A 57,671-nucleotide genomic window follows, 5' to 3' on the forward strand; every position below is an offset into this window, starting at 1 on the left:
GAACAAATAGTTGCATACAAAGGTCCCTGCTGTGTAGGAAACCGCAGCTGGAATGCCATGTTCCTTCATCTTAGCAGTCATTCGTTTCACGGGAAGCCCTGTCCAGTAAGCGGCGGGCCCATCTGGAGAAATCTCTTCATCAATCGGCTGATGTCCTTCGTTATCGGGGATTCGCGCATCTGCAAGGTTGATCGCCACCCGTTCCGGTGTAATCTGCATCCGTCCTCCTGCTTGGCCGACACAAATTACGATATCCGGCTGATGTGTTTGAATGGCTTGGCGCAGAGTGCCCAGAGCGGATCTAAAGACGGTTGGAATTTGTTCCGCTGTAATTATGGCTTCTTCCGTCTCGAAGCCATTAAGCCGTTTCGCCGCTTCCCATGATGGATTGACGGTTTCTTTGTCAAAAGGGTCAAAGCCAGTGATCAGCACTTTTTTTCTCATTCTCCCATCTCCTTTTTCTTTTATTCTATTGTTTATTTATGGGTTTTTCATCAAAATAATGTAAAGGAGTGAATCATAATGGAGCATTTGCCGCAGCAGTATCGTCATTTATTCCCAACCTTGCAGACGCATACGATGCTTGCCAGCTGTTCTCAGAGCGCATTGGCAGAGCCTGTATCAAGGGCGATTCAGGATTATCATGATAGCCTGTTGTATATGGGGACGAACTGGAAAGAAGCGATCGAAAAAACAGAGTTTGCGAGAAACGAGTTTGCAAAGCTGATCGGGGCTGAACCGGATGAAGTGGCGATTGTGCCGTCAGTTTCTGATGCACTGGTTTCTGTAGCATCGTCCTTAACTGCATTTGGAAAGAAGCACGTTGTATATACAGATATGGATTTTCCGGCGGTGCCTCATGTTTGGCAGGCACACTCCGATTATACCGTATCCGTCATTCCATCAATAGACGGCGTGCTGCCGCTTGAACAATATGAAACGCATATTTCGGATGAAACAGTACTGACGTGTGTTCCTCACGTTCATTATCGTGACGGCTATGTTCAGGATATAAAAGCGATTGCCGAGATTTCTCAGAGAAAAGGCTCTTTATTGTTTGTAGATGCTTATCAATCAGCCGGGCATATTCCCATTGATGTGAAGGAATGGGGCGTAGATATGCTGGCAGCAGGCACCCGGAAGTATTTGCTCGGCATACCGGGTGTGGCGTTTCTTTATGTGAGAAAGGAACTGGCTGACGCACTGAAGCCGAAAGCATCAGCTTGGTTCGGCAGAGAGAGCGGATTTGATGGGGCTTATGCAAAAGACGCGCGCCGTTTTCAAACGGGCACCCCAGCTTTTATCAGCGTATACGCAGCTGCAGCGGCTTTATCGCTGCTGAATCATATTGGGGTTTCTCATATCAGGGATCATGTGAAAACGATCTGTGCCGATGCAGTTCAATATGCCGCTGAAAAAGGCCTGCAGCTGGCGGCGGCACAAGGTGGGGATCAGCCAGGCATGGTTGCGATCCGGGATGAGCGGGCATCGGAAACGGCGGCGTTGCTGAAAAAGAAAAAAGTGATTTGCGCGCCGCGGGAAAATGTTATCCGTCTCGCTCCCCATTTTTATAATACGAAGGAGGAAATGCGTCACGCGATTGATGAAATCGCGGCGAAAACGATCCACAAGTAAACATAAAAAAGCCCCTGAACATTAGTCAGGGGCTTTTCATATTAATGATCTACCTTCACGCGCTTCATAAAGAAAGCGCCAATTAAACCGATAATGGCAACAATCATTGCAAACACAAATGCGTGCTGTACACCCGCTGTCAAAGCTTGCGGGATGACTGCCGGATCGGCAGGGTTTTTAACTGTACTCATATAATCATGCTGGCCTGCAGCCATAATGCTGACCGCAACCGCTGTTCCGATAGCGCCGGCCATTTGCTGCAGCGTGTTCATAATGGCGGTGCCGTCTGGATAAAATTCACGCGGCAGTTGGTTTAAACCGTTTGTCTGTGCAGGCATCATGATCATAGAAATCCCGATCATCAAGCAGGTGTGCAGGATGATAATCAGCACAGCTGTTGAAGTGGTCGTTACATTTGAGAAGAACCATAGTACAACTGTGACAATCACAAATCCCGGAATGACAAGCCATTTCGGCCCGTATTTATCGAACAAGCGGCCTGTAACAGGGGACATAAATCCATTTAAAATACCGCCCGGCAAGAGAACAAGACCAGATGCAAATGCAGTCAGGACTAAGCCGCCTTGCAGATACATCGGCAGAAGCAGCATAGATGACAGAATGACCATCATACAAATGAACACCATGATCACACCCAAAATAAACATCGGGTATTTGAACGCACGGAGGTTCATCATCGGCTGCTTCATTGTCAGCTGGCGGATTGAAAATAGGATAAGGCCGACAACGCCGACAATCAGCGACACGATAACAGTCGGGCTGGACCATCCCCCGGAGCCTTCACCCGCGTTGCTGAATCCGAACACAATGCCGCCGAAGCCAATCGTCGACAGGATGATAGACAATACATCGATTTTCGGCTTTGTCGTTTCAGATACATTCTGCATATATGCGATACCGAACACAAGCGCCAGCACAAGGAATGGAAGAGAGATCCAGAAAATCCAGTGCCAGTTGAGGTGCTCCAGAACCAATCCTGAGAAAGTTGGGCCGATGGCGGGCGCGAACATAATGACAAGACCGATCGTTCCCATTGCGGCGCCCCGTTTATGAGGCGGGAAAATCACCAAGATTGTGTTAAACATTAGGGGCAGTAAAAGACCGGTTCCAAGTGCCTGAACGATCCTTGCTGCTAATAAAAACGAGAAGCTCGGCGCAAGCGCCGCGATCAAGGTTCCTATAATTGAAAAGATTAGTGACACGGTAAAAAGCTGTCTTGTTGTGAACCACTGTAACAGCAGTCCTGAAACAGGAACAAGGATACCGAGTACAAGCAGGTAGCCCGTCGTTAACCATTGGACGGTTGCCGCTGTAATGTTCAATTCCTTCATAAGGTCGGTTAACGCAATATTCAGTGCTGTTTCACTGAACATGCCGATAAAACCGGCCAACAGCAAGGAAATCATAATCGGCATCACTTTGTATTGCTGAGATGCTTTAGCTGTTGTTTCCAAAATCATTTCCCCTCTCTATCAACTGCATGTAGGATGTCGTTTTTTTATCTCTTCAGCAGGTCAGGAATGCAGCTGGAGATATGAAGGAGCGGCGTACTGTTTTTTGCCGTCAAAGATAAAAGAATACCGCCTTCAATCATCGCGTTAACCACAGTGCTGGCTTCTTTTGCACGGCTCTCGCTGCAGCCAGTCTGCCGCAGTTTTTCCTCATATACAGAGGCCCATTCTTTGTAGGCTTCATGACAGGCTTCGCGCAACGGTTCGCTTTTCAATGACGTCTCAGCCGCTAGCAAGCCCACAGGCAAGCCTTCAATGTCTTCCGTACATGAAAACTGGCAGGAGAGCTCCTTCAAAAAGGCTTGAATGCCTTCCGCTGGGTCGGTGTAGGCTTCCATGCAGTCCGCGATTTTCTGACGGATATACTCCTTCATCTCATTTACGGCTTCGATCGCAAGCTGTTCTTTACCCCCGGGAAAGTGGTAGTAAAGAGAGCCTTTAGGCGCACCGCTTTCCTTTATAATCTGGTTCAGCCCCGTGCCGTAATACCCTTGCAGCTGAAAAAGCCGGGTAGCTGCCGAAAGGATTTTCTCACGGGAATCTCCATAACTCATAACATTCCCACCTTACTGAATTGCAATCAAAAATATAGTGACTGGTCTATTATCTTGATTCAATCATCAATTGTCAAGAAAAATTCATTGTATGAAAAGACAAAAAAAGAAGGATATGACAACAAAAAATACTGAGAGAAAAGCTGACTGATCTTTTGACTGAATAGATAAAATGTTCAATGATTAATCATCATATGGATGTAAGGAGAGAAATAGATGAAAAAACAACGAATGCTCGTACTTTTTACCGCACTATTGTTTGTTTTTACCGGATGTTCACATTCTCCTGAAACAAAAGAATCCCCGAAAGAAAAAACGCAGACACAAAAAGTCTCTTCGGCTTCTGCCTCTGAAAAAAAAGGTCTGCCAAACATTAGAATTTTAGCGACAGGAGGCACGATAGCTGGTGCCGATCAATCGAAAACCTCAACGACTGAATATAAAGCAGGTGTTGTCGGCGTTGAATCACTGATTGAGGCAGTTCCAGAAATGAAAGACATTGCAAACGTCAGCGGCGAGCAGATTGTTAACGTCGGCAGCACAAATATTGATAATAAAATATTGCTGAAGCTGGCGAAACGCATCAACCACTTGCTCGCTTCAGATGATGTAGACGGAATCGTCGTGACTCATGGAACAGATACATTGGAGGAAACCGCTTATTTTTTGAATCTTACCGTGAAAAGTGATAAACCGGTTGTTATTGTCGGTTCGATGAGACCTTCCACAGCCATCAGCGCTGATGGGCCTTCTAACCTGTACAATGCAGTGAAAGTGGCAGGTGCCCCTGAGGCAAAAGGGAAAGGGACGCTTGTTGTTCTTAACGACCGGATTGCCTCAGCCCGATATGTCACCAAAACAAACACAACTACAACAGATACATTTAAATCAGAAGAAATGGGCTTCGTCGGAACAATTGCAGATGATATCTATTTTAATAATGAGATTACCCGTAAGCATACGAAGGACACGGATTTCTCGGTTTCTAATCTTGATGAGCTGCCGCAGGTTGACATTATCTATGGATACCAAAATGACGGAAGCTACCTGTTTGACGCTGCTGTAAAAGCCGGAGCAAAGGGGATTGTATTTGCCGGTTCTGGGAACGGGTCTTTATCTGATGCAGCCGAAAAAGGGGCGGACAGCGCAGTCAAAAAAGGCGTTACAGTGGTGCGCTCTACCCGCACGGGAAATGGTGTCGTCACACCAAACCAAGACTATGCGGAAAAGGACTTGCTGGCATCGAACTCTTTAAACCCCCAAAAAGCACGGATGTTGCTGATGCTTGCGCTTACCAAAACAAATGATCCTCAAAAAATCCAAGCTTATTTCAATGAGTATTGAAGAAAAGAAGGCAATAAGCCTTCTTTTTTTTGGCTTTTTAGGACCAATAATGACCTCTGAATCTTAAAATTTCTTTAAAAATAAGCCAAAATTACCCTTTACTTAATTAATTTGGTAACGTAATATAATTGGAGAATTTGTTACAAAAAAAGGAGGATATTATGAAATTTGTAAAAAGAAGGATCATTGCACTTGTAACAATTTTGATGCTGTCTGTTACATCGCTGTTTGCGTTGCAGCCGTCAGCAAAAGCCGCTGAACACAATCCAGTCGTTATGGTTCACGGCATTGGAGGGGCATCATTCAATTTTGCGGGAATTAAGAGCTATCTCGTATCTCAGGGCTGGTCGCGGGACAAGCTGTATGCAGTTGATTTTTGGGACAAGACAGGCACAAATTATAACAATGGCCCGGTATTGTCACGATTTGTGCAAAAGGTTTTAGATGAAACGGGTGCGAAAAAAGTGGATATTGTCGCTCACAGCATGGGGGGCGCGAACACACTTTACTACATAAAAAATCTGGACGGCGGAAATAAAGTTGAAAACGTCGTGACGCTTGGCGGCGCCAACCGTTTGACGACAGGCAAGGCGCTTCCGGGAACAGATCCAAATCAAAAGATTTTATACACATCCATTTACAGCAGTGCCGATATGATTGTCATGAATTATTTATCAAGATTAGACGGTGCTAGAAACGTTCAAATCCATGGCGTTGGACACATCGGCCTTCTGTACAGCAGCCAAGTCAACAGCCTGATTAAAGAAGGGCTGAACGGCGGGGGCCAGAATACAAACTAATGAGATAAATAACCTTGAAGAGTCCTATTCTTCAAGGTTATTCTGCTTTTAGCACAATGGTTTTCGCCGCCATATCATGAACGGTTTGTTTTTTCTTCGTAAATGCGGCTGTCAAATAGATCAGGCGGGAGAATACATGCACCCACGCTATCAGGTAACGGACAATGGCTTGCGGGAAGGATATTTTTTTATATGTTTCGTCCCTCACGATTTGCAGCCCGATGATTTTTTTGCCCAGTGTGCCCTTCCAATTTGTCAGCGGCATCAGCAAAGGATACACAATCAGCATCAATATGGCGACAATAATGACACCGGCGGACCCATCGCCAAACGTAAATCCGGCTGCCAAAATCACTGCTGCGGCAATGATTACATCAAGTACAAGCGCGCAGGCGCGCAGCATGAAACCAGCTAGTTCCAATAGAAACACTCCTTAAAATGTTAAATAAATACCTAATGATTGTAAAAAAGAAGGGCCTAAAGTGGGAATAGGTGATAAGCCTTAAATCACAAAAGTTGGTGAAAATGTCATAGGTAAATTGGCATAATCAGCCAGCTTATCACATTACCAAATTCTTTTTTAGCCCGAAACCAAGCCCTCAGAAGTTATTTTTGTTAAAATAGAAAAGTTACAACAGAATTCGGAGGGTTTATTGTGGGAAAAGTGAAACGAAATGCCCCTTGCCCATGCGGCAGCGGCAAGAAATATAAAAAATGCTGCGGAAGTAAAGTTGTCGACTTCCCGGCGGAACTAGCGGCAAAAGAAGCGAAGCAAATTCAGGAAGACTTAGTGGAGTATGCCTTCACAGTACATAGAGAAAGCATTTCAGGCTTTATCAACCAGCATGATTTTCTTTCTGCTATGGACAGACAGACGAAAGACATCAGCGTATTTAACTTAGGAATCTGGGGAATCTTCTTCCACCCGCTTGCTGGTGAGAAGACAATCTTCGAAGAGTACCTTCAGAAAAAAGGCGATTCGATCACTCGTCCGAAAACGCGTGAGATCGTAGAATCATGGCAGAGCATGACGCCTGCTTTATTGCTGCTGAAGGACCTGAAGGAAGGCATCATTCACTTTGAAGATGTCATTACGGCAAAACAATTCGAAGTGGAAATGGACGCCAGCAATCAAGACCTTCCTCCAGTGGGAAGCCTGATTCTTGGATATCCAATCCACGAAGCGGAAAAAGCAGAATTCTTCATGCAGTTCACGATCTTCCCGGTGAAGAGAACAGGAGCGCTGATCAGCAAGGTGAAGAAATATGCGGATGCCGCTGTGAAGGAAGGCAAAACGCCGGAGGACTTCATGAAGCAGGAATTCAACAACGTTCTGTTCGCGTTGTTAGCTGAGAAAGATGAAGAGCCACAAGCAGAGAAAGCGGAAGTAAGCACTGTTGAGTGGGCAAACGATTTGGAGAAAGAAACCGCTGCGGCTATTGAAGAAGGCATGAGCGGGGAAGAGTATCCGACTGAATTGATCCCAGCTGTTATTGACATTTGGAAAACATTCTGCGAGAAAAAATCACCTGTCATCAGAAAGCCGGAAGCTTTTGCTGCGGCAGTTGAATATTATGTAAACGCAATTTCTCTTAACGGCGCGTCCGTTTCTCAAGCTAAACTGGCGAAAAAATACGGCGTCAGCGCATCAACGATTTCCAGCCGTTACAAAGAAATTGAAAGCACGCTGCAGGATGAAGCGGATCGTTTTGCACAAGCGTTATCCTCATAATGGAAAAAACCTTGAAAAGCCAGGCTTTTCAAGGTTTTTTTATTTCTGAAACGGAATTTTGATTTCTAACCGGAAGACGGAGTGGCGGTAGGTAAAATCCAGCCTGCCAAAAGCGCCCTTCACCAGTTTTTGAATGATATATGTGCCCATGCCTTCATGAGCGCCGTTTTTCGTTGAGCGGCCAAACGATTGATAGATTGTATCGAGCACTTTTGGGTCCATCCCGGGAGTGCTGTTTTCACAAGTCAGTACATAAAGTCCGCTGCGCAGTGAAGTCTCGAGTTTAATCTCTGCTTTTTCTCGGGCCTCCTCCGCGCTGTCGAGCGCATTTTCTAATATGTTGCCGACCAAGCTGACCTGATCAGCAGGCGAAAATGGAAGGGAAGAAAGCGGTGTATGCATATGCAGCGAAACACTCACATTCGAGGCGCGGGCTTTTTCTAAAAAATCATAAAGCACCCCTGCAACGTACGCGTTCTCTCCCTTCAAAAATCGGTCATATTGACTGTATTGATCCGCCCAGTTTTGAATATATGCTTGTGTATCTGCCTTGGGCTGAGCTGATTTGATTGCAGTGATATGTTTCATTGTGTCATGATTCCGGCTTCTGACATCAATCAGCATTTGATTGGCGTGCTGTTCAGCTTGAGTCAGCTTATCAATTTGATCAGAAAGCCTTGCCTGCAAAGCAGACTGTCCGATACGGAGCCCTTCACACCCTGCAAATATCGCGATTACACATAATGCCGGCATGATGTCTGTGCCGATCAGCACTACTCCCGCCGACATCACTTGAATCACCGCAATCCACGCACAAAGCTGGAAGGAACAGCAGTCCCACACCCGCTTCGTATTCCAAATGTACAATCCTGCAGCAGCTGCGCCTAAAACAGCGGTGAGCCAAGAGGCGGCTGTGCTGTGTGAAAGAGCAGCAGCTCCCTGATAACATATGAAACTAAATAAAACCAGATAAAGACATTGAAAAAGGGTAATCACGTTCTGAACTCCTCAAAAGTAGTAGTTTTGAAAATAATCAAGCTGCTGCTTGGTGATCATCGCTTTTTTAGACGTTCCCTCAAAGGAAACTGTGAATGAATGCTTGGTATAAGCGGAAAAATGCTTTATGTAATGAATGTTGATAATAAAGGAACGATGCGAACGAAGAAAATCCTTTTCGGGCAGGTCGCCTTTAATATCATTTAATGTTTGATACGTTTGCACCTCTTCGGCGGTTGTCACAATCGTCGTCGAACGTCCCGTCCGTTCTGCGAAAATAATATCCTTCTTTTGCAGGACGTGCATTTCAGACTTTTGCTTTATCAATATACGCCCATTCAAACTCGTTTCCGTTTTCTTTTTCAAGTACCGGTCGAAGGAAGCGGCCAGACGGTCGGCATAGTACGGCTTCATAATATAATCATGGACGTTCAGGTCAAAGGCGTGAACCGCATAACCGCCGTGGCCGGTAACAAAAATCACATCCACATCAAGTGAATGGGATTTGATCAAATCAGCAAGCTCGTAGCCAGACATATGGGGCATCTCGATATCGGCAAGCAGCAGATCAATGTCTCCGTTCTTTACCCGCCTGTAGGCTTCCTTCGCTGAATCGGTGGAAAAGACAATTTCGACGTCCTGCATTCTGGACACGATCGCTTCCAGCTTCTCTAAATCTACTCGATAATCATCTACAAGTCCGACTTTTACCATTATCATTCCCCTAGTTACATAGAATCATCTTTATTCTATCCCATTTCACGACATAAAAAGAACTCTTCGCGACAACTTTATCCAACTAATCCAGCTTTTCGTATATAGTCATTACTAGAAATAAAGATAAGGGAGATTGTGACATGATTACACTGACCGATTGCAGCCGCAGGTTTCAGGATAAGAAAAAAGTAGTCAAAGCGGTGCGAGATGTAAGCTTAACAATTGAAAAAGGAGAAGTCGTCGGCATTCTCGGAGAAAACGGTGCCGGCAAAACCACGATGCTGAGAATGATTGCTTCCTTGCTTGAACCATCACAGGGTGTAATCACAGTAGACGGCTTTGACACGGTCAAGCAGCCGGCTGAGGTCAAAAAAAGAATCGGTGTCTTATTCGGAGGAGAAACCGGGCTTTACGACAGGATGACCGCTAAAGAAAATCTCCAATACTTCGGCAGGCTGTATGGGCTGAACCGCCACGAGATCAAAGCAAGAATAGAAGATTTATCGAAACGGTTCGGCATGCGCGATTATATGAACCGGAGAGTGGGCGGGTTTTCGAAAGGCATGAGGCAGAAAGTCGCCATTGCCAGAGCGCTGATTCACGATCCGGACATCATTTTATTTGATGAGCCGACAACTGGGCTTGATATTACGTCAAGCAACATCTTCCGAAGATTTATACAGCAGCTGAAAAGAGAACAAAAAACGATTCTTTTCTCCAGCCACATTATGGAGGAAGTGCAGGCGCTCTGTGACAGTGTCATCATGATTCACAGCGGAGAGGTGATTTACCGAGGGGCGCTTGAATCACTATACGAGAGCGAGCGCAGTGAGGATTTGAATTACATCTTTATGTCTAAGCTTGTCAGGGGGATTTCTTAAATGCTGAGCCATATTTATAAAAAAGAAATGATCGACGCTTTACGCGACAGAAAAACGATATTACTCACAATCTTAGTGCCGATGATTATGATGCTTGGACTTGTCTTTTTTTATGAAAGCATGCTGTCCGACAAAGGGGAGCAGTACACGCTGGCTGTCGGCCATTCGCTTCCGCCCGCACTGGAAAGCAAGCTTAATGAGATTGACGAAATCAGCGTAAAAACATTTGCAAAGCCTGAAGAGGCAGTTGATGAAGGAAAAGCAGATGCCTATCTGAACGTCCCGAAAGAGTTCGACTCATATGTCAACAGCATGACACCTTTTAAGGTTGATGTTTACGGCAATTCAATCGATCAAGGGTCGTCAAATGCCATGCAGCTTGTGCAGTCTGCCTTAGATCAGTACAAAAATGAAATTGTGCAGCAACGTTTAACAAATAAGCATATTGATCAATCGGTGATCCAGCCGTTTACAATTCAGCAAAAGGAAGCGGATGAGGAGAAAGGGACTTCCGCTATTATGCTTTCCGCCATTCTGCCCATGCTGATTCTGACTTCCATTGTTTCCGGCGCAATGCCGATCGCTCTTGATATCATGGCCGGTGAAAAGGACCGGAAGTCAATCGAGGCGCTGCTATTAACGCCAGTCAGCAGAAACAAAGTGCTGGTCGGCAAGTGGCTTGCGGTTTCCACTTTTGGCGTGGCTTCAGGTGTATTTGCTTTGGTGTTTTTGATTTTGTCCACCGTGTTATTTACCGAAAATTTAAAAACGGCCTTCCAGCTGGGAGATCATATGTGGAGTGTAATCGGCGCTTCAGCCTTAATCATTGTGCTCTCTGCATTGCTGATATCTGCGATGGAGCTTTTCATCAGCATCATGTCCAGCTCGGTAAAAGAAGCGCAAAGTTATATGTCTCTCGTCGTCTTTCTGCCTGTGTTCCCGATGTTTTTCATCTTCAGCAAGGCACCGAACCAATTTGACTTATCATACTTTCTCATCCCGTTTCTGAACCTGCATGCGTTATTTAAACAGCTTTTATTCGGGATGATTGACCCGGCTGCCATTTTGTCTACGTCAGGAACCATCGCCGTGCTCATCGCCATCTTCTTTTTACTAGCCAGAGCCTGTTTCCTGAAAGACAAATGGATTCTTCCAAAATAAACTTGCGAAAGGAGAAATACACTTTCTCCTTTTTGTATATCCTGAAAAAAGAAGGAAAATAGAAAAAGGATATCTAATACAAAAAGTGACCCTGCACTATTTTTCATCAAAATTGGTTTCAAAGGAGAAGGAACAATGGATCAAACACGTACACTCGGCAAAACGAAGCTGAAGGTGAAGCGGATCGGATTCGGCGCGAATGCGGTCGGCGGGCATAATCTATTTCCAAATCTAAATGATGAAACAGGGAAGGATTTAGTGCGCACGGCATTGGATGGCGGCGTCAATTTTATCGATACCGCCTTTATATATGGATTGGGGAGATCTGAAGAATTAATCGGCGAAGTCGTACAGGAACGCGGCGTGCGGAATGAGCTCATCATCTCCACCAAAGGAGCTCATAAAGAAGTGGACGGCAGCATTGAATTAGACAATAGCCGGGAGTTTCTTCGCAGCGAGGTCGAGAAGAGCCTGAAGCGGCTGAAAACAGATTATATTGATTTGTATTATGTTCACTTTCCGGATGGAAAAACACCTCTCGCTGAAGTGGCGGGCACTTTGAAAGAGCTGAAGGATGAGGGGAAAATCAAAGCAATCGGCGCTTCGAACCTCGATTATCAGCAATTGCAGGATTTTAATGCTGATGGCTATTTGGAGGTCTTCCAGGCCGAATATTCTCTCATACAGCGTGATGCCGAGAAAGAGCTTCTTCCATACTGTGAAAAACAAGGCATCTCCTTTATTCCTTACTTTCCGCTTGCGTCCGGACTGCTGACAGGAAAATTCACGCGAGACACAGTCTTTGATGATTTCAGAAAGGATAAACCTCAATTTCAGGGTGAAACGTTTATCCACAATCTCAAAAAAGTAGATAAGCTGAAAGCAGTAGCGGAGGAAAAACAAGCGGATACGGCACATGTCGCCTTGGCGTGGCTGTTAACGAGACCGGCGATTGATGCCATTATTCCAGGAGCTAAACGACCTGAGCAATTACAGGATAACCTGAAAACCTTGAACATTGAACTTACCGAAGACGAAGTGAATTTCATCAGCGACATTTTTAAATAAAAAGGAAATAGCCGTCAAGGCTATTTCCTTTTGGTGTTTTATTCTTTGATGAATGCTTCGACTAATTCTGCTGCTCTGTAATCATCCATATCAAGCTGCCATTGGTCGATGTCATTTTTCTTCATTTTCACTTCAACTGTTTTTTCAGATGAAGCAGGTCCAAGCTTTTTAAATTCCTCAGGGTAGACTTGAAGCGCGTATTTCACTGCCTCTTCATAGCTGGCACTAGAGTTTTTACTGTAGTAGTCTTTCACTTTGTCTTCGATACGGTCTGAAAGAGAAGACGCATCTACAGGTTTAACTGTGGCTTCAACAATTGCTTCGTCTTTAGAGATTGAAGTCGTTTTTGCCTGAATGGAAGAGTTTTTGCTTAATCCCTCTTTAATGCCGTTCACGATATTATCAAGCGCTTTGCTGTCTGCATATGTGCTGGAAAGGCCGGAAGCTGAGAGATAACCGTCTTTGGCTGATTCATTGAAATCATTTACAATTTCATTTTTGTTAGCGCCGGTGATTTTTTCGAAATCGGCGTTATCTTTGCCGAAAAGAAGGACATCAACATAAGCTGATAACGCTTTTGCAGAATCTTGGAGCTTATCTGCCGTCGCCAGGATTTTTTTGTCTTTTCCGTCAATTTTAAAAGTAACTGATTTTGGCTTTTTATCACCGTAAGATTCCGGCGTATAGTTAAGCTCGTATTGCTTGCCTTTATCTACAACGAAGAAAAGATTTCCTTCAACGGATTTGTCAGCGTTAATCGTGCTGCCTTGAAGCTTTTCGCTATAGTCTTCAGGGTCTGTGTCAGACATTTTGGTATCACCTTGATACAATGTGAAATCCATACTGTCTACATTCAGCGGGTCTTTTCCTGTGTTTTTCACCGCGACATTGACTTTTAACACAAGCTGGTCATCTGAAGTGGACTTATCATATTTAGACGGAAGCGTATAAGAGACATCCTTGATTTTGACTTGAGCTATATCTGAGCTTTTTTCTGTTTCTGATTCTTTCTTCTCCGCGCTTGTTTTGCTGCCGGAACAAGCAGCTGTAAACATCATCAGCAGAAGAATTAGGAAAACAGCGTACGTTTTTTTCTGAAACATTCATTTTTCCTCCTCAAATGGTTTAGGAAAGGGGAGTCTTTTGTCTTTGAGAAATGGATCTTTTTGAATGGATTAGCATCATATAACCAAAAAAATCAGTTCTTTTCTCACGGTTTTCACCGGATTTTCTGGAAACTCCGCCCTCCTTTGTCATGAATGGACCTATAAAAAGTTACAACGGAATTAATTTTAAGATTATTAGCTTTTATATTGAATAGGTTCATCATCCTATTTTTGGTGAAAAATGTTCTGGTAAAACTGGTAAACTCAGAAAACTGTGTATTTTAGACTATTACTTTTTGATTAGTTGGAGGGAACTTAAGAAGGATGAAAGGGGCTGCCTTTGTGAAGAAAGAGGGACTGAAACAAAAAGCACTGGAAATCGGCCGGGTGCCGACACACTTAAAACTGGAAATTGAAGATTATGGCGGTGATGATAAAAGAGCTCATTTTTGTTGGGCAGATCCTCAGGATGAGAATACCGGCATTATCGTGGAGCTTGGACCGGACGGAGAGCTGGAATCCCTTTCCCGTGATATTGAGCCTGAAAGCGGAGAAAGGCTGTCTGAGGAGAAACTAGAGGATATCATGCGCCAATTTGTCGAGACTCATCATCCGGGGGCACTCTCTGCCTTTGTTCGTGAAGAAAATGACCGTGCATACGGCGATAAAGTGAGATTTTCATATGTTCAAATGGAGGCTGGGCTTCCTCTCCCCATGAGCGGATTTATGGCTGATGTTTCCTTATCAGGTGAGATTGTTTACTTCCGTTATTACGGCGAAGCGGGCAGCATCATCAAGCCAAAGCGGGTCGCGGATGTTGAAGAGGCACTTGCCTTTATCAAGAAGGACGTGGAGTTCGACCTTTTGTTTCAGGTTCTCCATCGTTCTGTTTACAAAAACGGAGATGATCAGCCGCATTTGGTGTACGAGCCTGAATGTAGGGCGATTACCGTACCTGCGGATTTGGTTCAAGAAGAACAAGCAGTTGATGATGACGATGATTACAGGGAGCCGGAGAGCTTTCCTCTCCCTTTATTCGAGGGCATCCGCGAAAAGGCCGATCCTGACAGCATGATTGGTATTGAAAAAGGGTTTGTCAAAGAGCGGGAAGCGGATTTGGGAAATGGGAGAATCGGAATCGTTTGGCGGAATCCGGATGACCCTGTTTATCAGCCGGCGGATAAAAGCATGGACAGCTGGTTTAAGGGACGGACTCATCAAGTGCTGAAAACCATCTATCACAAAGAAACCGGAAAACTCGAAGGCGTCATGTCATTTATGGAGAAAAAAGGGCCGCTGACAGTAACTTTGGCAGAGTGCGAAAAAATAGCGCTTCGCTTTCTGTTTGCTTTATTTCCGAATGCCGATCAATATTTTAGGATCAGATACGATGAAAATGATGAAGAAGAAAACGCAGTCGCTGGTTTTACATTTGAGGCGCATTGTCACGGGGTTCCGATCCGATTTGGGCAGATCAGAATTTGTGTCAGCCGCCAGACAGGGTATATCACCGTTTATATGGGACCGGATATTGACCCAAATAAGCTGGCAACCATTGATCCTGTGCCGGCTATTTCAGTTGAACAAGCCAAGTCTATCTTTTGGCAGCATTTTAAAGTTGAGCTTGGCTGGGAAAGAGAGTACGGGGATGATGAAGAACACAGCTACCGGCTCGTCTATAAACCGGTGTATCCGCATTTTATCGATGCACATACAGGAGAGCCTGTCTTCAGCATATGGTGAAACAGCCAAAAGTCACGCAATTGCCTCAGATATAGAAGAGAGTATGTGATGAAAGTAACAGAAAGAATCTCAAAAAACAATGACAATAATAGAAAAGGACCTTTCTTCACTTTAAATGAAGAAAGGTCTTTTTATATAATAAACAGGATTCTCTTTGTCGTAGACTCTTTGAAAGGGATGACTTCATTGGTTAATAAACAGCTGAAAAAGAAGGCGCAGGAGATCGGAAATGTACCGACGCATTATGAGCTTGAGATAGAAGATTACGACCAAAAGCAAAAGAAGAACGGGCAGGCATATTTTATCTGGAAGGACCCTAAAGATCCGGAAAAGCACATTACAGTTGAACTTAGAAATGACGGCGCTTTGCTCACCTTTTCAACAACTGTCCGCTCCGAGACAGACAAACAACTTCCAGATGCTGAGCTGAAGCTGACGGCTCTTCAGTTTGCCGCTGCGAATCATCCCGGCACATTTATGAATTTTCATTTTCAAGGCAAGGAAGAACGGGGGCAGCACATCCGGTTTGTCTATACCAAAATGGAGCTGGGGCTTCCGATTCCCAATTCAGGTTTTTTAATTGATATGACACGCAGCGGTCAGATTGTCCACTTTCTATATTACGGGGAAGGGTATAAAGCCGAAGTTCCGACGGAATTTGTAGCAAAAGAGAAGGTTGTGTCCCATTACTTAAACACAATGTCTTTTGAGCTGATGTACGATGTCATTGATGGCGAACAGGAACCAAGGCTTGTTTATGAACCGATTCTCCCGGGATACAGCTATCCCGCAGATGTAGACGAAATTGTGCCCGACCAGCATATCGCAGATGAAAGAATAGAAAACACGGCGCCACTGCCGCCGCTTCAGAACAAGGAAGAAGTTGATATATTTGCCTTGCTGGGTTTTACCTCTGATATGCAGAAAGTCAGTGAAAGAGACTTTGGAGAACAAATTGGAAGCACGTGGCGCAGAGGCGCTGCGCCGGAGCGTAAGGATTTAAGCATAGGAAGCTATTTTGAAACGAGAAATAAAAACACAATCAAAATGAAGACGGATAAAAGAACAGGAAAATTAAAAGCAGCGCTTTCTTTTATGGAGCGGCCGAACAACCCCCAATGCTCCACGGAAGAATGCCAAGAGATAGCGCTTCAATTTTTGTATGCCCTTTATCCGAGAGCGGCTGAGTTTTTCAGGGTGAATCCCGTCCGAATTGATGAAAGAGGGAGAGTCCGCAACCATTTTTCTGTCTGGTATAAAGGAGTGCCGCTGCGGTTCGGCGCTGCCCGCATCATTGTCAATCCGGAAACTGGGTTGATTGACGCTTTTATGGCGCCTGATATTGAACCTGAACAATTGGAAGCGATAAATCACAGGCCGGATGTTTTCGCTGAAGAAGCAAGAGAAGCGTTTTTAGCCGCTTTTGATGTGAAGCTGGAATGGCAGCCTGACTTTACAGCAGGCAGTGACCAGCACTGCAAACTTGTCTATAAGCCGGTTTACCCTTCCTATATTGATGCGCACATAAGGAAAAAGAAAAGGCTGTGAGGGGTGTCTAGTTAGGAATCATCTCCAAGTGGGGGTAGTCCTTGAATCGTTTCCAATCCCCGCCCCATTCAAAACCGAGTGTCTTAGCGATCTCGACAACCTCCAGCCAATCTGATTTTCCGTTTTGATTGCCGTCATATTCCATATCCCATATGATGCTTCCATCCTTTTTTTGAAGTGCGAAATCAATCGCTAAACCATAGTTATGATACGATTCCCCTCCTCTTGCATAGGTGACAATATTCCCTTTTTTTGTACGTCCCTGTTTATATAATTCATCTTGTTCCTTAAAGGACCTGAATCCTTCAGTAATGACGACGGTAATGCCTTTATTCGCTGCAGCGGCTTTGAGTGCATCGGTATTCTGCTTCACAATCGGATGAAGATCCGAGGGGACAGGCATGTCCTGCAAGGCGTTTTGAGAATGCCATTCATGCCGAATATAACTAAAACAAAGATCTAGAAGAAATAGAATACATAAGATAACAAATGTTTTTGCGGGTAACTTCATATCGGTCTCACTTTCTCAAGATGTGCTGAATGTTAACGCTTTTAAGTGATTGACTCTCTCTAAAAGCGAACAGCTATGATAAAATATAACATAAATAGTAGCAGGAGGAAGGAGGCAGACCGATGAGAGCAAAGATTCCATCAGAAGAAGTAGCAGTAAAGCTGAATGAATGGTACAAGCTCATTCGCGCATTTGAAGCAGATCAAGCAGAAGCGTTAAAGCAGGAGATTGAATACGATTTAGAAGATATGGAAGAGAACCAGGACTTGCTTTTATATTTTTCTTTGATGGAATTCCGGCATCGAATCATGCTTGATAAGCTGATGCCGGTGAAAGACAGCGACACCAAGCCTCCGTTCTCTGATATGCTGAACGAAATTGAAAGCAATCAGCAAAAACTCACGGGCTTACTGGAATACTACTTTTATTATTTCAGAGGAATGTACGAATTCAAGCAGAAAAATTTCATATTAGCGATTGACCATTATAAACATGCCGAGGAAAAGCTCGAGTATGTCGAGGATGAGATCGAAAAAGCTGAGTTTCTTTTTAAAGTCGCAGAAGTGTATTATCACATCAAACAAACGTATTTTTCCATGAATTATGCGAGCCAGGCGCTTGATATCTATACGAAATATGAACTGTACGGTCGCCGCCGGGTTCAGTGTGAATTTATCATCGCCGGAAATTTGACCGATGTGTATCATCATGAAAAAGCACTGACCCACTTGTGCAGCGCTTTAGATCATGCCAGGCAGCTTGAAGAAGCATACATGATCGCCGCTGCCTATTATAATGTCGGACACTGTAAGTACAGTCTGGGTGATTACAAAGAAGCGGAGGGCTATTTCAAAACAGCCGCCGCCATTTTTGAGGAGCACAACTTTCAGCAAGCTGTTCAAGCTGTATTTTCACTGACCCATATCTACTGTAAAGAGGGAAAATACGACAAGGCAGTAGAGGCTTATGACCGCGGGATAAAGAGCGCGGCTGAATGGGAGGATGACATGTACTTGACGAAATTCCGCCTCATTCATGAGCTGTATCTTGGAAGCGGCGACCTGAACGTGCTTACAGAATGCTTTGACCTGCTGGAATCCAGACAGCTTCTTGCTGACGCCGAAGATCTGCTGCATGATACAGCGGAACGTTTCAATCAGCTGGAACATTACGAGTCCGCCGCTTTCTTTTACCGCAGGCTGATGAATATTAAAAAGAAGCTTGCCGAGCAGCGTTTTCAATAGGAAATGGCAGAGAACTACAGGTTCTCTGCTTTTTTTGTGCTGTTTTCAACTCGGAAAAACAGGGTATTTTCCACTGCATAGTGAGAAACAGAGGAGGATATCAAGTATGTACAAAGATTTAACCGGAAAAACAGCGATTGTGACAGGGTCTTCAAAAGGAATCGGGAAAGCCATTGCGGAACGGTTCGGACAGGAGAAAATGAATGTTGTTGTAAACTACCACAGCGACCCGTCTGGAGCCGATGAAACCCTGGAAATCATTAAGCAGAACGGAGGGAAAGCCGTCGCAGTTGAGGCGGACGTGTCAAAAGAAGAGGGGATTCAGGCGCTCTTGGACACAGCATTAGAGCATTTCGGCACGCTCGATGTGATGGTAAACAACTCTGGTTTTAACGGCGTTGAGGCGATGCCGCATGAGATGAGTCTTGAAGATTGGCAGAGAGTGATTGATGTCAATGTTACCGGAACTTTTCTGGGAGCGAAAGCAGCACTTAACCACATGATGAAAAACAATATCAAGGGCAATGTGCTGAATATCTCAAGTGTTCATCAACAGATTCCGCGCCCTGTAAACGTTCAGTATTCCACATCCAAAGGCGGCATCAAGATGATGACGGAAACGCTGGCGCTCAATTATGCGGATAAGGGAATCCGCGTCAATGCGATAGCGCCCGGCACCATTGCCACAGAATCAAATGTTGATACGAAAAAGGAAGAGAGCAGGCAAAAACAATTGAAAAAAATCCCGATGAAAGCCTTCGGAAAGCCTGAAGAAGTGGCGGCAGCAGCAGCTTGGCTCGTATCTGAGGAAGCAAGCTATGTGACCGGCGCAACACTTTTCGTCGACGGCGGAATGACACTTTATCCATCTCAGCTTGAATAGAAGACAAAACAGGGGGATTGCGGGATGAAAACAGACTGGTGGAAGGATGCAGTGGTGTACCAAATTTACCCGAGAAGCTTTCAGGACAGCAATGGAGACGGAATTGGGGACTTGCGGGGGATTATTTCCCGTCTTGACTACATAAAGGAGCTCGGGGCAGATGTGATTTGGATTTGCCCGATCTATCCTTCTCCGAATGTTGATTACGGCTATGATGTGACAAACCATAAGGCGATTATGGATTCTTACGGAACAATGGACGATTTTCACGAGCTGCTGGACCAGGTGCATCAGCGGGGATTAAAGCTGGTGATGGACTTTGTGTTAAATCACACCTCTGTGGAGCATCCGTGGTTTAAAGAAGCGGAGCTGGACAAAAACAGCAAATACCGCAGCTATTATTACTGGCGTCCCGGCACAAAGAACGGCCCGCCGACGGACTGGCTCTCAAACTATGGCTGTCCGGTCTGGCAATACGAGGAGCATACCGGAGAATATTATCTCCATATGAACGCCGTCAAACAAGCTGATTTAAACTGGGAAAATCCCGAAGTTCGCCAGGCGGTGTATGACATGATGAAATTTTGGCTCGATAAAGGGGTCGACGGTTTGCGAATTGATCAGCTCCATCTCATTTCTAAGAAAGAATATCTTCCTTCGTATGAGGACTATATCAATCAGCAGGCAGAGCCGAAGCCTTTTCAGCCAAATGGCGAACGAATCCATGACTATTTAAAAGAAATGACAGATGAAGTGTTTTCCCAATATGATGTCATGTCTGTCGGAGAGGTCGGCAGTGTCCCACCGGAAGAAGGCCTGAAATATACGGGAACAGATAAGCATGAGCTGAATATGATTTTTCACTTTCAGCATATGGAGCTTGATCAGCAGCCCGGAAAAGAACATTGGGATTTGAAGCCCCTTGAGCTTTCTGATTTAAAATCGGTTTTGACAAAATGGCAAAAGAAGCTTGAACATCAAGGCTGGAATACATTGTTTTGGTGCAACCACGACCAGCCCCGGATTGTGTCCAGATTCGGAGACGATGGGGAATACCGCAAAGCATCAGCGAAAATGCTGGCAACTGTACTTTATTTTATGAAGGGTACGCCGTATATTTATCAGGGAGAAGAAATCGGGATGACAAACGCGCCGTTCACCCGGATTGAAGACTACAAAGATATCCAAACGATCAATATGTATCATAAACGGGTGTTTGAAAAAGGCTATGATCCAAATGATGTGATGAGATCGATCTTAGCCAAAAGCCGGGATCACGCCCGGACCCCGATGCAGTGGAACAGCGGCAAAAATGCCGGATTTACTGACGGCACGCCTTGGCTGAAGGTCAATCCGAACTTCACCGCAATCAATGTGGAGGAAGCGCAGGGAGATCCTGATTCTGTCTTAATTTATTACAAAAAGCTGATCAGCCTGAGAAAGCAGTATGCTGACCTCATGAAAGGGAGCTTTGATCTTTTGCTTCCGGATGATCCGCAGTTGTTTGTATACATGAGAGAAAACAGTAAACAGCAGCTTTTGTCGGTCAATAATTTTTCAAAAGAGCAGGCTGTTTTTCAGTGGCCTAAGAACTGCGGCAAAGCTCAGGCCTCTCTGCTTCTCAGCAATTATAACAACGATGATCTTGCTGACGAAATGGTGTTCCAGCCTTATGAGAGCAGGGTCTATCTTCTGGACAAAACAAACTAATGATTGAAGTAGCCCGGCATTCTTAGCCGGGTTTTTTTAGTACATATATTCGCTCTGCAGGCGGGAAGAATAAATGAAAATGAAATTTATTCTTGCAAAACGTAATGACTTCGGTTTATTATGATATAAGATTACAAAATCGTTATCATTTTGATTTAAAGTTACTGAAAAAGAGGGGATATACGATATGTTTAAAAAATGGAGCGGTTTGTTTGTGATTGCAGCGTGCTTTTTATTAGTTGCAGCATGCGGCAACTCATCAACAAAAGGGTCGGCGGATTCAAAGGATGATAAACTGCACGTTGTCACAACGTTCTACCCGATGTATGAATTCACAAAACAAATTGTAAAAGACAAAGGCGATGTGGATCTGTTAATCCCATCTTCCGTTGAACCGCATGATTGGGAACCGACGCCGAAAGACATTGCCAACATTCAGGATGCTGATTTGTTCGTTTATAATAGTGAATACATGGAGACATGGGTTCCGTCAGCTGAAAAAAGCATGGGCCAAGGCCATGCCGTTTTCGTTAATGCAAGCAAAGGCATTGATTTAATGGAAGGCTCTGAAGAAGAACACGAAGAGCATGATCATGGGGAGCATGAGCACAGTCATGCAATGGACCCTCACGTTTGGCTCAGCCCTGTTCTGGCACAGAAGGAAGTTAAAAATATTACAGCGCAAATCGTGAAGCAGGACCCGGATAACAAAGAATACTATGAGAAAAATAGTAAAGAATATATTGCAAAACTGCAGGATCTTGATAAACTATATCGTACAACCGCAAAAAAAGCGGAGAAAAAAGAATTTATCACGCAGCATACAGCTTTTGGCTATCTGGCAAAAGAATACGGCTTGAAGCAGGTTCCGATTGCAGGGCTTTCACCTGACCAAGAACCGAGCGCAGCCAGCTTGGCAAAGCTGAAAACATATGCCAAAGAACATAATGTAAAAGTTATTTACTTTGAAGAAATTGCATCCTCAAAGGTCGCAGATACGCTCGCCAGTGAAATCGGCGCAAAGACAAAAGTGCTGAATACACTGGAAGGCTTGAGCAAAGAAGAACAGGATAAAGGTTTAGGGTATATCGACATTATGAAACAAAACCTCGATGCCCTGAAAGATTCACTATTGGTTAAATCATAAGATAGTGTGCGCCGGAGGGTGCACACTATTTCTTTGTGAGAAAGGAAGATTAACATGAATCTCGTCTCATTGAAAGATATCGTTTTCGGCTATTCCCATACGCCTGTTTTAGATAAAGTATCACTTGATATTGAAAGCGGTGAGTTCGTCGGCATCACTGGACCAAACGGCGCCTCTAAATCGACGCTCATAAAGGTAATGCTCGGCATGCTGAAACCGTGGGAAGGCACAGTGACGATCAGTAAAAGGAATACAGAAGGGAAACGCCTGACCATAGGGTACGTCCCGCAGCAAATTTCTTCATTTAATGCCGGCTTTCCGAGCACGGTGCTGGAGCTTGTTCAGTCAGGCCGCTATACAAAAGGGAAATGGTTTAAACGTTTAAATGAAGAAGATCATCTTGAAGTAGAAAAAGCACTGAAAATGGTGGAAATGTGGGAGCTCCGCCATCGTAAAATCGGTGATTTATCAGGCGGACAGAAACAGAAAATCTGTATCGCCAGAATGCTCGCCAGCAACCCGGATCTGCTGATGCTGGACGAACCGACGACAGCTGTTGATTACGACAGCAGAAAAGGATTTTACGAATTTATGCATCACCTTGTGAAAAATCACAACCGCACAGTTGTGATGGTTACTCACGAACAAAACGAAGTACAGCAATTTTTAGATAAAGTGATTCGATTAGAGAGAGGAGAAAAAGGCGGATGGAAATGTTTGACTTGGAATTCATGCGACGAGCTTTTCTAGCAGGCGGCATGATTGCCGTCATGGCTCCGATACTAGGAGTGTATCTCGTTCTCAGAAGACAGGCCTTAATGGCTGACACACTTTCACATATCTCATTGTCAGGTGTTGCGATCGGCTTTTTTCTCAGCACCAATATAACCGCAGCAAGCATAGTCGTCGTGACCATCGGCGCGATCGGAATTGAATACATGCGGCGGGCGTATCGGACTTATTCAGAAGTGTCCATTGCCATCTTAATGGCAGCTGGTTTGTCCTTCGCGATGTTTTTAATCAGCCTTTCCAAAGGCACAGCCAATATGAGCATCGATCAATACCTATTTGGATCGCTTGTGACAGTAAACCAGCAGCAGGTCTATATTATCAGTATTATCACACTGCTGATCCTGCTTTATTTTATCGTACTGAGAAGGCCGCTCTACCTGCTGACGTTTGATGAAGCAACAGCCAAAACATCGGGAATCAATACAAACGTTCTCTCGTTGTCATTCAGTATTGTCACAGGCCTTGCGATTTCAGTCATTATTCCGATCATCGGGGTCCTTCTTGTATCGGCCCTGCTCGTATTGCCGGCAGCCTTCGCCATCAGAATTGCAAAAGGCTTTAACATGGTTTTCATTACAGCCATACTCATTTCATTATTCAGCGTATTTACGGGACTGACATCATCCTATCAGCTCGGGACGCCGCCAGGTCCGTCTATTACCCTGCTTTTGATCGTTTTGCTATTAATCGGATTTGCAGTTCAGGGAGTTTGGACGTTTATCAAAAAAGAAGCTCAGCGCAAAAAAAGAAGCCGATAACATGAAAAGCAGTTTTCCCTAGGGAAAACTGCTTTTTTTATAGAAACAATCCGGCAAGGCGCTCATAAGATTCTTTTTTCGCCTCAAAATCAAACACATTGCACAGAATCATGATTTCATTTGTTTCGTAGCGGCCTGTGAGGTCTAACAGCTGTTGTTTGACAGTGCTTGGAGAACCGATCACCATCCGCTTTCTGTTTTCTTCTATGAGTTTTTTATCGGACGCTGTGTAGAGATGGGCTTTCGCTTCCTCGATGCTTGGCACGCGGCTGTCCAAGCCTTTTCCGACGCGAAGAAGCCACAAATCCTGGCTTAATGCGAGTTCTTCTGCCTCTTCATCTGTTTTTGCGCAAATGACAAAAATCGTAAACAGTGCGGATGGATTCGAAAAATGGGCTGAGGGCCGAAAGCTTTCCCGGTAGATGCGGAATGCATTTTCTCCTCGCTCGGGATTAATGAAATGCCCAAACACATATCCAATCCCCTGGTGCGCCGCGCGTCTTGCGCTGTTTTCACCAAGACCAAGCACCCATAGATCGGGTGCCGTGCCAATAAGGGGCGCAGCTTTGATTCCGGCATACGGATGGTCGGGAGGAAGGGAATCTGTTAGAAAATAAGAGACATCCTGCAGCTGTCTGTTAAATTCGGTTAAGCTTTTTTTCACCCCGTCCGTTAATGCAAGCCTGGTTTTTGTCGTGCCGCCGGGGGAACGACCGACGCCGAGGTCAATCCGGTTTGGATACAGGGCCTCAAGCTGGCGAAAGGTTTCAGCCACTTTAAATGGGCTGTATTGGGGCAGAAGCACGCCACCTGATCCGACACGAATGGTGTTTGTCTGTGCTGCGATGCGGGCGATCATGATTTCAGGCGCTGTGCTTGCCAGTCCTTTCGTGCTGTGATGCTCGGCAAACCAATAACGCTTATAGCCCCACTCTTCGCTTAATTGGGCAAGCTCAACCGAATGCTGAAGAGTTGTCACAGGGCTCTCTCCTTTAGAAACAGGTGCCTGATCAAGTATGCTTAAATGAATCAAAAGGCCGCTTCCTTTCTGTCTGTTTTTAGATGGTGACACCAGAATAGGCAAAATGACTTGCCCGCGTCAAATGGTTTGTTTAAGAAGCGCACTTTATAGCATTTGCAAATCATATATCAAATATGGAAGTTTTTTTTCGAGGTTTTTCGTCAATTATTCTTAACTTTTACGAAACTTTGATATAATAACAAACGTATATATTAGTAATTTACGGCTTATTTTCCTTGTGAGCGTAAAAATAAATGTGACTATCTTCACATTTCGATGAGTAGGAGTGAATCGTGTGGCAATTTCTTTAGAAAAAGGTCAACGAATTGATTTAACAAAAGGAAAAGCCGGTCTGTCAAAATTGATGGTCGGTCTGGGCTGGGACCCAGTGTCCTCAGGCGGAGGATTCTTCAGCAAACTGCTTGGCGGAGGCGGTCCGAATATCGACTGTGACGCTTCAGTGCTGATGCTGGAAAACGGAAAATTCACCGATAAGAAAAACCTGATTTATTTCGGCAACCTGAAAAGCCGCTGCGGCGGTGTACAGCATACAGGCGACAACCTGACGGGTGACGGTGCGGGCGATGACGAGCAAATTATGATAGATTTAGATAAAGTGCCTGGAAACATCGATAAGCTTGTATTTGTAGTGAACATTTACGATTGTGTCAGAAGAAAACAAGATTTCGGCATGATTCAAAATGCGTTTATCCGCGTAGTTGATCAATCTAATCACGAGGAAATGCTCAAGTACAATTTGAGAGACAATTACGCCGGCAGAACAAGCCTGATTACAGCAGAAATCTACCGCAGCGGCAGTGAGTGGAAGTTTGCGGCGATCGGTGAAGGCACGAACGATACGAGATTAGAAGATATTATCAGCCGATACGTATAAAAGAAAAGGAGTGGATGAAACATGACAATTTCATTGGCAAAAGGACAAAAAGTAGATTTAACAAAAACAAATCCGGGTCTTTCAAAGGTTGTTGTCGGTTTAGGCTGGGATACGAACAAGTATGACGGCGGGCACGACTTTGATCTTGACTCAAGTGTGTTTCTGTTAGACGCTGCAGGCAAATGCGCGTCACCAAACGACTTTATTTTCTACAACCAGCTTGAAGGCGGCAACGGTTCAGTCGTTCATTCAGGCGACAACCTGACTGGTGCTGGCGAAGGCGACGATGAGAATGTAAAAGTAAATCTCAGCGCTGTACCGGCAAACATTGATAAAATCTCATTTGTTATTACCATTCACGATGCAGAAGCGCGCAGCCAAAACTTTGGACAAGTATCAAACGCGTTTGTCCGCATCGTAAATGAAGAAACAAATGAAGAGCTCATCCGTTACGATCTTGCAGAAGATTTCTCTATTGAAACGGCAATCATTGCAGGGGAGCTTTACAGACATAACGGCGAGTGGAAATTCTCCGCAATCGGCTCAGGCTACCAAGGCGGCCTTGCCCGCATTGCAACAGACTACGGTTTGCAAGTCGGTTAAGACAAATACGAAGAGCAGAAAGGAGAGAGGCAGTATGGCCATTCAATTATCAAAAGGACAGCGCATTGATTTAACAAAAACAAATCCGGGACTGACAAAAGCGGTGATCGGCTTAGGCTGGGATACAAACAAGTACTCCGGCGGACACGATTTTGACCTGGATGCTTCGGCCTTTTTAGTTGATGCGCATGATAACTGCGTAAATGATCTCGATTTCGTCTTCTATAATAACCTTGAACATCCGAGCGGCGGTGTCATCCATACGGGTGACAACCGCACGGGTGAGGGCGACGGAGATGATGAGCAGATTATCGTTGATTTCTCAAAAATCCCTGCTCACATTGAGAAAATCGGCATCACAGTGACCATTCACGACGCTGAAGCACGCAGCCAAAACTTTGGACAAGTTTCCAATGCATTTGTCCGCGTTGTGGATGAAGAAACGCAGAATGAGCTTCTTCGCTTCGATTTGGGAGAAGACTTCTCCATTGAAACAGCTGTTGTCGTTTGTGAGCTTTACAGACACGGCGGCGAGTGGAAATTCAATGCGATCGGCAGCGGATTTTCCGGCGGGCTGGCTGCATTGTGCCGGAATTACGGTTTGCAAGTGTAAGCGAGTGACAAATAGAGAAGTCACCGTTTCAAATTAATAGGAGGAAAAAACTTGGACTTTTTACATCATATTTTGTCTACGTATGCTTCATTTTTCGATTGGAAAATGTGGGGGGAAGTTCTGACTGATCCTGTTTCCTGGGGTTTGATCGGTTCCCTTGTTGTTCTGGAAGGCCTTTTATCGGCCGATAACGCGCTTGTTCTTGCGGTCATGGTTAAACACCTGCCGGAAAAACAGCGGAAAAAAGCGTTAACGTATGGTTTGTTTGGAGCTTATATTTTCAGGTTTATTTTCATCGGGCTCGGTATGCTTCTCATTAAATTCTGGTGGATCAAGGTGCTTGGCGCGCTTTACCTGGCTTGGCTCGTCATTAAGCACTTCTGGATTGGCGAAAAAGAAGAGGAAGCGGACGGCATCAAGAAAAACTCTTGGATGGTCCGCACGTTTGGGATCTTCTGGGCGACTGTCATTTCAGTAGAATTAATGGATCTTGCCTTCTCTGTGGACAGCATCCTGGCCGCGTTTGCAGTATCTGAAAAAGTATGGGTGCTTCTGATCGGCGGTATGCTTGGTATTTTAATGATGCGTACAGTGGCAAAAGTGTTCCTTGTGCTGATTGATAAAATTCCTGAGCTGGAAAACACAGCATTCGTCTTAATCGGCATTATCGCGCTGAAAATGGCGGGGAGCGCTTTCCATTACGAAATGCCGCACTCCGTATTCTTCATTATCATTATCGCTGCATTTGCGGTAACATTGATCATTCACTACATCAATAAACAAAAGCAGGTGCGCGAACAAACAGCCGCTTCAAAAGAAGAATAAAACAAAACAAGGAGGGAGGTTCAATGTCCTTCCTTTTTTGTTACCGAAATATCGTTTCAATGACAAACCGGAAAGGAGGATATGATGAGACAAGAAGAACTAACCATTCATAAAGCACTTCCGGCTGATGGCGATTGGAAAAGCCTGCTGTTTCAGCCATTGCCGGAGCGGGATCACTATGAAACTGCACAAGGCCTTTCTTTTTCTCGTCTTGCCGGTCAGATATTGGGCACGCCTATTGATGAGACGGACTACTATAACGAGCTGTATGAGCTGTCTGTAAACGACCGTATAACGATTTTGAGTGAAACGCTTGATAAAACAATCGAACCGGAAACATTTCAAAAGCTTCAGCATATTCATTCCATCAATCAGAAAGAAAAAGGGCTGTCAGTCAGCCGCTTTGTTGCCTTTCTGGACGGGGAAAAGCTGATTGCGAAGCACTCAAATCCCCTGATGCACCGCCATTTAAGAAAAGCGCTGATGACGCTTTTACATACCTTTGCGGACAGTCATGAAAAGGGGCTGAATCATCCTGATTTTCGCAGAGTGCTGCTTGATGTCTCGAAGTTTTCCTTAAACCATCTGAACCCTTGGCTGGAAAAAACCGATATAGAGCGAGAGATGCCGAAGATTGTTTGGTATGGAGATGCGACGAAAAGCCAGCTCTATTTCTTATATTATCTGATGCTGGTCGGCTGTGATGTACTACTGTTCCATCCAGCGGGAACGGATCAGCTGGCGCTTGTCGACCCGAAGCAGGAGCTCAGTTTTACGGAAAAGCTCCCGGATGTTTCGGAGCTTCAGCCGTTTCCGAAAGAAAAACCAGACCGGAAATCAACAGTGGCTTACCGCTCAACAAAGGAAATTGAACATGTGCTGAATCACGAGGAATCCATGCTGTATAAGCCGTGGCAGTTCAGAGATCACACACCGGTGTCCGTTACGCTGAAAACGACCTATGATGAATTGTTTTTAATCACGAAAGAACGCGCCTTTATTCGGCCGAATTTCAAAGCTGATAAACATTCAATTGAGATTCCGAATGTATTCGCCAAAATTATGGGCGTGTCGAAAGACAATAAGGAATATTGGAACAGGCTTCATACTCTAGCGGATTATCAGGAAACAGAAATGGTCAGAAGCTTTCCATTTACAGAAGAAATAAAGTCGAACTATCAATTTCACTACAGCCACGCACTTGATCAAGAAGGGTACATTGATCCGGACAAGCTGATGGCAAGCAATGTGTGGCAGTACAAACAGCTGCCGGCGGGCGTTCAGACTGCCATTGCCAAAACGATTTCGAGAATGTGCAGGCACCCGCGGCTTAAAGCTTTGCATCAGGAACAAGTCAAGGATGTTCAAATCTATTTGTTTAAACAAACAACAAATCTGCCTGCTAATCTGCTGAAATTGATTCAAATGTTCGACTATGCGCAAACCGTTCCGAAACTCGTTTTATATCATACGGAAATGAGCGGCGGACTCACGCGTTCGGATGCTGCTGCCCTGCTGTTCCTGAATGAAATTGGAATCGATATCATCATTTATAATCCGCCCGGACACCAAGATATTGAGCAGTTTATTGAAGATGACCAGTATGATATCCACTGGCTGGATGACATGGTGTTTCAGCAGGACTACAAAGAGCCTTCGCTTGTGAAAAGGCTCTTCAGAACCATTACCCAAAAATAAGGAGAGAAGAAAAGCATGACAACAGAAAATCAAAATCCGCTTGTTCTCGATAAAAATGAAGAGATTTCCCAGCAAAAAGCTGACGATATCCGTCTTCAGCTTCGTCAGGAACCAGAAGTGAAGCGGCTTGCTCAACAAATTGACGTCAAAAACCAAATGGAGCTGCTTGAGTACGGCAAGGAGCCGGCCGTTGAAATATCCAAGTTCTCTGACCGCATCTTAGGGATGATGAAAACAACAAGCGTGACAGACTCCGGCACAATGCTGACTCAGCTTGGGAAAATCATGGACCGCTTCGACAAAAATGATTTTGATGAGCCAAAGGGATTAATGGCGAAAATTTTCAAACGCGGCGGCAGCATGATTGAAAAAATCTTTAAAAAGTATCAGACACTTGGCGGAGAGATTGAAAAAATCCACGTTGAGATTTCAAAATACAAAGATGAGATGACGAAGACGAACTACACGCTCGATGAAATGTATGAAAACAATATCAAATACTATATGGAGCTTGAAAAATATGTCGTTGCCGGGCAGATGAAACTGGAAGAGATGCAGTCGATCCTTCCTTCATATGAGGAAAAAGCGGCAAGCGGGAACCAGCTGGCGCAAATGCAGCTCGATACGTTGCGCAACGGCATTCAGGCGCTTGAGGAACGGGTGTATGATCTGGACATGGCACGGATGGTGGCGCTTCAAACCGCACCTCAAATCCGTCTCCTGCAGCGAGGAAATGCAAAGCTGATCGGGAAAATCAACTCCGCGTTTATCATTACCATTCCGATTTTCAAAAACGGCATTATTCAGGCTGTTACGGTAAAGCGGCAAAAGCTTGTGGCTGATTCCATGAGCGAACTTGACCGCCGGACAAACGAGATGCTGAAACGAAATGCTGAAAACATCTCGAGCCAAAGTGTTGAAATTGCCAGAATGGCCGGCAGACCGAGCATAGATATTGAAACGATCGAATCGTCTTGGAACACGATTGTCAGCGGCATGCAGGAAACAAAACAAATCGAGGAAGAAAACAAACGCCTCCGCGAAGACGGCGCGAGACGAATTGCACAGCTTCAGGATAATATTAAAAAAGCAGCATTGCAGCAATAATAAAAACCCCGCTTGTGGAACATAAGCGGGGTTTTTCAATTACATCATTTAGTTAATGACAATGTGTAAAGACAGGTGTAAACTTAAACGGTAATCATTTTGCATATCAGAGGTGTTGGCAATGGGAAAACAACAGCCTATATCCCAGCGTAAACTGCTGGGCGTCGCCGGTTTGGGGTGGCTGTTTGATGCAATGGATGTCGGAATATTATCGTTTATTATCGCCGCGCTCCATGTAGAGTGGAATCTGTCGCCCGAAGAAATGAAATGGATCGGAAGCGTCAATTCCATCGGCATGGCTGCGGGTGCGTTTTTGTTTGGTTTGCTTGCTGATCGAATCGGCCGCAAAAAAGTGTTCATCATCACCCTTTTATGCTTTTCCATCGGAAGCGGCATTTCCGCTTTTGTGACGAGCTTATCGGCATTTCTAATCCTTCGTTTCGTGATTGGTATGGGACTTGGCGGCGAGCTTCCAGTCGCTTCAACACTCGTTTCGGAAGCGGTTGTGCCTGAAAAGCGGGGCAGAGTGATTGTGCTTTTGGAAAGCTTTTGGGCCGTGGGCTGGCTCGCAGCGGCCTTGATTTCTTACTTTGTGATACCAAGCTTTGGCTGGCAGGCTGCCCTGCTGTTAACTGCGCTGACTGCTTTTTATGCGCTGTACCTGCGGACGAGTCTGCCTGATTCGCCGAAATATGAATCGCTTTCTGCCAAAAAGAGGTCGGTGTGGGAGAATGTAAAAAGCGTCTGGGCAAGACAGTATATACGGCCGACGGTGATGCTGTCGATCGTTTGGTTCTGTGTGGTGTTTTCTTATTACGGCATGTTCCTATGGCTCCCGAGTGTCATGCTGCTGAAAGGCTTCAGCATGATTCAAAGCTTTGAATATGTCCTGCTGATGACGCTTGCTCAGCTACCGGGCTATTTCTCTGCCGCATGGCTGATTGAAAAAGCGGGCCGGAAGTGGATACTCGTCGTTTACTTGATTGGTACAGCAGGAAGCGCCTATTTCTTCGGAACGGCGGATTCCTTAAGTCTTCTGCTTACGGCTGGAATGCTGTTATCGTTTTTCAATCTCGGTGCATGGGGAGTGCTGTATGCTTATCCCCCGGAGCAATCCCCGACTGCGATTCGAGCAACAGGTTCAGGAACGACAGCAGCGTTTGGAAGAATCGGCGGCATCTTCGGGCCTTTGCTCGTCGGAACGCTCGCAGCCCGTCATATTTCGTTTTCGGTCATCTTTTCAATCTTTTGCATTGCAATCTTACTCGCGGTTGCTTGTATTTTGATTATGGGAAAAGAAACGAAACAAACTGAGCTAGAATAGGAAAAGCACCTCTTAAAAGAGGTGCTTTCAGCGTGTCGACAAACCCTCGCATTCGTTGTCAGGACTGCGCTTCGGTGCTCAATGCGAAGTGGATCAACGGCTAAATTCTCAGGCGTCCTGCCTAAACGCCGTCGTCATCACATCCTGTGAATGTCCGCTCCTATGCTCGTCTTTCCTAGACTTCAAGGGTTTTCAATCACGCTGAAAAGATTTTGTCAACAATCTGAGGCACCTCTTGAATGAGGTGCTATTTTTACATTTGCGCCCGGGCTGCGGATTGGCGTTTCCCGGTTTTACTGATTGCCTGGTAGAGCGTCATAGAAAGTATGAACAAAATGGCAGTAAATCCTGTGACAGCTCCGAAATGCTGTGTGCTTTGATATAAAAAACCTGCAATACTTGTACCGACAGTGGTCCCGGCATACATAGCGGCATTGGAAAGGGAAGCGATGGTTCCTCGCGCATTTGGTGCAATGGATTGAAAGACACCCATCATTAACGGAAAGATGATGCCAGCTGTAAAGAACGTGAGAAAAAAGCCGGCTTCTACTAAAAACAAGTTTGGAAAGAACGGAAGAGCGAAATAGAGAGCGCCCATTAGCAGCATCCCGCTGATCAGTGTTTTAAACATGCCCAGCTTTTCTGAAACCCGGCTGCCGATAAGGCTCCCGAGCATATTTCCCAGTCCGAGTACAAGCATAGCTGCGCCAATTTGTGACACGGTTAAATGATAATCCGCGGAAAGCCAAGTACCCAGAAAGCTGAACGATGCGAAGTTTCCGGTTTGAAACAGAAAATAGGCAAGCAGAATGACCGATGTTTTCGGCAATGAAAAAAGCTCCCGATAGGGGTTGACAATTGATGGGCGCGCCAATGGTTCAGAAGGCAGGATATCAGGCATGACCGCCGCCAGGATCAATAGAAGAATAAGCGAGCACGCTGACAAAACGAAAAATGGCGTATGCCATGTAAAGGAAGCGAGAAACCCTCCAATAGGAAGTCCGAGCATTTGTGAAGCGGCCAAACCTGCTGTCGCAATCCCCATGCCTTTTATGATCTGAGAAGGCTGGACAATGACTGGGATGGACGCCCAAATTTGAGGCGTCACAAACGCAGCGCTAACGCCTGCGGCAAAACGGAACAGGCACATGGCGGCAAAAGAGGGAGCGATGCCGCATAAAAATGTGGATACGATAAAGCCTGCAAGTCCCCACAGCATGACTGTTTTCCTGTTCAGCCGGTCTGAGATTGGGCCTGCAATGAAAGCGAAGAGCGCATAACCGAGTGCATAAGCACTGACCATCCAGCCTGACAAATCAGTAGAGACATGAAACTGATCCTGTAAAAGGGGGAGAAGCGGCGAAAGCAAAAAGGTATCCGTGCCAATGACAAACATGACACTGAAGAAAAGCCAAATGCGATTCAAATTTTATCACTCCTATTGTTTTATAACTTTGAAACTATGAAACAGATATGTATAGAGAAAACCCTTTGTTAGAGGGTTTCCAAAAAGCCAGGCAGGTATGTTTGAAATGTGTCTTCACGCAGACTGACGTATTTTGTACGCGAATCTTTCCGGGTTGCCGTCAATCCCGCTTCACGCAGCGTTTTAAAATGATAAGATGCCGTGGTTTTGACAATATTGCACTTTTCACCTACTTCACCGCAGCTGAGTTCTTTTCCGCTGACATAAAGCGTACGAATAATGGCAAGCCTTGATTCATCAGACAGTGCTTTAAAAATTTGCGCTCTGATTTGATCATCTGATTGTTTCATAGTCATGAAACTATAATACATAATGGGTGTTGGAAAAGCAACTTATTTTTCCAGTAAAGGAGCAGGAAGTCATAAGAGGAAGGAGGAATTCAATTCCAATAAAAGCGTTTTCAACTAAAGATAGGAGAAAAATCACCCGTAAAATACAATCATATAGGAGGATTACAGAGCATTTAGAAGCATAAATAAGATCATGTGGTCACATGGATGTTTATAAAGAAATGGTACAGAATAAAAGAGAATATGCTGTTTGTGTGGGAAGTTACATAAATGTTACGGTAATAAAGATTGCTTAATATGGAGGGAAAATATGAGTGTAGATGAGAAACCAATTAAGATAAAAGTCGAGAAAGTCTCTAAGATTTTTGGGAAACAAACAAAGAAGGCAGTTCAAATGCTTGCCAACGGAAAGACAAAAAAAGAGATCCTGAAAGCAACCGGATCAACCGTTGGTGTTAATCAGGCAGATTTTGAAGTATATGATGGTGAGATATTTGTCATCATGGGTCTATCAGGGAGCGGTAAATCAACTTTAGTACGGATGTTAAACCGGCTTATTGAACCGACTGCCGGAAATATTTACATTGATGGTGACATGATAACAAATATGTCTAAAGACCAGCTCCGGGAAGTCCGCCGGAAGAAAATCAGCATGGTCTTCCAAAAGTTCGCTCTGTTCCCGCACAGAACGATACTTGAAAACACAGAATACGGACTGGAGCTTCAAGGTGTAGACAAACAAGAGCGGCAGCAAAAAGCGCTTGAGTCTCTTAAGCTCGTTGGACTGGAAGGATTTGAACACCAATATCCAGACCAGCTTTCCGGCGGGATGCAGCAGCGTGTCGGCCTTGCCCGCGCGTTGACAAATGATCCGGACATCCTTCTGATGGACGAAGCGTTCAGTGCGCTTGATCCACTGATTCGTAAAGATATGCAGGATGAGCTTCTTGATCTTCACGATAATGTCGGAAAAACAATTATCTTTATTACGCATGACTTGGACGAAGCGTTGCGGATCGGCGACAGAATTGTCCTAATGAAGGACGGCAACATCGTTCAAATCGGCACGCCTGAAGAAATCCTGATGAATCCATCTAACGAATATGTTGAGAAATTCGTCGAAGATGTTGATTTGTCTAAAGTCCTCACAGCAGGCCACATTATGAAACGCGCTGAAACAGTGCGGATTGATAAAGGGCCTCGCGTAGCATTGACACTGATGAAAAACCTTGGAATTTCTTCAATTTATGCAGTGGATAAACAAAAGAAATTATTAGGTGTTATCTATGCGTCTGATGCGAAAAAAGCGGCTGAGTCTGATTTGTCACTTCAAGACATCTTGAATACAGAATTTACGACTGTACCAGAGAATACGTATCTGACTGAGATTTTTGACGTTGTGTCCGATGCGAATATTCCAATTGCGGTTGTGGATGAGAAGCAAAGAATGAAAGGAATTGTCGTAAGAGGCGCGCTGATTGGCGCACTTGCCGGCAATAACGAGTATATCAATGCTGAAGGCACTAACGAACAAACACAAGATCCTTCTGCACAGGAGGTGAAATAAGATGGATAGACTGCCTAGAATACCTTTAGCAGATATTATTGACCGTTTTGTTGACTGGATTACGATGACGTTTGGCGGATTCTTCGACGGAATCGCTAACGGATTGGCCGCTTTTGTAAATGGAATTGTCACCGGTCTTGGATTTATTCCATCTATTTTGTTAACGATTATTTTCGCCGCACTTGCGTGGTGGATCAGTACAAGGGGAATTGCGTTATTTACGTTGATTGGATTCCTCCTGATCGATTATTTAGGATATTGGGACCCAATGCTGCAAACATTGGCGCTTGTTTTGACATCTGTGATTATTTCGATTGTGGTCGGGGTTCCGATCGGAATTTGGGCGTCTCAGAAAGAAACGGTTCGCCGTATTGTAACGCCAATTCTTGATTTAATGCAGACAATGCCTGCTTTCGTATATCTATTGCCGGCGATTTTCTTCTTTAACATCGGTGTTGTGCCGGGTGTTGTTGCATCTGTTATCTTCGCGATGCCGCCGACAATCCGCATGACTGTTCTCGGTATTAAACAAGTGCCGGCGGATTTGATTGAAGCGACTGAGGCATTCGGTTCTACAACAGCTCAGCGTTTGTTTAAAGTTCAGCTCCCGCTTGCGACAAAAACGATTTTGGCCGGGATCAACCAGAGCATCATGCTTGCGTTATCAATGGTTGTTATCGCCGCAATGGTCGGTGCACCGGGACTTGGTTCTGAAGTATACAGTGCCGTTACACAGCTGAAAACCGGGGTCGGAGTAGAGGCCGGTATCGCCATCGTTATCGTTGCCATTACCCTGGACCGTATTACTCAAAATATTAAAGTGAAGAAGAAAAGCAGGGGGAATGCCTGATGCTTAAAAAAATCATAGGCATCGGCGTTTCCGCCATGCTGGCGCTCTCACTTGCGGCTTGCGGTTCAGAAAACGATGAAAATGCATCCGCAGCAGAACAAGTGAATAAGACCATCATCGGGATTGACCCCGGTTCAGGGATTATGTCCCTGACTGACAAAGCGATGAAGGATTATGACCTGAATGACTGGACATTGATTTCAGCGTCAAGTGCTGCGATGACCGCTACGCTTAAAAAGTCATACGACCGTAAGAAACCGATTATCATTACAGGATGGACACCGCACTGGATGTTCTCCAGATATAAGCTGAAATATCTCGATGATCCGAAACAATCTTATGGCAGCGCAGAGGAAATCCATACGATCACACGCAAAGGCTTCAGCAAAGAGCAGCCGAATGCCGCAAAGCTTCTGAGCCAGTTTAAATGGACGCAGGACGAAATGGGCGAAATCATGATCAAGGTGGAAGAAGGCGAGAAACCTGCCAAAGTTGCTGCTGAGTACGTCAATAAACATAAGGATCAGATTGCCGAATGGACAAAAGGCGTTCAAAAGGTGAAGGGAGACAAAATCAACCTTGCCTATGTGGCGTGGGACAGTGAGATTGCAAGTACAAACGTCATAGGCAAAGTCTTAGAAGACTTGGGCTATGAGGTAACACTTACTCAGGTAGAGGCTGGGCCGATGTGGACTGCAATTGCGACGGGAAGTGCGGATGCATCCCTTTCCGCATGGCTGCCGAATACCCATAAAGCATACGCCGCTAAATATAAAGGCAAATATGATGATATTGGCACCAGTATGACTGGTGTGAAGATGGGGCTTGTTGTTCCTCAATATATGAAAAATGTCAACTCAATTGAAGATTTGAAGAAGTAATCAAAAAAGCAGCCTGTGTCAGGCTGCTTTTTTTGCGTTAAGAAGCGTTAGCGGCAGCAAGTGATTCCGCCTTCTGAAATGTTTTGAGCACGGCGTTCGCCAAAATATGAATGCCGGTAAACATCGCATTTCTGTCAAAGGTCATGTGCGGATGATGGAGCCCCGGCTGGAGCCCGCAGCCTAGTCCGAGCATCGTTGTTTTCAGATTCGGCACCTTCACGGCGTAAAAATGGAAATCCTCGCCGCCGGTGGTGACAAGCGGGTCATCAAGCCGCTCAGCCCCGATGATTTCCGTAATGGCTTCTGCCATGATCGCTTCAGCTTCTTTATTTTGTGTTGCCGCAGGAAGGCTGTGTTCTTTGTGCAGCTCGATCTTTGCGCCAAATGCAGCGGCGGCCGCTTCACAGGCTCTTTCTGTTTCGGCGATTAATGCCTCCATGGCTTCATTGGTCTGTGCGCGCAAATCAAGGCTGAACGATGCTTTTCCTGGAATGATGTTAGAGCTTTCACCGCCGGCTTGCAGTTTTGTCATTTTGACGGTATGCGGGATTTGCGGGTCAATATGAATGAGTCCGAGCTTGTGTACAAGAAATGCCGCAATTTCAATGCTGTTTTTCCCGAGGTGCGGACGGGCGCCATGAGCCTCTTCCCCGATGATCGTTCCCTCAATGTGCTGGCTTGATCCGTGCAGAATAGAAGGAGCGCAGCGGCCGTTCTGTGTTTCCTGGATCGGACGGACGTGAACGCCATACAAATAGTCGATATCATCAAGCACGCCTTCTTCTATCATTTTCAAGGCGCCGCCGCCTTTTTCTTCTGCCGGCTGAAAGATAAAACGGATTGTGCCCTTCGGAAGCTCAGGTTGTTTTTTTAGCAGCATTAACGTGCCCAATGCCATTGTCATATGTGAATCGTGTCCGCAGGAATGGTTGGCGCGAAATGTGCCGTTAACCTCCTGCCACAGCGCGTCAATATCAGCGCGTACCGCTACAACAGGTGAGCCTGAGCCGATTTCGCCGACAACCCCGGTGCAGTCTGAAAACGTGCGCGTCCGGCACCCTAAATCCTCAAGCTTTTGTTTCAAAAATGAAGTTGTCTCATATTCCTTCCAGCTGACTTCAGGGTTCGCGTGCAGATGCTCGAAGATGTCCATAATGGTTTGTTTCATGTCTTCTGAAAGCTTTTGCATGGTAAGAAATACCTCCTTCTATCAGAATGAATTTTTACCTTCTTTACTTTATTTATATTGAAACAGGAAGATAGGCTGTATATAATATAGCACATATTGCTACTATTCAGAATAATTAATATTTTCAAACAGAGGGGATGGATCGAAATATGAGTATGCCAGCAGCCGAAACACAGCCTAAGAAAAAACGTATGACATTTAAAATGCCTGACGCCTATGTCCTCTTATTTATGATTGCTTTCATTTGCGCAATCGCTTCATATATTGTGCCGGCAGGTGAATTTGACCGCGTGACAAAGGGGGATGTCACGACCGCTGTTCCGGGAAGCTATCATTCAATTGAACAGTCTCCGGTCAGCTTGATCAGCTTTTTTACTTCTCTACAGGATGGAATGGTTGGATCAGCACCCATCATCTTTCTGATTTTATTCACAGGCGGCACCATTGCTATTCTAGAAAAAACGGGTGCCATCAATGGCCTGATTTACAATGTCATCAGCAAATTCCGCACAAAGCAATTATTATTTATTTGTATTGTCGGCGCATTGTTCTCCATTCTCGGAACAACCGGGATTGTCGTGAATTCAGTTATCGGTTTTATCCCCATCGGCCTCATTGTGGCACGATCCTTAAAATGGGACGCAGTCGCGGGAGCCGCTGTTATATACATCGGCTGCTACGCTGGATTTAACTCCACCATATTATCACCGTCACCGCTCGGTTTATCACAATCAATCGCGGAGCTCCCTCTTTTCTCAGGAATCGGCCTGCGAGTTGTGATATACATATGCTTTTTGCTGTCTTCTATTATTTATATCTATTTGTATACGAGAAAATTAAAAAAATCAAAAGATGCCAGTGTGTTAGGAACAGATTGGTTCCCTGCGGCAGGAATGGGCGAAGCCGGTAAAGAAGAAGATCAGTCAGTGCCGTTTACCGTTCGCCATAAGCTGATTTTGGCTGTGGCGGGACTCTCACTTGTCGGATTTTTATACGGCGCTTTGAAGCTTGGCTGGTCAGATTCCCAAATGGCTGCGACATTTATTTTTATTTCTGTCCTTGCCGGTTTAATAGGCGGGCTTGCGGCGAACGATATTGCCAAAACCTTCATTACGGGCTGCCAAAGTCTTGTATACGGGGCGCTGATTGTCGGGATGGCACGAAGCATTTCCGTTATCCTTGAAAATGGAAAGCTTCTCGATACTGTCGTCAATGCTTTGGCTTCACTTTTGGATGGATTCAGCCCGATTGCTGGGGCAATCGGCATGTATATCGCCAGTGCGCTGCTTCATTTTCTCATCTCTTCAGGTTCTGGCGAAGCCGTTGTATTTATTCCAATCCTGGCGCCGCTCGCTGATTTGATGGGAATCACGAGACAGGTTGCGGTTGAAGCGGTTATGCTTGGAGAAGGGGTCGTCAACTGTGTGAACCCGACATCCGGCGTTCTCATGGCGGTGCTTGCCGCCAGCGGTATTCCGTATGTCAAGTGGCTGCGGTTTATGGTGCCGCTTGCTCTGATTTGGTTCTTGATCGGGCTTGTCTTTATCGTGATCGGCGTCATGATCAATTGGGGGCCGTTTTAACGATTGCTGCCCGCCGGCTTGTACGGCGGGCTTTTGAGTTATTCATTGCAGAAGCGCAGGCTGTTATTGTAACATGTAAGCCATAAGCCATTCGTAAAAGTGCGGGAGGAAGGTCATGAATAATCTGCGTAATAGACTTTCAGGCGTGAATGGGAAAAATAAGAGAGTAAAAGAAAAAGAACAAAAAATCTGGTCGGAGATTGGGATGATAGCGGGAGCATTTGCGCTGCTTGATGTGATCATCCGCGGCATTATGTTTGAATTTCCGTTTAAAGAATGGGCTGCAAGCCTTGTGTTTTTGTTCATCATTATCTTATATTACTGCATCAGGGCTGCGGCATCCGGAATGCTCATGCCGAGAATAGACACCAAAGAAGAACTGCAAAAACGGGTGAAGCAGCAGCGAATAGAATCAATTGCGGTCGCCTTTGCGGTAGTGGTGCTTACGATGTACGACAGGGGGATTCCCCATACATTCTTCGCTTGGCTGAAAATGATTCTTCTTTTTATCGTCTGCGGCGGCGTTCTGTTTCTGCTTCGGTATGTGATTGTGAAGCTGGCTTACAGAAGAGCGGTAAAAGAAGAAATAAAAAAGAAATCATCTTGAAAAATAGATGGTTTCTTTTTTTGTTTGGAAAGCGAGGGAAGCGTTCACAGTTTCGGGCAGCTTTTTTTATAGGAACATTGATTTGTATTCACTCTGCCAAGTTGTTTTGATAGAGTGATTGTGATAATTTTAAATGTAAGCGTTAACAAAATTCTCCAGTCTTCACATCGGTTTGAAAGGAGGAAGCGGAAGAATGAAGTAAGAGGGATTTTTGACTCCGAAGTAAGTCTTCAAAAAATCAAATAAGGAGTGTCAAGAATGTTTGCAAAACGATTCAAAACCTCTTTACTGCCGTTATTCGCTGGATTTTTATTGCTGTTTCATTTGGTTCTGGCAGGACCGGCGGCTGCGAGTGCTGAAACGGCGAACAAATCGAATGAGCTTACAGCACCGTCGATCAAAAGCGGAACCATTCTTCATGCATGGAATTGGTCGTTCAATACGTTAAAACACAATATGAAGGATATTCATGATGCAGGATATACAGCCATTCAGACATCTCCGATTAACCAAGTAAAGGAAGGGAATCAAGGAGATAAAAGCATGTCGAACTGGTACTGGCTGTATCAGCCGACATCGTATCAAATTGGCAACCGTTACTTAGGTACTGAACAAGAATTTAAAGAAATGTGTGCAGCCGCTGAAGAATATGGCATAAAGGTCATTGTTGACGCGGTCATCAATCATACCACCAGTGATTATGCCGCGATTTCCAATGAGGTTAAGAGTATTCCAAACTGGACACATGGAAACACACAAATTAAAAACTGGTCGGATCGATGGGATGTCACGCAGAATTCATTGCTCGGGCTGTATGACTGGAATACACAAAATACACAAGTACAGTCCTATCTGAAACGGTTCTTAGAAAGGGCATTGAATGACGGGGCAGACGGTTTTCGATTTGATGCCGCCAAACATATAGAGCTTCCAGATGATGGCAGTTACGGCAGTCAATTTTGGCCGAATATCACAAATACAGCTGCAGAGTTCCAATACGGAGAAATCCTGCAGGATAGTGCCTCCAGAGATGCTGCATATGCGAATTATATGAATGTGACAGCGTCTAACTATGGGCATTCCATAAGGTCCGCTTTAAAGAATCGCAATCTGGGCGTGTCGAATATCTCCCACTATGCATCTGATGTGTCTGCGGACAAGCTAGTGACATGGGTAGAGTCGCATGATACGTATGCCAATGATGATGAAGAGTCGACATGGATGAGCGATGATGATATCCGTTTAGGCTGGGCGGTGATAGCTTCTCGTTCAGGCAGTACGCCTCTTTTCTTTTCCAGACCTGAGGGAGGCGGAAATGGTGTGAGATTCCCGGGGAAAAGCCAAATAGGCGATCGCGGGAGTGCTTTATTTGAAGATCAGGCTATCACTGCGGTCAATAGATTTCACAATGTGATGGCTGGACAGCCTGAGGAACTCTCGAACCCGAATGGAAACAACCAGATATTTATGAATCAGCGCGGCTCACATGGCGTTGTGCTGGCAAATGCAGGTTCATCCTCTGTCTCTATCAATACGGCAACAAAATTGCCTGATGGCAGGTATGACAATAAAGCTGGAGCGGGTTCATTTCAAGTGAACGATGGTAAACTGACAGGCACGATCAATGCCAGGTCTGTAGCTGTGCTTTATCCTGATGATATTGCAAAAGCGCCTCATGTTTTCCTTGAGAATTACAAAACAGGTGTAACACATTCTTTCAATGATCAACTGACGATTACCTTGCGTGCAGATGCGAATACAACAAAAGCCGTTTATCAAATCAATAATGGACCAGAGACGGCGTTTAAGGATGGAGATCAATTCACAATCGGAAAAGGAGATCCATTTGGCAAAACATACACCATCATGTTAAAAGGAACGAACAGTGATGGTGTAACGAGGACCGAGGAATACAGTTTTATTAAAAGAGATCCAGCTTCGGCCAAAACCATCGGCTATCAAAATCCGAATCATTGGAGCCAGGTAAATGCTTATATCTATAAACATGATGGGGGCCAGGCAATTGAATTGACCGGATCTTGGCCTGGAAAACCAATGACTAAAAATGCAGATGGAATTTACACGCTGACACTGCCTGCGGACACGGATACAACCAACGCCAAAGTGATTTTTAATAATGGCAGCGCCCAAGTGCCCGGCCAGAATCAGCCTGGCTTTGATTACGTGCAAAATGGTTTATATAATGACTCGGGCTTAAGCGGTTCTCTTCCCCATTGAGGGCAAGGCTAGACTGGAATTACCGAAAGAAACCATCATAGATGGTTTCTTTTTTGTTCATAAATCAGACAAAACTTTTCCCTTGCAAAAGTTTGTGAAGTGTTGCACAATATAAATGTGAAATACTTCACAAACAAAAAGACATCAAAGAGAAACATACCCTGGAAGGATGATTAATGATGAACAAACATGTAAATAAAGTAGCTTTAATCGGAGCGGGTTTTGTTGGAAGCAGTTATGCATTTGCGTTAATTAACCAAGGGATCACAGATGAGCTTGTGGTCATTGATGTAAATAAAGAAAAAGCAATGGGCGATGTGATGGATTTAAACCACGGAAAGGCGTTTGCGCCACAACCGGTCAAAACATCTTACGGAACATATGAAGACTGCAAGGATGCTGATATTGTCTGCATTTGCGCCGGAGCAAACCAAAAACCTGGTGAGACACGCCTTGAATTAGTAGAAAAGAACTTGAAGATTTTCAAAGACATCGTCAGTGAAGTCATGGCGAGCGGATTTGACGGCATTTTCTTAATCGCGACAAATCCGGTTGATATCCTGACTTACGCAACATGGAAATTCAGCGGCCTGCCAAGAGAGCGGGTGATCGGAAGCGGCACAACACTAGATTCTGCGAGATTCCGTTTCATGCTGAGCGAATACTTTGGCGCAGCGCCTCAAAACGTGCACGCACATATTATCGGAGAGCACGGCGACACAGAGCTTCCTGTTTGGAGCCACGCGAATGTCGGCGGTGTGCCGGTCAGTGAACTCGTTGAGAAAAACGATGCGTACAAACAAGAGGAGCTGGACCAAATTGTAGATGATGTGAAAAACGCAGCTTACCATATCATTGAGAAAAAAGGCGCGACTTATTATGGAGTTGCGATGAGTCTTGCTCGCATTACAAAAGCCATTCTTCATAATGAAAACAGTATATTAACTGTCAGCACATATTTGGACGGGCAATATGGTGCAGATGATGTGTACATCGGTGTGCCGGCTGTCGTGAACCGCGGAGGGATCGCAGGTATCACTGAGCTGAACTTAAATGAGAAAGAAAAAGAACAGTTCCTTCACAGCGCCGGCGTCCTTAAAAACATTTTAAAACCTCATTTTGCAGAACAAAAAGTCAACTAACCGCAACTTTAGAGTAAAGGGCTGATTGTCAATGTGGGAGCAGTTGTATGATCCGTTTGGAAACGAGTATGTGAGCGCACTTGTGGCGCTCACTCCGATTCTCTTTTTTCTTTTGGCTTTAACTGTTTTGAAAATGAAAGGCATTCTTGCGGCATTTCTTACCCTAGCCGTCAGTTTCTTCGTCTCCGTTTGGGCATTTCATATGCCGGTTGAAAAAGCGATTTCTTCTGTTTTGTTAGGAATCGGGAGCGGGCTGTGGCCCATTGGCTACATCGTCCTGATGGCGGTGTGGCTGTATAAAATCGCCGTGAAAACCGGGAAATTTACCATTATTCGGTCCAGCATTGCCGGCATTTCGCCTGACCAACGATTACAGCTATTATTAATTGGTTTTTGTTTTAACGCGTTTTTAGAAGGCGCGGCCGGTTTTGGTGTTCCGATTGCGATTAGTGCGGCGCTGCTCGTCGAACTTGGTTTTAAACCGTTAAAAGCGGCGGCGCTCTGCTTGATTGCAAACGCTGCCTCCGGAGCCTTTGGGGCGATTGGGATTCCTGTCATCACAGGGGCGCAGATTGGTGATTTGTCTGCTCTTGAGCTGTCTCGGACATTAATGTGGACACTGCCGATGATCTCATTTTTAATACCATTCCTGCTTGTATTCTTATTAGACCGAATGAAAGGAATCAAACAGACATGGCCCGCTCTTCTGGTTGTGAGCGGTGGGTATACAGCGGTTCAGACACTGACAATGGCGGTGCTCGGGCCGGAATTAGCAAACATTTTGGCGGCCTTATTCAGCATGGGCGGGCTTGCCCTCTTCCTCCGCAAATGGCAGCCGAAAGAGATTTACCGCGAGGAAGGGGCCGGCGATGCTGGTGAGAAAAAGGCATACCGTGCCGCTGACATTGCGAAAGCGTGGTCTCCTTTCTACATTTTAACTGCGGCGATCACCATCTGGAGCCTTCCTGCCTTCAAAGCGCTTTTCCAAGAAGGCGGGCTGTTATATCAATCAACGCTCCTGTTCAAAATGCCTTTTCTGCATCAGCAAATTATGAAAATGCCGCCGATTGCGCCATCTGCCATGCCGTTAGATGCAGTCTTTAAAGTTGATCTGCTGTCAGCGACTGGTACAGCGATTTTAGCGGCGGTCATCGTGACAGGGCTGTTCAGCAAAAAGTTCTCCTCTCGGGATGCCTTTGCTTCCTTGAAGGAGACGGGAAAAGAGCTGTGGGTGCCGATTATGACGATCTGCTTCGTGATGGGGTTTGCCAATCTGGCCAACTTCGCAGGGCTCAGCTCTTCAATTGGGTTAGCATTGGCGAAAACAGGAGACCTGTTCCCGTTTGTCAGTCCTGTTCTCGGCTGGATTGGCGTGTTCATCACCGGTTCTGTTGTCAGCAATAATGCTTTGTTCGGCCATTTGCAGGTTGTCACGGGAGCGCAGATCGGTGCGGGTTCAGATTTGCTGTTAGCCGCAAATACGGCGGGCGGTGTCATGGCGAAACTTGTTTCTCCTCAATCTATCGCCATCGCTGCCGCAGCGGTCGGCCAAACAGGCAAGGAATCTAAACTGTTTAAAAGGACAGTGGCGTACAGCCTGATTCTGTTATTGATCATTTGTATATGGACGTTTATTCTTGCAAGATTAGGAGTGTAATAGAAAAAAGCAGTACATGCCCAGCATGTACTGCTTTTTTTATGTTAATTTGCTTTCTTTGTCATTTCGGCTGTTGTTTTCACTCTGGCTTTTCCCATAAATAAAATGGTAACCGCCGCGAGGACAATTGGAATCAAAGCGAGCAAAAAGACATACGTGATACTTGATGACATCGCGTCAATAATGCGATTCAGGATCGCATCAGGAATCTGGGAACGTGTTCCCGCTTGGAATATCTCCTGCGGGTCGCCAATATTTTGCGCAGCGCCTGATCCCGCTGAGCCTTTCATACCGCTGAAGGCGTCATTCAGCTTGTTTGTGAATACGTTTGTTTGCACCGTTCCGAAAATGGTGACACCTAAGGTCATGCCAAATGATCGCAAAAATGAATTTGTAGAGTTTGCCGTTCCCCGAAAGCGAGGTTCAAGATCATTCATCGATGCCGCCGGCAGCAGGGAGAAGTTAAAGCCTACACCAAAGCCTGAAATCATCATAAAGACTGTCAGCCATACCCGTGCTGTGTCAGGCGTCATATTGGAAAGAAGCAGCATGCCGATAAAGAAAGCTATAACAGATATCAGCATCAAATTGCGGAAGCTTGCCTTCGTTTGGAAGATCCCGCCGATCATGCTTCCGATGACTGATCCAATCATCATCGGCGTCAGAATGAAGCCCGCGCTTGTCGCCGAGCTGCCGTAGACCGCCTGAACGAAAATCGGAATAAATACCGCTAAAATAATAAATGTTCCGCCATACAGGAAAGCGAGAATCTGTGCTGTGGCAAACAAGCGGTTCTTAAACATCCAGAAAGAAATAATCGGCTCTTCTGCTTTTCTCTCCACAATAAAAAAGGCAATGAAGAAAACGGCGAATACAATAAACAGCCCGATGATCTGAATGGAGTTCCAATCGTATGTTTTGCCGCCAAGCTCAAGGGCGAACATCAGGCATACAATGGATACGACTAAGGTAATCGCGCCGCCCCAGTCTATTTTCTGCTTTCTGTGCTCCAGAGATTCTTTGTAGTAGCGAATAATGAAAAACAATGACAATGCGCCGATCGGCACATTGATGTAAAACACCCAGTGCCAGCTGATCGAATCTGTAATGATCGCGCCTAAGAGCGGACCAAGAACACTGGATAATCCAAATACAGCACCGAACATGCCGGACATTTTTCCGCGTTTTTCCGGCGGAAACAAATCAAAGATAATGGTAAAGGCAATCGGCAGGAGCGCGCCGCCTCCGATCCCTTGAATGGCCCGGAAGATGATCAGCTGATTCATCGTCTGGGCAATCCCGCATAAAGCAGAACCGATTAAGAAAAAAATAAGTCCAAACAGGAAAAAACGTTTTCGGCCGTACATATCGGAAAGCTTGCCGTAAATCGGCATGCCAGCCATAACCGCCACCATATAGGATGCCGTCACCCAGGCAAATTTATCGAAGCTTCCAAGATCGGCTACGATATTGCCCATCGCGGTGGCAACAATCGTATTGTCCATTGCAGACATCAAGATGCCCAGCAGGAGACCGAGGACCACAAATTTGGTGGAAGCCTGTTTTGCTGTTGTTGTGTCCATTTGTTCTACCTCCTCTTACTTTTCTATGTAAGTTCTGATATCATGATAATAGTTTGATTGTTGAATATCTCGATTATCAAGATAAACTCGATTTTATAGGGAGGACTGTCAGTTGTCAACAAGAAATTCCAGAAGTGAGTTGGAAAAGACTGCTGTTCAGCTTTTTCGAAAACTGGGCACAAGAACGGTTCTGTTTCATCAGGCAGCCGCTCAAGCTCTCGGTCTGTTTCCCACCGATTTGAAATCAGCTGACATTTTAAATGAAGCAGGGCCGATGACGGCCGGAGAGCTGGGGAAAAAAACCGGCCTCAGCACGGGTTCCGTCACGGCGCTTGTTGACCGGCTGGAAAAAGCGGGGTATGTGGCTCGTGAAAAGGACCCGAACGATCGCAGGAGAGTCGTAATCGTCCCTTTGACTGCTTCGAAAAAACATATAAAGGATTTGTTCCGTCCTCTGTCTGAGTCAACGATGGATTTGTGCCGCGAATATACGGAAGAGGAGCTGGAACTCATTTTCAGTTTTGTAGGCAAAGCTGCCGATATTATGGAGGAAGAGCTTGAACGTCTGAAACAGTAAGTGAATTTGTGCATAGCTTGGCCCGTTCCCGAATAAATTGTACAAGTTACATAAGAGAAGGGAGTACGGGCCGGTGAACATTTTTTTGAGCTATATTGTGCTGGGACTGTCCTTGTCTGCGCCTGTGGGGCCAGTGAATGCGGCGCAAATAGACAAAGGAATTAAAAACGGTTTTTGGCATGCATGGATTTTCGGTTTAGGCGCCATGACAGCGGATGGGCTGTACATGCTTTTTATCTATTTCGGGCTGTCGCAGTTCTTGACCGCTCCATTTGTGAAAACGTTTTTGTGGCTGTTCGGCTTTTTTGTCCTGACCTATACCGGAATTGAAACGCTGAAAAACGTCAGAGAACCGATGGATGTGCGAAGCTCGCGGGGGAAACCGTCATACAGGAAAACATTCGCATCGGGTTTTCTCATTTCATTGTCAAACCCATTGAGCATCCTTTTTTGGCTTGGAATTTACGGAAGCATTCTTGCGAAAACAGCAGAGGCCTACAATATGAATCAGCTTCTAATCTATAGCTCCGGCATCATGATCGGCATTTTAATCTGGGATTTCTGCATGGCTATCACAGCCAGTACGTTCAGAAACCTGCTTCATGAAAAGCTATTGAGAGGATTGACCGGAATCGCCGGTGTATCCCTCCTTGTGTTTGGCTTTTACTTTGGTTATCAGGGCATCAAACAGTTATTGGGCTGATTCATGAAGGACAGTCACCTGCCGCTTCCAGTTTTAATATAGTATCCAGATGATACTGGAGGTGGATCGATGGTGAATGGGATTTACACCAAAAGTTTTCTGGAACGTATTCAGGAAGAGCTTCCTGAATGGCAAAGAATCGCTTTTGAGCTGCTGGCAGAAACTCTGGGGGACGACGCGGATACATTTCCGTGCATTCCCGGACGCCAGGCGTTTCTGACTGATCAGCTTCGGATTGCTTTTGCCGGAGATCCGCGGGAAAACCGCACAGCGGAGGAACTGGCTCCGTTGCTTGCGGAGTACGGCAAGATATCGCGGGACACGGGAAAATACGCATCCCTCGTTGTGTTGTTTGATACACCGGAAGATTTGGCGGAGCATTATTCGATTGAAGCGTATGAAGAGCTGTTTTGGCGCTTTTTAAATAGACTGAGTCATCAAGACGAAAAAGAATGGCCGGAAGACATTCCGGCCGATCCTGAGCATTATAAATGGGAGTTTTGTTTTGACGGCGAGCCGTATTTCATTCTGTGCGCTACACCGGGGCACGAGGCAAGAAGAAGCCGGAGCTTTCCTTTTTTTATGGTCACGTTTCAGCCAAGGTGGGTGTTTGATGACCTAAATGGATCAACTGCATTTGGCCGTAACATGAGCAGGCTGATCCGATCTCGTTTAGAGGCCTATGATCAGGCTCCGATTCACCCGCAATTAGGCTGGTACGGAGGAAAAGATAATCGTGAATGGAAGCAGTATTTCCTCCGTGATGACGAAAAACAGGTATCGAAGTGCCCGTTTTCTTATTTAAAGAACATGTTCAACAAAATGAAATAAATCAAGGACTGGCAGGGCGATCTTTATGACCCTGCTTTTTTTGATAGATCATGGTAACGATGGCGATAATCACGAGAAAACCTATGCTGACGAAAAAACCGGGCCGGCTTGATTTTTCAAACAATGTACCGGACACAGCTGCAGCAATCAGAACCATCGCTAAATAAATTTGCGTTTTTCCCATGCCCTCGGGATCAGTCAGCTTTTTGCTGGAGAACAGGATAAACAGCCAAGTGTATAAAAGCATAAGCCCCGCAGCTGTTGTCATATGCTCATAAATGTTTTTAGGCAGCACTAACGACAAAATAATGGAGAGGACAAGCCCCGCAAACGTCAGCCCAAGTGCCGGCCAGCATATTTTTTTGCCTTCCTTTAGAGTAAAGCATTTCGGCGCGTCGCCGTCATCAGCCATTGTACAAAGCAATGTCGTAACCGCAAATAGCGAAGCGACAAGGGTCGAGAACCCTGCGATGATGAAAATCCCGTTAAATATATCAAGGATGATCTCAAGGTTATATCCTTTTAATGACGTAATGAACGGACTGTCCTGTTCAGTAAACGTGTGTAACGGAACCAAAAGCAGAGCAAGCCCGATTGAAATGATATAAATAATCGCCAGCGTCGCCAGCATCAGTTTCCCTGATTTAGACGCTTCCTCAGGTTTTTTTAAGTGAACCGCCATCAGCCCCATGACCTCAATTCCGCCAAAAGCGTAAAACGCGTAGATTAAACCTGTCCACAGCCCCATGGCGCCGTATGGGAAAAACTCACTCGTCTTATTTGGAACATGTATGCCATGATTTCCGCCGGACAGGATACCGCATAAAGCCAGGATGGCAATGACAATAAACATAAAAATAGCAGCTGTTTTAATGACTGCCAGCACGTTTTCTGTTTTTTCAAAGACGGACAGGCCGGTGAAAATAATAAGGAGCCCAAGTACTGCGTAGATTGAGGCAAACACCCATAGCGGCACTTGAGGAAACCAATGCTTCGTAAAGAGCGAAATGGCTGTCAGCTGGCTTCCGGTAATCAGCATTTCTGATGTCCAGTACACCCAGCCGTTGCTGAAGCCTGCCCATTTGCCGAATGCTTTTCGGGCATACGCACAAAACGAGCCCTTTTCCGGCTGCTTCGCCGATAGCTTGGCGAGCTGTTCAAAGACAAAATACGTACCGATCCCTGCGATCAGAAATGAAAGGAGAACGGAAAAACCGCTTTTTACAATTGCGATGCTGGAACCGAGAAAGAAGCCTGTTCCAATCGTGCAGCCGACTCCGATCAGTGACAGCTGCCACCAAGCCAGATTCCCTTTTGGCTGGTCTTTTTTTGTTTGGCTCATTATTTATTCAACCCCTTTTATCTAAGGTTAGATTGTGATCTGTCCGAAGCTTATATACATCGGATTTTTGCCTCTTTTTACATGGAGAAGGAAGCGGACGCTCATACTAATGAAAAAAGGAGCAAACCAATGACACAGCAATATATTGTGGAGCCGAAAAAAGGGCTGGGGCTGAAGCTGAAAAAGGGGCAGATTTTAAAGGTGGTTGATGTAGAAGGGCAGCAGGTGGCTGATTTTGTCGCATACCATGCCAAGGATTTTTATGAACACCTTGATCAGGGAGCGACGATAGACGCCAATCACTCCATTCATGTGAAGGTCAACGACCATCTCTACTCCAACCTGTATAAGCCGATGCTAACCCTGATTGAAGATACGGTCGGCAAGCATGATCTGCTGTTGCCCGCCTGCCGTCCTGATATGAACAGGCTCTTATATGGGAAGCAAAAGGATGAGTTTCAGGATACGTGCTATGACAATATGAACCGTGCGCTTGAGCAGTTTGGCGTACCGAAGCCCCACATGCATTACCCATTTGCGATTTTTATGAATACTGTCCTTGATGAGAAAGGGAATCTGTCTGTGGAAACGCCGCTTTCGAATGCCGGAGATTATGTAAGGCTCAGGGCGGAGATGGATTTAATTGTCGCGTTTTCTTCCTGCCCGATTGAAAAAGGGAAATGCAATGGCGACAGTGTGACATCCATACGGGTTGAAGTCAGCTGATCTCTCTTGTTCACTGTGAATGAAGACCTGTGCTATATTTAATAGGGATACATAACAGTCATGATTCATTTTCATTGATTTGGGGAAATGATCAGTAACAAGGGAAAATGTACAGGAGGAATGATTGGGATGAGCATGCAAGAAAAGATTATGCGTGAGTTACATGTGAAGCCCTCAATTGATCCAAAGCAAGAAATTGAGGACCGAGTCAATTTTTTAAAACAATATGTAAAGAAAACCGGTGCTAAAGGCTTTGTATTGGGAATCAGCGGCGGCCAGGATTCAACACTTGCGGGAAGGCTCGCTCAGCTTGCGGTGGAGAGCATTCGCGAGGAGGGCGGAGACGCTCAATTTATCGCGGTCCGTCTTCCGCATGGCACACAGCAGGATGAAGACGATGCCCAGCTTGCTTTGAAGTTTATTAAGCCGGATAAATCATGGAAGTTTGATATTAAATCGACAGTCAGCGCTTTTTCTGAACAGTATCAGCAGGAAACAGGCGATCAGCTGACGGACTTTAATAAAGGAAACGTAAAAGCAAGAACAAGAATGATCGCGCAATACGCGATCGGCGGCCAGGAAGGTCTTCTTGTGTTAGGAACAGACCATGCTGCTGAAGCAGTGACTGGTTTCTTTACGAAGTACGGTGACGGCGGAGCAGACCTCCTGCCGCTGACAGGCTTGACGAAGCGCCAGGGAAGAACCCTGCTGAAAGAGCTGGGTGCACCGGAACGCTTATACTTAAAAGAACCGACTGCCGATCTGCTCGACGAAAAACCGCAGCAGTCGGATGAAACAGAGCTTGGCATTTCCTACGACGAGATTGACGATTACCTCGAAGGAAAAGAAGTATCAGCGAAAGTATCAGAAGCGCTGGAAAAACGCTACAGCATGACTGAACATAAACGCCAGGTTCCGGCGTCTATGTTTGATGACTGGTGGAAATAAGTTGAAGAAAGCCCGCTCTCGGAGCGGGCTTTTGTCGTGTACAGAAGCTTTATTTGATGCGGATATGATTCAGCTTTACCATTAATCTGTCGGTGAACCTTCGGAGGCTGCCTCTCGTATCAGGATCTAATGGGAGTTCGGCTCTCGCGGCAATGTTCTCTGCCACATCCTGAATCGACAGGTTGTCTGTTTGAATGTGGTCCTCAAAAATGGGTGATGATAATCCTTCAACACAGCGGTCGATTTGTTTGGCGGCCCATGAGTTTTTTCCTTCTGCTCTGGTGCGCAGCCTTTTTAACAAGGTTTCCTTTGAAGCCATTAATGTAAAGTGGTGAACGATCCTTCCTTCATGTCTGAGCCTGCCGATGATCTCATTGAAGTATTCAGGATATACAATCGTCATAGGCACAATAATGATGCCGCGATATGTATCTGTCAGAGAAGCTAGCAAACTGTAATTGAACGCCCGCCATAAAGGATAGCTTTGAAAATCGTCCTTTGCGATCTCCTGCGGCACCATGGAGCGCAGCGCAAAACCCATTTTCTCGGGATCATACACGTAAGATGGGTTCAGCCTTCTGTGCAGTTCGAAGGCTGTTTGTGTTTTTCCGGAACCGAATGACCCGTTTATCCAAATGATCATCGCCATTTCTCCCTTCCTATTCATCATACAGAAAAAGACCCTTCCATCGAAGAGTCATTTGGAAAAACAATAAAGGCGGAAGGTTTTAACGCTTTTTTGCGTCGAAGTATTAAAATACCTGCAGAAATGTTGTACAATGAATGTCATTCAGGCAAAAATGGCTAAACAACAAAGCGCACTATAAGCTTGACCGGTAAAGCCGGTATCTATATAAATATTCGCTAAATAAGCATATAATGAATATAAAATTTCATTCCTTAGGAGGATTTCGCCGAAGATGAACGCTAAACGAGCCATCCCAGTAAGAGAAAGAAATATCGTCCTGATCGGATTCATGGGTGTAGGAAAAACAACAATCGGCCAATTGGTCGCTAAAAAATTATATAGAGATTTTATTGATATTGACCAACAGATCGAAAAGGATTTCAATATGTCAATTCCTGAGATATTTGAGAAAAAGGGAGAAGACTTTTTCCGGAAAACGGAGAAGGAATATATTTTAGACATCTGCCATCATAAACGATTCAAAATCGTATCTCTGGGCGGGGGATCTTTTAAACAAGAAGAAATCAGGAATTGCTGTCTGGAAAACTGTCTCGTGCTTCATCTGGACCTGTCATGGGAGAACTGGAAGCAGCGCGCGGATTTATTGATCGAAAGCCGCCCGGTGCTGCATAACCGTTCAATGGATGAAATGGAACAGCTGTTTAACGAAAGAAAAGTCATTTATGACAAGCACAATTCAAAAGTGGCAACAGACAACCTTTCCCCGGAAGAGGTTGCCGATTACATTGTTGAGACATTAAAAATTGGCTGGGATCTTTATCAGCCGATGTAAAAAGCCGTGCGCAGCGCACGGCTTTTTTTATCGTTTTATCCCTTGTATCAAAATCGCTTTTAAACAAAAGGAGATGGGCTGTCCGTTTTGGTTCAATGTAATACAGAACGTGTCGCGTGCTTCGTCTGATGCGTGATTCAAGTGGGTAATGATTTGTTTTTCTCGGTCAGCGGGAGTTCCGCCTCGTTTGATCCAGCTATCGTATTGAATCGGCAAGTTCCACTTTTGGATGTCTTGATAGGCCAGTTGATTGGCGCTGAACATCGCCTGCCATTCTGATAATGAGCTTTCACGAACATGGGAAGGGTCTCGAAGCCGGTTCAAATGATTGACAAACTCATCAAGAACGGGATCTTCAGGCGCGTAATGATCAACTAAGAGAAAATGTCCGTCCTGTTTTAGTACGCGTGCAACCTCTCTGACAGCTTTGCGGACATCTGAAAAATGGTGGGCTGCGTATCGGCAGGGGATGATGTCAAATGAATCGTCGGGGAAGGGGAGTGACTCTGCCGTTCCTTGCTGAAAGCGTACGTTTTCAACTCCTTTTTCTTGCGCGAAGGAGGACGCAACCTCAACCATCTCTTTCGTTCCATCAACACCGATGCACTCCTGTACATAAGGAGAAAATGCCAGCGCCGTATGGCCGGCGCCCGCTCCGATATCCAGCACCCGATGCTCTGCTCGGCATTCCGCTGTTTTGATCATCAACCCCAAATCTTCCCCCTCGGCAAATACCTTTTCATCCCGATACATCTCGGCGTTTTTAGAAAACGGTGTTTCATTTGTCATTTGAACCAGCTCCTTCTTTTCGTAAATGATGATATGGATTATGTTAGCAATTTCTGTTATGATTCGTCCAAGATATAAAAATGATGAAAACGATAGGTTCAACCTATGGAGGCTGAAATGGATATTAAAGTGATGGAATATGCAGCGGAAATTGCCCGGCGCCAAAGCTTTACAAAGGCGGCGGAACATCTTCATATCGCACAGCCGTCTCTCAGCCAGCAAATCAAAAAGCTTGAGGCTGAGCTGGGGCTTACCCTTTTTCACAGATCCCATGGCTCTGTTACACTGACACCCCACGGCAGGCGTTTCATTGAAAAAGCCGAGGACATCATTCGTTCCAGAGATGATTTGCTTCGGGAAATGCAGGAGCGATCACAGGGAATCGGTCATAAATTATCCATCGGGATTCCTGCTGTAACAGGGAGATATCTCTTTCCTCCGCTGCTGAAGCAGTTTTTGGCGCGCTATCCTCATGTGGAGGTTCAGCTTGTTGAAAAAGATCCGGTTTCATTAGAGGAGATGACGGCAAAGGGAGAAGTTGACCTTTCTGTTTTATCCTTGCCGATCGAGGATGAACGGCTCTCCATTACACCCTTGCTCACGGAACCAGTTGTTCTCGCGGTGCCGAAGGAAAAACAAAGGTGGATGCCGCCGGAAATGGTCGCGCTGATTGAGAAAGCGCTGGAAGAAGATGAGGGCCGCCAGCCTTGTGTGCCGCTTGACATGGTAAGGAACGTGCCCTTTATTCTGTTAAAAGAAGGCTTCGGTTTTCGCAGGACAGTTCTCGATCTCTGTGCGGAAAGCGGCTTTAAGCCGAATGCCGCCTTTAAGACGAGCCATATTGAAACCGCCCAATCTCTTGTGGCTAACGGATTAGGTGTGACAATGGCGCCGAATATGGTCAGAAGGGATAAAGATCCGGGTGTGATCTATTTATCAATTCAATCCGCGCCATCACGAACCCTCGTCTTTGTCTTTTTAAAGAACCGCTATGTCAGTCTGACCGCCCAGGCCTTTATGGAACTAAGCCGGGAAAGTCTTAAACAAACGTTTGATGAAGGCTGTCTGGGAAACAAAGATGAAAATATTTAGAAAACAAAGCCGAAACGTGGTAGTATAGGAATACAAACTAAATCTTATAAAACAAAGGGGAATAATCGGAAATGCAACTATTCGATCTGCCGCTCGACCAATTGCAAACATATAAGCCTGAAAAAACAGCACCGAAAGATTTTTCTGAGTTTTGGAAATTGTCTTTGGAGGAACTTGCAAAAGTCCAAGCAGAACCTGATTTACAGCCGGTTGACTATCCTGCTGACGGAGTAAAAGTGTACCGTCTCACATATAAAAGCTTCGGAAACGCCCGCATTACCGGATGGTACGCGGTGCCTGACAAGGAAGGCCCGCATCCGGCGATCGTGAAATATCATGGCTACAATGCAAGCTATGATGGTGAGATTCATGAAATGGTAAACTGGGCACTCCATGGCTACGCCGCATTCGGCATGCTTGTCCGCGGCCAGCAGAGCAGCGAGGATACGAGTATTTCACCGCATGGTCACGCTTTGGGCTGGATGACGAAAGGAATTCTTGATAAAGATACATACTATTACCGCGGTGTTTATTTGGACGCCGTCCGCGCGCTTGAGGTTATCAGCAGCTTTGACGAGGTTGATGAAACAAGGATCGGTGTGACAGGAGGAAGCCAAGGCGGAGGTTTAACCATTGCCGCAGCAGCGCTGTCAGACATTCCAAAAGCCGCGGTTGCCGATTATCCTTATTTAAGCAACTTCGAACGGGCCATTGATGTGGCGCTTGAACAGCCGTACCTTGAAATCAATTCCTTCTTCAGAAGAAATGGCAGCCCGGAAACAGAAGTGCAGGCGATGAAGACACTTTCATATTTCGATATTATGAATCTCGCTGACCGAGTGAAGGTGCCTGTCCTGATGTCAATCGGCCTGATTGACAAGGTCACGCCGCCGTCCACCGTGTTTGCCGCCTACAATCATTTGGAAACAGAGAAAGAGCTGAAGGTGTACCGCTACTTCGGACATGAGTATATCCCTGCTTTTCAAACGGAAAAACTTGCTTTCTTTAAGCAGCATCTTAAAGGCTGATAAATGTGAAAAGCCGCCGCATATCATCAGGCGGTTTTTTTCTGCAAACTGCCGGAATGAGAACAGACTGGAGACGAATAGATATGAAACAAAGAATCATTGATGAATTAAAACGGATCGAGCAGTCATATGGAGTCAAAATCGTGTATGCCGTCGAGTCAGGAAGCCGCGCATGGGGATTTCCGTCGCAGGATAGTGATTACGACGTCCGCTTTATTTATGTGCCGAAAAAGGAGTGGTATTTTTCAATTGAGCAGGAGCGTGATGTCATTGAGGAACCGATTCACGATTTGCTGGATATCAGCGGCTGGGAGCTGAGAAAAACGCTTCGGCTTTTCAAAAAGTCAAACCCTCCGCTCCTCGAATGGCTGTCCTCAGACATTGTGTATTACGAAGCATTTACGACCGCAGAGCAGTTAAGAAAACTGCGCACGGAGGCATTTAAGCCTGAAGCAAGCGTGTATCACTATATCAATATGGCGAGAAGGAACGTCAAGGATTATCTACAAGGACAAGAGGTCAAAATTAAAAAGTACTTCTACGTTCTTCGGCCTATTTTGGCCTGCCAATGGATTGAAAAGCACGGAACCATACCGCCAATGGACTTTACTGTTTTGATGAATGAACTTGTTGCTGAACCCGAGCTGAAGGCTGAAATGGAAACCTTGCTTGAACGGAAAAGAAGAGGAGAAGAGCTTGACCTCGAAGCAAGAATCAATGTTATTCACCAATTCATTGAAACGGAAATCGAAAGAATCATGGAAGCGGCAAAAGAACTGAAGGCAGAGAAAAAAGATATGACACCTGAGTTGAACCGTTTGCTTTTGAATACGGTTGAAGAAGTGTGGAAGGATGGAGGAAGCTGATGTTTTTTGTCGCTTCCTTTTCTCCTTTATTCGACAGAATCCCCCCCGACTTTCTAACTATCTGATTGTGGCAAACCCACAAAAATAATCAGAATCTTTGTATTTTGAGAATATTGTGAACGTCGGTTTTGTCCATTTACAATAAACTCATACAAATACTTCTTAGATTGCGGGGTGTTGAGGTTGGAAGTGATCACAAGAGATTTTTTCTTATTTTTATCCAAAAGCGGCTTTCTCAATAAAATGGCGAGGAACTGGGGAAGCCGG

Annotated in this window: 55 protein-coding genes and 2 pseudogenes (2 of these 57 cut by a window edge); 40 read left to right on the top strand and 17 right to left on the bottom strand. The window is 45.3% G+C overall.

Going from position 1 to position 57,671, the window contains the following annotated elements:
- Nucleotides 1–444 carry the 5' portion of a pyroglutamyl-peptidase I gene (pcp, locus tag QF06_RS00280; RefSeq protein ID WP_015715188.1) on the bottom strand. Its footprint begins 204 nt before the window's first position, so 444 of the gene's 648 nt are visible here — the first part of the coding sequence; the start codon lies at nucleotides 442–444; its stop codon lies off the left edge, out of view.
- Between the two features lie 78 nt (nucleotides 445–522).
- On the opposite strand from pcp, the gene QF06_RS00285 reads away from it, so the two are divergent.
- Nucleotides 523–1,635, top strand: a complete 1,113-nt coding sequence (locus tag QF06_RS00285; RefSeq protein WP_015715189.1) for an aminotransferase class V-fold PLP-dependent enzyme — start codon at nucleotides 523–525, stop codon at nucleotides 1,633–1,635.
- A 41-nt stretch (nucleotides 1,636–1,676) separates the two neighbouring features.
- Here QF06_RS00285 and lmr(B) read toward each other — a convergent pair whose 3' ends face one another.
- Both lmr(B) and lmrA read right to left on the bottom strand, forming a co-directional pair.
- Entirely contained in the window at nucleotides 1,677–3,116 is a 1,440-nt protein-coding gene (gene lmr(B), locus QF06_RS00290; protein WP_003234772.1) for a lincomycin efflux MFS transporter Lmr(B), read from the bottom strand.
- A gap of 38 nt (nucleotides 3,117–3,154) precedes the next feature.
- Nucleotides 3,155–3,721: a transcriptional regulator LmrA gene (lmrA, locus tag QF06_RS00295; RefSeq protein WP_003234771.1), complete on the bottom strand. Its 567-nt coding sequence runs from the start codon at nucleotides 3,719–3,721 to the stop codon at nucleotides 3,155–3,157.
- A 216-nt stretch (nucleotides 3,722–3,937) separates the two neighbouring features.
- On the opposite strand from lmrA, the gene ansZ reads away from it, so the two are divergent.
- Together ansZ and lipA are read left to right on the top strand one after the other, a co-directional pair.
- Nucleotides 3,938–5,065, top strand: a complete 1,128-nt coding sequence (ansZ, locus tag QF06_RS00300) for an asparaginase AnsZ (protein WP_003234769.1) — start codon at nucleotides 3,938–3,940, stop codon at nucleotides 5,063–5,065.
- A 161-nt stretch (nucleotides 5,066–5,226) separates the two neighbouring features.
- On the top strand, nucleotides 5,227–5,865 hold the full coding sequence (lipA, locus tag QF06_RS00305) for a lipase EstA (RefSeq protein ID WP_015715191.1): 639 nt from the start codon (nucleotides 5,227–5,229) through the stop codon (nucleotides 5,863–5,865).
- A gap of 37 nt (nucleotides 5,866–5,902) precedes the next feature.
- On the opposite strand, the gene QF06_RS00310 is transcribed toward lipA, so the two are convergent.
- On the bottom strand, nucleotides 5,903–6,286 hold the full coding sequence (locus QF06_RS00310) for an RDD family protein (protein WP_015715192.1): 384 nt from the start codon (nucleotides 6,284–6,286) through the stop codon (nucleotides 5,903–5,905).
- Between the two features lie 234 nt (nucleotides 6,287–6,520).
- On the opposite strand from QF06_RS00310, the gene QF06_RS00315 reads away from it, so the two are divergent.
- Entirely contained in the window at nucleotides 6,521–7,597 is a 1,077-nt protein-coding gene (locus QF06_RS00315) for a helix-turn-helix domain-containing protein (protein WP_015715193.1), read from the top strand.
- Nucleotides 7,598–7,636: 39 nt separating this feature from the next.
- Here QF06_RS00315 and natK read toward each other — a convergent pair whose 3' ends face one another.
- Nucleotides 7,637–8,593, bottom strand: coding sequence for a two-component system sensor histidine kinase NatK (gene natK / locus QF06_RS00320; protein ID WP_015715194.1), 957 nt, complete (start codon nucleotides 8,591–8,593; stop codon nucleotides 7,637–7,639).
- Nucleotides 8,594–8,605: 12 nt separating this feature from the next.
- Nucleotides 8,606–9,307, bottom strand: coding sequence for a two-component system response regulator NatR (gene natR / locus QF06_RS00325; RefSeq protein ID WP_003234759.1), 702 nt, complete (start codon nucleotides 9,305–9,307; stop codon nucleotides 8,606–8,608).
- Nucleotides 9,308–9,450: 143 nt separating this feature from the next.
- Between natR and natA the strand changes: the two genes are divergently transcribed.
- From natA to QF06_RS00340, 3 genes are all read left to right on the top strand, one after another.
- Entirely contained in the window at nucleotides 9,451–10,191 is a 741-nt protein-coding gene (gene natA, locus QF06_RS00330; RefSeq protein WP_015715195.1) for a sodium ABC transporter ATP-binding protein NatA, read from the top strand.
- Nucleotides 10,192–11,352 (top strand): sodium ABC transporter permease NatB, encoded by a 1,161-nt coding sequence (gene natB / locus QF06_RS00335; RefSeq protein WP_015715196.1) that lies wholly within the window; start codon nucleotides 10,192–10,194, stop codon nucleotides 11,350–11,352.
- 135 nt (nucleotides 11,353–11,487) lie between these two features.
- On the top strand, nucleotides 11,488–12,420 hold the full coding sequence (locus tag QF06_RS00340; RefSeq protein WP_015715197.1) for an aldo/keto reductase: 933 nt from the start codon (nucleotides 11,488–11,490) through the stop codon (nucleotides 12,418–12,420).
- 38 nt (nucleotides 12,421–12,458) lie between these two features.
- Here the strand turns inward: QF06_RS00340 and QF06_RS00345 are convergent, their stop codons facing one another.
- Both QF06_RS00345 and QF06_RS21675 read right to left on the bottom strand, forming a co-directional pair.
- Nucleotides 12,459–13,523 (bottom strand): DUF4352 domain-containing protein, encoded by a 1,065-nt coding sequence (locus QF06_RS00345; protein ID WP_003234750.1) that lies wholly within the window; start codon nucleotides 13,521–13,523, stop codon nucleotides 12,459–12,461.
- A gap of 22 nt (nucleotides 13,524–13,545) precedes the next feature.
- A complete protein-coding gene (locus tag QF06_RS21675; RefSeq protein ID WP_003246334.1) occupies nucleotides 13,546–13,677 on the bottom strand; it encodes a hypothetical protein in 132 nt (43 codons plus the stop codon).
- 173 nt (nucleotides 13,678–13,850) lie between these two features.
- Here QF06_RS21675 and QF06_RS00350 point away from each other — a divergent pair, with 173 nt between their 5' ends.
- Nucleotides 13,851–15,269: a YcdB/YcdC domain-containing protein gene (locus QF06_RS00350; RefSeq protein ID WP_015715198.1), complete on the top strand. Its 1,419-nt coding sequence runs from the start codon at nucleotides 13,851–13,853 to the stop codon at nucleotides 15,267–15,269.
- Nucleotides 15,270–15,455: 186 nt separating this feature from the next.
- Nucleotides 15,456–16,817 carry a YcdB/YcdC domain-containing protein gene (locus QF06_RS00355; protein ID WP_041520542.1) on the top strand — a complete coding sequence of 454 codons (1,362 nt, stop codon included), beginning with the start codon at nucleotides 15,456–15,458 and terminating at the stop codon, nucleotides 16,815–16,817.
- A gap of 7 nt (nucleotides 16,818–16,824) precedes the next feature.
- Here the strand turns inward: QF06_RS00355 and cwlK are convergent, their stop codons facing one another.
- A complete protein-coding gene (cwlK, locus tag QF06_RS00360) occupies nucleotides 16,825–17,328 on the bottom strand; it encodes a peptidoglycan L-alanyl-D-glutamate endopeptidase CwlK (RefSeq protein ID WP_015715200.1) in 504 nt (167 codons plus the stop codon).
- 122 nt (nucleotides 17,329–17,450) lie between these two features.
- On the opposite strand from cwlK, the gene rapJ reads away from it, so the two are divergent.
- The 6 genes from rapJ to znuB all read left to right on the top strand — a co-directional run bounded on the left by rapJ (nucleotide 17,451) and on the right by znuB (nucleotide 23,862).
- Complete coding sequence (gene rapJ, locus QF06_RS00365; protein WP_015715201.1) at nucleotides 17,451–18,572, top strand: response regulator aspartate phosphatase RapJ; 1,122 nt, start codon at nucleotides 17,451–17,453, stop codon at nucleotides 18,570–18,572.
- Between the two features lie 106 nt (nucleotides 18,573–18,678).
- The gene (locus QF06_RS00370) at nucleotides 18,679–19,455 is read left to right on the top strand and encodes an SDR family oxidoreductase (RefSeq protein ID WP_003234739.1); all 777 of its coding nucleotides are present in this window, start codon (nucleotides 18,679–18,681) and stop codon (nucleotides 19,453–19,455) included.
- Nucleotides 19,456–19,479: 24 nt separating this feature from the next.
- Nucleotides 19,480–21,165, top strand: a complete 1,686-nt coding sequence (locus QF06_RS00375; protein ID WP_015715202.1) for a glycoside hydrolase family 13 protein — start codon at nucleotides 19,480–19,482, stop codon at nucleotides 21,163–21,165.
- Between the two features lie 187 nt (nucleotides 21,166–21,352).
- Nucleotides 21,353–22,312: a metal ABC transporter substrate-binding protein gene (locus QF06_RS00380; protein WP_015715203.1), complete on the top strand. Its 960-nt coding sequence runs from the start codon at nucleotides 21,353–21,355 to the stop codon at nucleotides 22,310–22,312.
- Nucleotides 22,313–22,366: 54 nt separating this feature from the next.
- Nucleotides 22,367–23,062 carry a zinc ABC transporter ATP-binding protein ZnuC gene (gene znuC / locus QF06_RS00385; RefSeq protein WP_014475714.1) on the top strand — a complete coding sequence of 232 codons (696 nt, stop codon included), beginning with the start codon at nucleotides 22,367–22,369 and terminating at the stop codon, nucleotides 23,060–23,062.
- A complete protein-coding gene (znuB, locus tag QF06_RS00390) occupies nucleotides 23,020–23,862 on the top strand; it encodes a zinc ABC transporter permease ZnuB (protein ID WP_003246340.1) in 843 nt (280 codons plus the stop codon). Before znuC ends, znuB begins: the two co-directional genes overlap by 43 nt.
- Nucleotides 23,863–23,899: 37 nt before the next feature.
- On the opposite strand, the gene QF06_RS00395 is transcribed toward znuB, so the two are convergent.
- Complete coding sequence (locus tag QF06_RS00395) at nucleotides 23,900–24,895, bottom strand: LLM class flavin-dependent oxidoreductase (RefSeq protein ID WP_015715204.1); 996 nt, start codon at nucleotides 24,893–24,895, stop codon at nucleotides 23,900–23,902.
- A 283-nt stretch (nucleotides 24,896–25,178) separates the two neighbouring features.
- Between QF06_RS00395 and QF06_RS00400 the strand changes: the two genes are divergently transcribed.
- From QF06_RS00400 to niaP, 7 genes are all read left to right on the top strand, one after another.
- Nucleotides 25,179–25,778: a TerD family protein gene (locus QF06_RS00400; protein ID WP_003234725.1), complete on the top strand. Its 600-nt coding sequence runs from the start codon at nucleotides 25,179–25,181 to the stop codon at nucleotides 25,776–25,778.
- Between the two features lie 21 nt (nucleotides 25,779–25,799).
- The gene (locus tag QF06_RS00405; RefSeq protein WP_003234723.1) at nucleotides 25,800–26,381 is read left to right on the top strand and encodes a TerD family protein; all 582 of its coding nucleotides are present in this window, start codon (nucleotides 25,800–25,802) and stop codon (nucleotides 26,379–26,381) included.
- Nucleotides 26,382–26,415: 34 nt separating this feature from the next.
- Nucleotides 26,416–26,994, top strand: a complete 579-nt coding sequence (locus QF06_RS00410; protein WP_003241242.1) for a TerD family protein — start codon at nucleotides 26,416–26,418, stop codon at nucleotides 26,992–26,994.
- A 51-nt stretch (nucleotides 26,995–27,045) separates the two neighbouring features.
- Complete coding sequence (locus QF06_RS00415) at nucleotides 27,046–27,819, top strand: TerC family protein (RefSeq protein WP_003234719.1); 774 nt, start codon at nucleotides 27,046–27,048, stop codon at nucleotides 27,817–27,819.
- 84 nt (nucleotides 27,820–27,903) lie between these two features.
- Nucleotides 27,904–29,517: a YceG family protein gene (locus tag QF06_RS00420; RefSeq protein WP_015715205.1), complete on the top strand. Its 1,614-nt coding sequence runs from the start codon at nucleotides 27,904–27,906 to the stop codon at nucleotides 29,515–29,517.
- A gap of 15 nt (nucleotides 29,518–29,532) precedes the next feature.
- Nucleotides 29,533–30,624 carry a toxic anion resistance protein gene (locus QF06_RS00425; RefSeq protein WP_003234715.1) on the top strand — a complete coding sequence of 364 codons (1,092 nt, stop codon included), beginning with the start codon at nucleotides 29,533–29,535 and terminating at the stop codon, nucleotides 30,622–30,624.
- A gap of 121 nt (nucleotides 30,625–30,745) precedes the next feature.
- Nucleotides 30,746–31,948, top strand: a complete 1,203-nt coding sequence (gene niaP / locus QF06_RS00430; RefSeq protein WP_043940042.1) for a niacin permease NiaP — start codon at nucleotides 30,746–30,748, stop codon at nucleotides 31,946–31,948.
- Between the two features lie 253 nt (nucleotides 31,949–32,201).
- On the opposite strand, the gene QF06_RS00435 is transcribed toward niaP, so the two are convergent.
- Entirely contained in the window at nucleotides 32,202–33,374 is a 1,173-nt protein-coding gene (locus QF06_RS00435) for an MFS transporter (RefSeq protein ID WP_029317213.1), read from the bottom strand.
- 68 nt (nucleotides 33,375–33,442) lie between these two features.
- A complete protein-coding gene (locus QF06_RS00440; RefSeq protein ID WP_010886398.1) occupies nucleotides 33,443–33,745 on the bottom strand; it encodes an ArsR/SmtB family transcription factor in 303 nt (100 codons plus the stop codon).
- 289 nt (nucleotides 33,746–34,034) lie between these two features.
- Between QF06_RS00440 and opuAA the strand changes: the two genes are divergently transcribed.
- Genes opuAA through opuAC form a run of 3 tightly spaced genes read left to right on the top strand, consistent with a single transcriptional unit; the run spans nucleotide 34,035 to nucleotide 37,022 of the window.
- The gene (gene opuAA / locus QF06_RS00445) at nucleotides 34,035–35,291 is read left to right on the top strand and encodes a glycine/proline betaine ABC transporter ATP-binding protein OpuAA (protein WP_003246301.1); all 1,257 of its coding nucleotides are present in this window, start codon (nucleotides 34,035–34,037) and stop codon (nucleotides 35,289–35,291) included.
- A 1-nt stretch (nucleotide 35,292) separates the two neighbouring features.
- Entirely contained in the window at nucleotides 35,293–36,141 is an 849-nt protein-coding gene (opuAB, locus tag QF06_RS00450; RefSeq protein ID WP_003234703.1) for a glycine/proline betaine ABC transporter permease subunit OpuAB, read from the top strand.
- Nucleotides 36,141–37,022 carry a glycine/proline betaine ABC transporter substrate-binding protein OpuAC gene (gene opuAC, locus QF06_RS00455; protein ID WP_003246462.1) on the top strand — a complete coding sequence of 294 codons (882 nt, stop codon included), beginning with the start codon at nucleotides 36,141–36,143 and terminating at the stop codon, nucleotides 37,020–37,022. Before opuAB ends, opuAC begins: the two co-directional genes overlap by 1 nt.
- 37 nt (nucleotides 37,023–37,059) lie before the next feature.
- Here opuAC and QF06_RS00460 read toward each other — a convergent pair whose 3' ends face one another.
- Entirely contained in the window at nucleotides 37,060–38,211 is a 1,152-nt protein-coding gene (locus QF06_RS00460) for a M20 peptidase aminoacylase family protein (protein WP_043940043.1), read from the bottom strand.
- A 149-nt stretch (nucleotides 38,212–38,360) separates the two neighbouring features.
- On the opposite strand from QF06_RS00460, the gene QF06_RS00465 reads away from it, so the two are divergent.
- From QF06_RS00465 to QF06_RS00485, 5 genes and pseudogenes are all read left to right on the top strand, one after another.
- A complete protein-coding gene (locus QF06_RS00465) occupies nucleotides 38,361–39,794 on the top strand; it encodes a YfcC family protein (RefSeq protein ID WP_003246402.1) in 1,434 nt (477 codons plus the stop codon).
- A 115-nt stretch (nucleotides 39,795–39,909) separates the two neighbouring features.
- A pseudogene (locus tag QF06_RS00470) lies at nucleotides 39,910–40,511 on the top strand (DUF6773 family protein).
- A 148-nt stretch (nucleotides 40,512–40,659) separates the two neighbouring features.
- On the top strand, nucleotides 40,660–42,639 hold the full coding sequence (gene amyE / locus QF06_RS00475) for an alpha-amylase (protein WP_043940044.1): 1,980 nt from the start codon (nucleotides 40,660–40,662) through the stop codon (nucleotides 42,637–42,639).
- Between the two features lie 176 nt (nucleotides 42,640–42,815).
- Nucleotides 42,816–43,781 carry an L-lactate dehydrogenase gene (locus QF06_RS00480; RefSeq protein WP_043940045.1) on the top strand — a complete coding sequence of 322 codons (966 nt, stop codon included), beginning with the start codon at nucleotides 42,816–42,818 and terminating at the stop codon, nucleotides 43,779–43,781.
- 31 nt (nucleotides 43,782–43,812) lie between these two features.
- Nucleotides 43,813–45,438 carry an L-lactate permease gene (locus QF06_RS00485; protein ID WP_003246465.1) on the top strand — a complete coding sequence of 542 codons (1,626 nt, stop codon included), beginning with the start codon at nucleotides 43,813–43,815 and terminating at the stop codon, nucleotides 45,436–45,438.
- Between the two features lie 44 nt (nucleotides 45,439–45,482).
- On the opposite strand, the gene bmr3 is transcribed toward QF06_RS00485, so the two are convergent.
- Nucleotides 45,483–47,021 carry a multidrug efflux MFS transporter Bmr3 gene (gene bmr3 / locus QF06_RS00490; RefSeq protein WP_003246377.1) on the bottom strand — a complete coding sequence of 513 codons (1,539 nt, stop codon included), beginning with the start codon at nucleotides 47,019–47,021 and terminating at the stop codon, nucleotides 45,483–45,485.
- A gap of 112 nt (nucleotides 47,022–47,133) precedes the next feature.
- Between bmr3 and QF06_RS00495 the strand changes: the two genes are divergently transcribed.
- The 3 genes from QF06_RS00495 to QF06_RS00505 all read left to right on the top strand — a co-directional run bounded on the left by QF06_RS00495 (nucleotide 47,134) and on the right by QF06_RS00505 (nucleotide 49,132).
- Nucleotides 47,134–47,598, top strand: coding sequence for a MarR family transcriptional regulator (locus tag QF06_RS00495; RefSeq protein WP_003246360.1), 465 nt, complete (start codon nucleotides 47,134–47,136; stop codon nucleotides 47,596–47,598).
- Nucleotides 47,599–47,671: 73 nt separating this feature from the next.
- A complete protein-coding gene (locus tag QF06_RS00500; RefSeq protein ID WP_003246469.1) occupies nucleotides 47,672–48,301 on the top strand; it encodes a LysE family translocator in 630 nt (209 codons plus the stop codon).
- Between the two features lie 69 nt (nucleotides 48,302–48,370).
- Entirely contained in the window at nucleotides 48,371–49,132 is a 762-nt protein-coding gene (locus QF06_RS00505) for a YqcI/YcgG family protein (RefSeq protein WP_003246374.1), read from the top strand.
- A 1-nt stretch (nucleotide 49,133) separates the two neighbouring features.
- Here QF06_RS00505 and QF06_RS00510 read toward each other — a convergent pair whose 3' ends face one another.
- Nucleotides 49,134–50,474, bottom strand: a complete 1,341-nt coding sequence (locus QF06_RS00510) for an amino acid permease (RefSeq protein ID WP_003246486.1) — start codon at nucleotides 50,472–50,474, stop codon at nucleotides 49,134–49,136.
- A 129-nt stretch (nucleotides 50,475–50,603) separates the two neighbouring features.
- Here QF06_RS00510 and QF06_RS00515 point away from each other — a divergent pair, with 129 nt between their 5' ends.
- On the top strand, nucleotides 50,604–51,200 hold the full coding sequence (locus QF06_RS00515; RefSeq protein WP_003246345.1) for a DUF1989 domain-containing protein: 597 nt from the start codon (nucleotides 50,604–50,606) through the stop codon (nucleotides 51,198–51,200).
- Between the two features lie 129 nt (nucleotides 51,201–51,329).
- The gene (gene nadE, locus QF06_RS00520) at nucleotides 51,330–52,148 is read left to right on the top strand and encodes an ammonia-dependent NAD(+) synthetase (RefSeq protein ID WP_019712417.1); all 819 of its coding nucleotides are present in this window, start codon (nucleotides 51,330–51,332) and stop codon (nucleotides 52,146–52,148) included.
- A gap of 49 nt (nucleotides 52,149–52,197) precedes the next feature.
- On the opposite strand, the gene tmrB is transcribed toward nadE, so the two are convergent.
- Nucleotides 52,198–52,791, bottom strand: a complete 594-nt coding sequence (gene tmrB / locus QF06_RS00525) for a tunicamycin resistance ATP-binding TmrB (protein WP_043940264.1) — start codon at nucleotides 52,789–52,791, stop codon at nucleotides 52,198–52,200.
- 277 nt (nucleotides 52,792–53,068) lie between these two features.
- Between tmrB and QF06_RS00530 the strand changes: the two genes are divergently transcribed.
- Complete coding sequence (locus QF06_RS00530; RefSeq protein ID WP_003246473.1) at nucleotides 53,069–53,629, top strand: shikimate kinase; 561 nt, start codon at nucleotides 53,069–53,071, stop codon at nucleotides 53,627–53,629.
- 27 nt (nucleotides 53,630–53,656) lie between these two features.
- Here QF06_RS00530 and QF06_RS00535 read toward each other — a convergent pair whose 3' ends face one another.
- Nucleotides 53,657–54,418 (bottom strand): class I SAM-dependent methyltransferase, encoded by a 762-nt coding sequence (locus QF06_RS00535; RefSeq protein ID WP_043940046.1) that lies wholly within the window; start codon nucleotides 54,416–54,418, stop codon nucleotides 53,657–53,659.
- A gap of 117 nt (nucleotides 54,419–54,535) precedes the next feature.
- Here QF06_RS00535 and QF06_RS00540 point away from each other — a divergent pair, with 117 nt between their 5' ends.
- The 4 genes and pseudogenes from QF06_RS00540 to putB form a co-directional block, all read left to right on the top strand.
- Nucleotides 54,536–55,510, top strand: coding sequence for a LysR family transcriptional regulator (locus QF06_RS00540; protein ID WP_041850671.1), 975 nt, complete (start codon nucleotides 54,536–54,538; stop codon nucleotides 55,508–55,510).
- Between the two features lie 71 nt (nucleotides 55,511–55,581).
- Nucleotides 55,582–56,538 carry a cephalosporin C deacetylase gene (gene cah, locus QF06_RS00545; protein WP_015715213.1) on the top strand — a complete coding sequence of 319 codons (957 nt, stop codon included), beginning with the start codon at nucleotides 55,582–55,584 and terminating at the stop codon, nucleotides 56,536–56,538.
- Nucleotides 56,539–56,621: 83 nt separating this feature from the next.
- Nucleotides 56,622–57,404 (top strand): nucleotidyltransferase domain-containing protein, encoded by a 783-nt coding sequence (locus QF06_RS00550; protein ID WP_015252861.1) that lies wholly within the window; start codon nucleotides 56,622–56,624, stop codon nucleotides 57,402–57,404.
- Between the two features lie 189 nt (nucleotides 57,405–57,593).
- A pseudogene (putB, locus tag QF06_RS00555) lies at nucleotides 57,594–57,671 on the top strand (proline dehydrogenase PutB) (it continues 835 nt past the right edge of the window).

This window comes from Bacillus sp. YP1 (genome assembly GCF_000877815.1).
Classification (GTDB): Bacteria; Bacillota; Bacilli; order Bacillales; family Bacillaceae; genus Bacillus; species Bacillus subtilis.

Bases quoted from the DNA above. Each gene is read 5' to 3' on its own strand.
- QF06_RS00285 (WP_015715189.1), top strand. From the start codon at position 523: ATGGAGCATTTGCCGCAGCAGTATCGTCATTTATTCCCAACCTTGCAG.
- lmrA (WP_003234771.1), bottom strand. From the start codon at position 3,721: ATGAGTTATGGAGATTCCCGTGAGAAAATCCTTTCGGCAGCTACCCGG.
- ansZ (WP_003234769.1), top strand. From the start codon at position 3,938: ATGAAAAAACAACGAATGCTCGTACTTTTTACCGCACTATTGTTTGTT.
- lipA (WP_015715191.1), top strand. From the start codon at position 5,227: ATGAAATTTGTAAAAAGAAGGATCATTGCACTTGTAACAATTTTGATG.
- natR (WP_003234759.1), bottom strand. From the start codon at position 9,307: ATGGTAAAAGTCGGACTTGTAGATGATTATCGAGTAGATTTAGAGAAG.
- natA (WP_015715195.1), top strand. From the start codon at position 9,451: ATGATTACACTGACCGATTGCAGCCGCAGGTTTCAGGATAAGAAAAAA.
- natB (WP_015715196.1), top strand. From the start codon at position 10,192: ATGCTGAGCCATATTTATAAAAAAGAAATGATCGACGCTTTACGCGAC.
- QF06_RS00340 (WP_015715197.1), top strand. From the start codon at position 11,488: ATGGATCAAACACGTACACTCGGCAAAACGAAGCTGAAGGTGAAGCGG.
- QF06_RS00345 (WP_003234750.1), bottom strand. From the start codon at position 13,523: ATGTTTCAGAAAAAAACGTACGCTGTTTTCCTAATTCTTCTGCTGATG.
- QF06_RS21675 (WP_003246334.1), bottom strand. From the start codon at position 13,677: ATGACAAAGGAGGGCGGAGTTTCCAGAAAATCCGGTGAAAACCGTGAG.
- QF06_RS00350 (WP_015715198.1), top strand. From the start codon at position 13,851: ATGAAAGGGGCTGCCTTTGTGAAGAAAGAGGGACTGAAACAAAAAGCA.
- cwlK (WP_015715200.1), bottom strand. From the start codon at position 17,328: ATGAAGTTACCCGCAAAAACATTTGTTATCTTATGTATTCTATTTCTT.
- rapJ (WP_015715201.1), top strand. From the start codon at position 17,451: ATGAGAGCAAAGATTCCATCAGAAGAAGTAGCAGTAAAGCTGAATGAA.
- QF06_RS00370 (WP_003234739.1), top strand. From the start codon at position 18,679: ATGTACAAAGATTTAACCGGAAAAACAGCGATTGTGACAGGGTCTTCA.
- QF06_RS00375 (WP_015715202.1), top strand. From the start codon at position 19,480: ATGAAAACAGACTGGTGGAAGGATGCAGTGGTGTACCAAATTTACCCG.
- QF06_RS00380 (WP_015715203.1), top strand. From the start codon at position 21,353: ATGTTTAAAAAATGGAGCGGTTTGTTTGTGATTGCAGCGTGCTTTTTA.
- znuC (WP_014475714.1), top strand. From the start codon at position 22,367: ATGAATCTCGTCTCATTGAAAGATATCGTTTTCGGCTATTCCCATACG.
- znuB (WP_003246340.1), top strand. From the start codon at position 23,020: ATGGAAATGTTTGACTTGGAATTCATGCGACGAGCTTTTCTAGCAGGC.
- QF06_RS00405 (WP_003234723.1), top strand. From the start codon at position 25,800: ATGACAATTTCATTGGCAAAAGGACAAAAAGTAGATTTAACAAAAACA.
- QF06_RS00410 (WP_003241242.1), top strand. From the start codon at position 26,416: ATGGCCATTCAATTATCAAAAGGACAGCGCATTGATTTAACAAAAACA.
- QF06_RS00420 (WP_015715205.1), top strand. From the start codon at position 27,904: ATGAGACAAGAAGAACTAACCATTCATAAAGCACTTCCGGCTGATGGC.
- QF06_RS00425 (WP_003234715.1), top strand. From the start codon at position 29,533: ATGACAACAGAAAATCAAAATCCGCTTGTTCTCGATAAAAATGAAGAG.
- niaP (WP_043940042.1), top strand. From the start codon at position 30,746: ATGGGAAAACAACAGCCTATATCCCAGCGTAAACTGCTGGGCGTCGCC.
- QF06_RS00440 (WP_010886398.1), bottom strand. From the start codon at position 33,745: ATGTATTATAGTTTCATGACTATGAAACAATCAGATGATCAAATCAGA.
- opuAA (WP_003246301.1), top strand. From the start codon at position 34,035: ATGAGTGTAGATGAGAAACCAATTAAGATAAAAGTCGAGAAAGTCTCT.
- opuAB (WP_003234703.1), top strand. From the start codon at position 35,293: ATGGATAGACTGCCTAGAATACCTTTAGCAGATATTATTGACCGTTTT.
- opuAC (WP_003246462.1), top strand. From the start codon at position 36,141: ATGCTTAAAAAAATCATAGGCATCGGCGTTTCCGCCATGCTGGCGCTC.
- QF06_RS00460 (WP_043940043.1), bottom strand. From the start codon at position 38,211: ATGCAAAAGCTTTCAGAAGACATGAAACAAACCATTATGGACATCTTC.
- QF06_RS00465 (WP_003246402.1), top strand. From the start codon at position 38,361: ATGAGTATGCCAGCAGCCGAAACACAGCCTAAGAAAAAACGTATGACA.
- amyE (WP_043940044.1), top strand. From the start codon at position 40,660: ATGTTTGCAAAACGATTCAAAACCTCTTTACTGCCGTTATTCGCTGGA.
- QF06_RS00480 (WP_043940045.1), top strand. From the start codon at position 42,816: ATGATGAACAAACATGTAAATAAAGTAGCTTTAATCGGAGCGGGTTTT.
- QF06_RS00485 (WP_003246465.1), top strand. From the start codon at position 43,813: ATGTGGGAGCAGTTGTATGATCCGTTTGGAAACGAGTATGTGAGCGCA.
- bmr3 (WP_003246377.1), bottom strand. From the start codon at position 47,021: ATGGACACAACAACAGCAAAACAGGCTTCCACCAAATTTGTGGTCCTC.
- QF06_RS00505 (WP_003246374.1), top strand. From the start codon at position 48,371: ATGGTGAATGGGATTTACACCAAAAGTTTTCTGGAACGTATTCAGGAA.
- QF06_RS00510 (WP_003246486.1), bottom strand. From the start codon at position 50,474: ATGAGCCAAACAAAAAAAGACCAGCCAAAAGGGAATCTGGCTTGGTGG.
- QF06_RS00515 (WP_003246345.1), top strand. From the start codon at position 50,604: ATGACACAGCAATATATTGTGGAGCCGAAAAAAGGGCTGGGGCTGAAG.
- nadE (WP_019712417.1), top strand. From the start codon at position 51,330: ATGAGCATGCAAGAAAAGATTATGCGTGAGTTACATGTGAAGCCCTCA.
- tmrB (WP_043940264.1), bottom strand. From the start codon at position 52,791: ATGATCATTTGGATAAACGGGTCATTCGGTTCCGGAAAAACACAAACA.
- QF06_RS00530 (WP_003246473.1), top strand. From the start codon at position 53,069: ATGAACGCTAAACGAGCCATCCCAGTAAGAGAAAGAAATATCGTCCTG.
- QF06_RS00535 (WP_043940046.1), bottom strand. From the start codon at position 54,418: ATGACAAATGAAACACCGTTTTCTAAAAACGCCGAGATGTATCGGGAT.
- QF06_RS00540 (WP_041850671.1), top strand. From the start codon at position 54,536: ATGGATATTAAAGTGATGGAATATGCAGCGGAAATTGCCCGGCGCCAA.
- cah (WP_015715213.1), top strand. From the start codon at position 55,582: ATGCAACTATTCGATCTGCCGCTCGACCAATTGCAAACATATAAGCCT.
- QF06_RS00550 (WP_015252861.1), top strand. From the start codon at position 56,622: ATGAAACAAAGAATCATTGATGAATTAAAACGGATCGAGCAGTCATAT.